The following is a 57671-nucleotide window of genomic DNA, read 5'->3' as shown; positions in this document are numbered from 1 at the left end:
GCGGCGGCCACGGTATCGAGGAAGTTGGTTTTCTCCCGACGGATGTCAATGCCACCCGGTTTGCTCTCGTCCGGGGTCAGGGTGAAGGCGACGATCTGGTTCACCACTTCCGGGAAAATCGTCACCAGGTCGCGGTCGCAGAAACTGAACACGGTGTCCAGGTGCATCGCCGCTCGGGACTTGGGCAGGCCGGCAACGACCACTTTCTCCACGGCCTTGTTCTTGAACAGGTTGATCGCCAGTTGGCCGATGGCCTGGCGTGACGAGCGTTCGCCCATGCCGATCAGGACCACGCCGTTGCCAATCGGCATCACGTCGCCACCTTCGAGGGTCGAAGCGCCGTGATCCTTGTCCGGGTCGCCGTACCAGATCTGGAAGTCGGCGCCGGTGAATTGCGGGTGGAATTTGTAGATGGCAGTGGTCAGCAGGGTTTCCTGCCGCCGTGCTGGCCAGTACATGGGGTTGAGGGTCACACCGCCGTAGATCCAGCAGGTGGTATCGCGGGTGAACTGCGTGTTGGGCAGGGGCGGCAACAGGAAACTGGAGCTGCCGAGGAAGTCGCGGAACATCTGGATGGCCTTGCCACCGAACGCGTCCGGCAGGTCATCACCTGAGACGCCGCCAATCAGGAACTCGGCGATCTGGCGAGGCTCGAGGCTGCGCAGCCAGGAGTCCACTTCCTTGATCAGGCCTACCCCGACGGTATCGGGCGTGATCTTGCGCGTAAGAATCCAGTCGAGTGCTTCGGGGATGGCGACGATGTCGGTCAGCAGGTTATGCATCTCCAGCACGTCGATCCCGCGTTCACGCATCTTGGTGACGAAATCGAAATGGTCGCGCTTGGCCTGGGCCACCCACAGCACATCATCGAACAGCAGTTCGTCGCAGTTGTTCGGGGTCAGCCGCTGATGGGCAAGTCCTGGGGAGCAAACCATCACCTTGCGCAGTTTGCCGGCTTCGGAATGGACGCCGTACTTAACTTTTTCCGTGGTCATTTCAGTGAACCTCCAGATGGCAAAACAGTCGTGTTACAGGGTCAGGAAGCCGTCATAGAGACCGTAGGCCGCCACCAGGGCGCCGACGACCACCAGGGCGAAAATCAGCTTCTCGACGTTGGTGAAAACCGGTTTCTTCAGTTCCAGCTTGGCCTTGGCGAACAGGATCGCGCCGGGGGCATAGAGCAGGGCCGAGAGCAGCAGGTATTTGATGCCGCCGGCGTACAGCAGCCAGACCGCGTAGATCAGCGCCACGGCGCCAATCAGCAGATCCTTCTGGCGTTCGCCCGCCGCGCCTTCGTAGGTTTCGCCACGCACGGCCAGCAGCAAGGCGTACGCCGCCGACCACAGGTACGGCACCAGGATCATCGAGGTGGCGAGGTAGATCAGCGACAGGTAGGTGCTGGCCGAAAACAGCGTGATGACCAGGAATATCTGCACCATGGCATTGGTCAGCCACAGCGCGTTGACCGGTACCTGGTTGGCGTTTTCCTTGCGCAGGAACGCCGGCATGGTGTGGTCCTTGGCGGCGGCGAACATGATCTCCGCGCACAGCAGCACCCAGGACAGAAGGGCTCCGAGCAGCGAGATGATCAGGCCGACGCTGATCAGCACCGCCCCCCACTGGCCCACCACGTGTTCGAGCACGGCGGCCATCGACGGGTTCTGCAACTTGGCCAGTTCCGGTTGGGTCAGGATGCCCAGCGACAGCACGTTCACCAGCACCAGAATGAGCAGCACGGTGATGAAACCGATCACCGTGGCTTTACCCACGTCACTGCGTTTTTCCGCACGGGCCGAGAAAATGCTCGCGCCTTCGATGCCGATGAACACCCACACGGTGACCAGCATCATGTTGCGCACCTGGTTCATCACGCTGCCCAGGTCCGGGTTTTTCATGCCCCAGATGTCGGCGGTGAAGATCTCCAGCTTGAAGGCGAAAATCGCGATCAGTACGAACAGTATCAGCGGTACGATCTTGGCGACCGTGGTCACCAGGTTGATGAACGCCGCTTCCTTGATCCCACGCAACACCAGCAAGTGCACGGCCCACAGCAACACGGACGCGCCGATCACGGCGGCCACGGTATTGCCCTCGCCAAACACCGGGAAGAAGTAGCCCAAGGTGCTGAACAACAGCACGAAGTAGCCGACGTTGCCCAGCCAGGCACTGATCCAGTAGCCCCAGGCCGAAGAGAAACCCATGTAGTCGCCGAAGCCGGCCTTGGCGTAGGCGTACACCCCGCCGTCCAGGTCAGGCTTGCGGTTGGCCAGGGTCTGGAACACAAAGGCGAGGGTGAGCATACCGACAGCGGTGATCGCCCAGCCAATCAGAATGGCGCCGACGTCCGCACTGGCCGCCATGTTCTGCGGCAGGGAAAAGATGCCGCCACCAATCATCGAACCGACGACTAGGGCAACCAGCGCGCCGAGTTTCAGTTTTCCGGGAGCTTCAGACATTGCATGACTCCATTGCAGGAGAAGAGAGGCAACAGACTAAGTCCGCCAGCCATTCAGTCGACTGACTTAGATCAGTGCGGGTCTACATTCCATTGTTAATAACTGAAAGAGTTGCTCGTACAAAGCTACTGCCTGTAATGCTTGTCCCAGAGGCTTCGTTGAATTTTTGTTGAATCTTTTTCGCATTCCTTGCGACTTATGAAGCTAGTCCTTTTTTGCCAATCCGCAAATTTTGTGGATGGCTTTTAAGAACAGAATTTGCCTATCAAAAAACATATATAAAGCGAAAAAATATATCGACGCCTATTCGGTCATATCTCGCCGTTAAAGGGATGTTTGTTGGCGTTATCCAATAAACGTCATTACGCTTCATCCATTTAGTTACCACAGATTTAGTGACGTTCTCGTGGCGACTGCCGCCCTTGGAAACTGGAGACGCCGCCATGTCGCAATCGACGCAAAAGCTTCGCCTGAGCGCACTGATCGCCCTGGTGGTGGGGTCGATGATTGGCGGCGGGATCTTTTCCCTGCCGCAGAACATGGCGGCCAAGGCCGATGCAGGGGCGATCCTGATTGGCTGGTCCATCACCGCTGTCGGCATGCTGACCCTGGCCTTCGTGTTCCAGACCCTGGCCAACCGCAAGCCGGAACTGGACTCGGGGGTGTACGCCTACGCCAAGGCCGGCTTCGGCGACTACATGGGATTCTCGTCGGCCTGGGGCTACTGGATCAGCGCGTGGCTGGGCAACGTCGGTTACTTCGTGCTGCTGTTCAGCACCCTGGGATTTTTCTTTCCGGTGTTCGGCGAAGGCAACACCCCGATCGCCATCGCCTGTGCCTCGGTGCTGCTGTGGACGGTGCATTTCGTGGTGATGCGCGGGATCAAGGAGGCCGCGTTCATCAACCTGCTGACCACGGTCGCCAAGATCGTGCCGCTGATCATGTTCATCGTGATCGCCGCCGTGGCTTTTAAAGCGGACATTTTTACCCGCGACATCTGGGGGCACAGCAACCCGAGCTTCGGCAGCGTGATGGACCAGGTGCGCAACATGATGCTGGTCACGGTGTTCGTGTTCATCGGCATCGAGGGCGCCAGTGTCTATTCGGCACGGGCAGAGAAACGGTCGGATGTGGGCCGGGCCACGGTCATCGGCTTTCTCGGCGTGCTGGCCCTGCTGGTGTTGGTCAACGTGCTGTCGTTGGGGATCCTCAGCCAACCGGAACTGGCCACCTTGCAGAACCCGTCGCTGGCATCGGTGCTGGAGCACATCGTCGGCCCGTGGGGCGCGTTGCTGATCAGTATCGGCCTGGGGATTTCACTGTTGGGTGCCTTGCTGTCCTGGGCACTGCTGTGTGCCGAAATCCTGTTCGCCACGGCCAGGGACAAGACCATGCCGGCGTTCCTGACCAAGGAAAACGCCAACCATGTGCCGGTCAATGCGCTGTGGATGACCAACGTGATGATTCAGCTGTTTTTGCTGATCACGCTGTTTTCCGCCGGCACCTACACCAGCCTGATCTACCTCGCTTCATCGATGATCCTCGTGCCTTACCTGTGGTCGGCAGCTTATGCAGTGTTGTTGAGCGGACGCGGTGAAACCTATGAGCACGCCTCCGCCGAACGCACCAAGGACCTGCTGATCGGCGGCATCGCCCTGAGCTATGCGGTGTGGTTGCTGTATGCCGGTGGCGTGAAGTACCTGCTGCTCTCGGCGCTGCTCTATGCCCCAGGCGTGATCCTGTTCGCCAAGGCCAGGCATGAACAGGGCAAGCCGGTGTTCACCACCATCGAGAAGGGCATATTTACCTGCGTCATCAGCGCTGCCGGGTTGGCGGCGTACGCCCTGTACAGCGGACTGCTCAGCCTGTGAGGTTGCTGCTGGCGTTCCAGCCGCCCTACGACTGGCCCGCGATGCTGGGGTTCCTGTCGGCACGGGCGATCGCCGGAATCGAAGAAGTGGCCGATGACGTTTACTCGCGCAGCATCGGCTTGAACGGGGTTCATGGCACGCTGTCGATCACGCCGGCGACGGCGGACTCACTGGAATTGACCCTGGACTTTCCAGATATCAACGCAGTGCCAGAGATCGTCGCCAGGCTGCGGCGGATGTTTGATCTGGATGCCGACCTGATCAGCATTCATCAGCACCTGTCTGTTGATCCTCTGCTGGCACCGCTGATCGCAAAGCGCCCAGGGCTGCGCGTGCCGGGGACGTGGGACGGTCTGGAACTGGCGATCCGCGCAGTACTGGGGCAACAGATTACCGTGGGCGCGGCGATCAAACTGGCGGGGAAACTGGTGGCGCAATACGGCACGCCCTTGACCCCGGCGCGCGGAGGCTTGACCCATGTGTTTCCCGAGGCCGCGGTGTTGGCGGCGGCGGACCTTGCGACGTTGGGAATGCCAAAAAGCCGAGGCCGTACGCTGTCGGGCGTGGCCCAGGCGGTGCTCGATGATCCCCTGTTGTTTGAACCCGGTCGTCAGGGCGGCGTGGCGCGGTTGCTGGCGTTGTATGGCATTGGTGACTGGACCGCGCAATACATTGCCCTGCGGCAGATGCGTGAAATGGATGGGTTGCCGAATGGGGATGTGGGGTTGATCAACGCGTTGGCGGCATTGGAGGGTGGGCCGGTGACGGCTCGGCAGTTGTTGGAGAGGGCTGAGGGGTGGCGGCCGTATCGGGGGTATGCGGCGCAGTTGTTGTGGACCTCACTGAGTCGTGCGGATTGAGCAAGCTCTAAACCGAAAGCCATTCCCCGGCCCAAATACCAAAAAGCCCCGAAAACTTAAGGCCAATCCCAAATCCCAGCCACCCCACAAAACCCCTGTGGGAGCCAGCCTGCTGGCGATAGCGCCAGCCCGTCCAACACAAATGCTGAATCAGCCACCATGACCTGCCGCCGAGGAGATGATGGGGCGAATGATGTTTCGTTCTAAATGTCCCTTTTTTGAGTTTTTTACGAACCAAGCACGAATGGATATTTTCTCTATCTCCATTTTTGTCGCCTTTTTCTGCATGGCTTGTGGGACATTTCCTGATTTTCTCGGCCATCTTGAGTTTCCTCTCTGTCCACGTACTTTGCGTTAAGCCACTCATCCCGAGTCGGCTTATCGATCGTTAACAGTGGCGCGCTTTCCATGACTGGGGCGCCCGTAGAGAGGGAGATCAGCAATGGCACAAGGACATTTCATTCGCCTGGGTGACAAGACCACTTGCGGTGGCCAGGTTTTGGAGGCCGACACACGCGTCATGATGTTTGGCATCGCCCATGCCCGTGAAGGCGACCGGGTTTCCTGCGGCAAAAACGACGAAACCTATACCATCGTGGGAGGCGTCTCCTACATCAACAGTCATGGCAGGATCGTGGCGGGCTCGCTGGACAGCTTCAGCACTTGCCCGTGCAGAGCCAGGTTGATCCCTTCGGTGTTTACCGCCACGTATGAGTCGCGTAGCAGTGCTGCGCCCCAGACCACAAGGGCTGCGCCCCAACCGACCACGCCTCTCGCCGACAATCCGGCACCACGCTCAGCCGGTGTCGCGTCTGCGTCGAGCACTCCCAAGCCAGTGCCGTTGGGCAGTGCAGCAGCCCCAGAACCAGGCTTCTACATCGTGCCCAAAAGCACCACCCGCGAACAGCTCGAAGCTTCTTTATTCACCCTGCGTGACCCGGCGGTGATGGGTAAATTCAAGCTGCTCAATCCCAACCTGCGCGACATCAAGGCCGGCTCGATGATCGTGCTGAGCGACCCCAACAACTACCAGTGCACCCGTGAAGAAGCCCTGCTCATGGACGTAGCGGCCAGGACCAACCAGATCATTGAAACGCTTAGCCCTGAAGAAGCGGATTTCATGGTGCAACACCGTGATGTCATCCAGGCCTTCCTGACCTATGGCTCGAACGCTATTGGCGTTGGCGCGAGTATCTTCAAGAACAACCTGGATAATGTAGGCAATGCCTTGAGGGATATTGAAGCGTTGCAACAGAATACGCTGCAAAGAGATGGGCACCTGCGCTCGCCAGCCTTCTTTGCAGAGCGCCAGCGTCTGCTCGCACAACTGAACAGCCATATGACGGCACTGACCCGCAAGGGCATTGGATTCCCTGACCATATCAACTTGAAAAAAATGTTGGGTATTTCCAGCCAAAGCCTGGTCCACCACTGGACCAATGCCAGTCCTGGGGGGCAAATACCGGGTCATGCCACCCATCTTGAAGGTGTGGCGAAGGCTTCTAAATACGTTCAATACGGCGGTTGGCTGGGTACTGCCGTTGGCGGAGGAGCATCTGCCATGAAGGTGCAGGATGTGTGTATGGCGGGAAATACCGAAGCTTGCGAGCGTGTTAGATTCACCGAGGCGGGCAGCTTTGCTGGCGGAATCATGGGAGGTGCCGCCGCAGGCATAGCGTTGTCAGTTAAGACCACTGGCAGGCTTTGCATTGCATTCGGGGCAAACAATGGCGGTTTGGGGACCGCGGTATGCACCGCAGTGGCGGTAGCAACAGGGGCCGTGGTGGGGGGAGCAGTAGGCAGCGGGTTTGGCGAGTGGATCGGTGACGTTATCTACGAGGCGACGAGATGAGTAAGACGGAGATGATCTTCGGTTCTCTCGGTGGCGTAATCCTCCTACTGATTTTCGTGTGGCTCGTAGTAGCACTTCATATGGCCTACACCAAGATGGATGTACTCTTTCAGCACCTGAAAAACAGCCCGGCAATTACTGTTCTCGCATTCTGGAAACACGCAGGGCCATGGGGGCGGTTGAGGATGATCGGCAACATTGCCCATTATGTCGCGTCACCACGTGAAGGTATCGAAAACGGCACCATCAGTTCTGAAGACATAGAGAATCTTCCAGCGCCAATCAAGAGTAAGCTGGTTTTTTTGCGGCGCAGCGTAGTATTACTTTCAGTGTCATTAGTCTTGCTGTGGTGTATTGCGAAAATTTTTGGCATTAGGTAACAACACCCAGAAAGCCTGGCTTCTCAAACCGAATCCTGTATCTCTGCACTGCAGTCTTCTAGTACTACTCGCCAGTAGGAAAATACTTGGCTTGATTGGGATGTCAGCAGTTGTCAGAGACTGGTTCATCGTCGGACGTAAGCCGGCACGTCGGGCAGATGCCGGGATACGCCACTCATCTGGAGGGTGTGGCCAGGGCTTCCAAATACCTCAAGTACGGTGGCTGGGTCGGCACGGCCATTGGTGGAGGGGCGTCCGCCATGAAGGTTCAGGATGTATGTACGGCTGGAATACTGAGGCTTGCGAGCGGGTTAAATTCACTGAGGCAGGGAGTTTTGCGGGAGAAATTGGGGGCGGTGCATTGGCTGGCGGGATAACTGCTCCGTTAGTCGGAGTTCTCTGCATCGGACTCACTGTGCCTACAGCCGGCCTTGCGCCATTGGCATGCGGTATTTTGGTGGTTGGAATTGGATCATTCGCTGGGGGGGGAATTGGGCGGCACATTTGGTGAAATGGTTGGAGATAAAATTTATGAGTCTATGAAATGACTACCGCAGATATAATATTCATTAGCTTGTGCGGCGTAGTTATTACCGGTCAATTCCTGTGCATTGGGGCAGCTTTGTATCTGACTCACACCAAGAGTGACTTGATGTCGTCGCACTTCAAAAGCAGCTCTTACCTCCTGACTATCGGAATATATAGGCGCTCAAGCCTATATGGCAGGATGCAGTTAATAGGAAACATCTCTAGCATTCTTACATTTCCGAGATTTTTCCTCAAACGAGGCCTGGCCAGTGCTGAGGACATAGACAGCTTTCCGCTCCCACTTAAGCGTCAGCTTGTAATGCTGCAATGGAGTTTTATCGGACTTATCATTGCAATGATATTGCTGGTCATAATAGGGAAGTCAGAGATACTCAGCTGAAATACACAAAAAACCATGCTGAGTGACGGGGGCGGGGAAGAAAGCACCGCATGGTGGTAGCAACAAGGGCCTTGAAGGGGAGCAGTAGTGGGTGGAATTGGCGAGTGGATTGGTGACCGTATTTATGAGGCGACGAGATGAGTAAGACGGAGATGATCTTCGGTGCTCTCGGTGGCGTAATCCTCCTGCTGATCTTCGTCTGGCTCGTAATAGCACTTCATATGGCCTATACCAAGATGGATGTACTCTTTGGGCACCTGAAAAACAGCCCGGCAATTACCGTTCTCGCCTTCTGGCGACACGCAGGCCCATCGGGGCGGTTGAGGATGATCAGCAATATTGCCCATTACGTCTCGTCACCACGTAGAGGTATCGAAAACGGCACCATCAGTGCTGAGGACATTGAGAACCTTCCAATGCCAATCAAGCGCAAGCTGGTTATTTTGTGGCGGAGCCTAACATTGCTTGTGGAGGCATTATTCTTGGTGTGGTGCATTGGGAAAATTTTTGGCCTTTGGTAACAGCACCTAGAAAGTCTGGCCTCTCAAACCAAATCCTGTAGCTCTGCGCTGCTGCCTTCTAGTACTACTCGCCAGTAGGAAAATACTTGGCTTGATTGGGATGTCAGCAGTTGTCAGAGACTGGTTCATCGCCGGACGTAAGCCGGACGTAGGGCAGATGCCGGGATATGCCACTCATCTGGATGGGCTCCACGCTTGGTGAGAGGGGTGGCGAATCGCTCGGGTCTAGGTGCAGTGTGCCGGGGTGGATTGGAAAAGGGCGATACGCTCCAGGGTAACTTTCATCGCTTGAGAGGCAAGGGGGTTCTCCGGGCTGGAGAGTGCTGATCAAAATGTACTGTGTTTTTTGCACAGTTTTTTTGAGCTTGGATCACATTGATTTTTTGATCTTTGCGACTTTGTCCCGTTCAGCCTCACGGACGTTGATGACCTGAATTCGACAGGATTTTTCGGCAAGAATGCGTTTTACTTCGTCAATGATCCTTCGCAGGGGTAATGCTCATGTCCATCATCGAAAGCGACTGGAAGAAATTCAAGGAACTGCACAAGCTTGCGCTCGATCGTTTCTGCCAGGGTGTGTTGGCCGATGCCCAGACCATCACTCAACATGACGCGCTTTCGGCTCAAGCCAGGTATGGGATGCTTTATCGGCTGATGCGCGACCGGGATAAAGACATCGTCCGGACTTTCGATCCTTACAGTCGCTATAGCGCACTGATGGCTTTGAGAATGATGGTCAGGCACGACTTGCTGACCGATGCAGAACTGTCGGTCCTCAGCGAAGCGGCGCGGGAAGAGATTGCTGACGTGGTTCGCCAGCCGTATGAGATTGAATGGGCTGATGAGATCGTGCGGCAAGACTGACAACCGCTATCACCCGCCTTCTACCAGAGAACCAGGATGTTGATCTTCAATTGCACCGAAGCCGCCAGCAACTTTTTCAGTCGTGTGCACAAAGGCAAGAAAATCACCCCGGTGGGTAAACCACCATCGCCCATTATTGAGGACGACGCGCCTGATGAGTCTGCCGAACAATGGCTGGTCCACGCCATTACCGTTCAACGCAAGCACGTGCTGTTCGTCATCCATGTGCAAACCCGCTATTGCATGATTTTTGCGGAGGCGAAAAAAGCGGACATCGAAGGTTTTGTCGATCGTTTTGCCGAGCGTTGGATAAACGGCCTGATCCGCCATGCGGGCCACTACGACATCCTTCGCTGGGTCGATGACGAGCCGATGATGGAACGTTTCCAGGAGAGTTGCCGGGAGTACGTGTTTTTCAAACGCGGGCATCGCGGCGCGCAAAAACACCTCAATGAGATTTCCTGGGTATTCGAGGATTGCGCCGCCGAATGGGGTACGTTGCCCCCGGATGAATTCGCGGCTGGCCGCTTCGACAGTGAGATGAACGACACCCCAAGAAGTAGTAAAGGCCACAAGGACTATTACTACCCTGATGAGGAAATGATCGTTCACTGGTTACGTCGCTACGGTGGCCTCGATGAGTCTCGCATTCAAGCCGCCCGTGAGCGGCGCATGGAAGTGAAGAGGGAGATATGGGCGCTGGAAGACAAGCTTCGGCAAGCGATCGAGCCATTGCAATAATGCAGAAGGCGCATGAGGACGCGTAGTTAGTCTTCGGTGTAATGGGGCTGCCTGACAGACGGTGAACCCGTGAGGGCGCGCTCATCATGAGTAATGAGGTCGAGCAACTGCTGCCAATTACTCACGCTTGAGCCGCTTCACCTTCGTATAAAGTGACAAGGTGAACTCAACCTTGTCGCTCGAAAGATGGCAACGCCGATGACAGTTCGGGCAAAGCGCGACAGCGTTAGAAATGCAATCCGAACCTTTCTGCGCCAAATGTTTAACGTGATGAACCTCTAGAAACGGCAAACCATCAACTTCAAATGGCGCTTTCTGGCCGCAACCTTCACAAATCCCCTTGGCCAAATCAGCCACCCAGGCTCTGACTTTGGGGTCGCGGACATATGACGTGGTGACGGTGCTAGCTTGTTGTGGGTTCGGGTTACCGGTGGGCTCAACCTTCAGTCCCTGTTTTTGCAGCTTTGTCGCTCGAAGTAGCAATGTCTCATGGTTGGCGGTTGGAGCGTATTCCCCCACCCCTGGCACCATTTTATTGGCCAATACCTTGCGAATCCGTTCCCCGATTCCTGCGCCAATGTTCTTGGCGGGTCTGTAGCCAATAATCCGCGGTAGATCCAATTGCTCCAGCACCGCAGAGATATTTTGCATGCGGTACTCAACCGAAGAGGCGCTACGTTTGCTTAACGGGCCTTCACGCAAAAGCTGATTCTCAACTGACTTCTTAAACGTCTGGCCGCTTTGCTCCAGCCCCAACATTTTCAGATAAGCATCGACCGAAGCCTCAAGCTCCTGATCACTCCAGCCACTTTTTTCCTTTGGGGTATCCATACAATCGCCGAGGGATGAAAACCCTCGGACGATACTGAATGGCCATTACGGCTGTCTACGAATTTTCCTACAAGATATAGCGACGGATCGTGCAGGAGATCCTACAAGCGCGTCATCCAACTCATCGAATGCTTCGACAACTGAAGCATCTGCGCGACTCTCCGCCACCAAGGCTTAGCGACGGACACTCGTCGCTGTGTTTGATCGTGCAGTAGGTAAGGCATGTCTCGCAGCCGAATCCAGCCTTCATTCTGCCAATGCAGTAGGCTCAATGACATCTCCGGCCAATCCAACAAACTCAGCATCGGTAGGCCCGTATTTGCCGAAGGTTCAGCGTCGCGTAAGGCTGGTACCACTTGATGAGTCAGCCACTCACGCAATAATCGATTGCCTGGGACGTAGTGATATACCAACAACGCGTACACACCAGACTCGCTGAGCATCATCTGTTTTTCTGGTTCCCGGAAATACTCAATCCACAAAACACGGCGCTGATCCTTATCCAGCTTGCTGACCATACGATCACTCAGATGGATGCCCATTAAGCGACCGATATCTCGGGCACAGAACCAAGTTTGGTTTTCCAGGAGAAGGGCATGGAGTGGAAGGTTATGACGGGTAAAGACTGTCGGGCTGCAAGGATCAGGAGTGACTGATCGATGGCGGATTTTTGCAGGCATTTCCATTACCTCTACGTATGAAATGGGAGAGGGCCGGAACCCAACGTAGAGGATCAAAGAAATCCCAACCAGCAGCTCCTTTGACATACAAGATTGCGCATACATAGCGAGTGCCAGCATGCGTACCGTGTGAGGGAGTTGCTTCTACGTTGGGCGTTTCTTAGGCACCTGCAACAGAGCTTAAAAGCGCTTGAGACGCTCTTCAATACGGACGCAGCTGTAATTCTTGTGGGAGGTTTAGCCACTACTGAGAGGGTTAGTAAGCGTTTTCCTACTTCATAAAAAAGCCCCCGAACGGATCGGGGGCTTTTAGATTTTCGATTTGCCGATTCAAGTCGTCAAATCGTGGCTAGCTCTGGAATCAATCCCAGCTAAGCGCACCACCAGTCTGATACTCAATCACCCGAGTCTCAAAGAAGTTCTTCTCTTTCTTCAAGTCCATGATCTCGCTCATCCAAGGGAACGGGTTGGTCGTCCCTGGGTACTCTTCCTTCAGACCGATCTGCGACAGGCGACGGTTAGCGATGAACTTGAGGTAGTCCTCCATCATCGCCGCGTTCATGCCCAGCACGCCGCGAGGCATGGTGTCACGAGCGTATTCGATCTCCAGCTGAGTCCCCTGCAGAATCATCTGCGAAGCTTCTTCCTTCATTTCGGCGTCCCACAGGTGTGGGTTTTCGATTTTGATCTGGTTGATCACGTCGATGCCGAAGTTCAGGTGCATGGATTCGTCGCGCAGGATGTACTGGAACTGCTCGGCGACGCCGGTCATTTTGTTACGGCGGCCCATGGAGAGGATCTGGGTGAAGCCGCAGTAGAAGAAGATGCCTTCCAGGACGCAGTAGTAGGCGATCAGGTTGCGCAGCAGTTCTTTGTCGGTTTCGACGGTGCCGGTTTCGAACTTCGGATCGGAGATCGAGCGGGTGTATTTCAGGCCCCAGGTGGCTTTTTTCGCGACCGATGGGATCTCGTGGTACATGTTGAAGATTTCGCCTTCATCCATGGCCAGCGATTCGATGCAGTACTGGTAGGCGTGGGTGTGGATCGCCTCTTCGAACGCCTGGCGCAGGATGTACTGGCGGCATTCCGGGTTGGTGATCAGGCGGTATACGGCCAGGACCAGGTTGTTGGCAACCAGGGAGTCGGCGGTGGAGAAGAAGCCGAGGTTGCGCATCACGATGCGGCGCTCGTCGTCGGTCAGGCCTTCCGGGTTTTTCCAGAGGGCGATGTCGGCGGTCATGTTGACTTCTTGCGGCATCCAGTGGTTTGCGCAGCCGTCCAGGTACTTCTGCCAGGCCCAGTCGTACTTGAAGGGTACGAGCTGGTTGAGGTCGGCACGGCAGTTGATCATGCGCTTTTCATCAACAGCGACACGGGCAGAGGCGCCTTCGAGTTCGGCGAGGCCTTCGGCGACGTCGAGCGAATCCAGGGCAGCCTTGGCGCGGGCAACGGCGGCGGAGTCAGCGGCGGTCACGGCGCGTGCTTCGAGGGCGGCGGCACCGCCGGCGCTGTCGAGACGGTCCATGTTGGCTTCGGCGGCGTGGCCGGCGTTGGCGCTCTTGACTGCTACTTCCGTGTCTTCTTTGTCGAATTCGTCCCAGCTCAGCATGACGTGTCGTCTCCTGCGTGAGGGCCAGCGTGCCCGTGTGAAAATGGATGGGTTGGTTTTTCACACGGCGGTGCTGGCCGCGTTGGATATCGTTTTTTTGCGGTGCTACGCAGGCAAATAAACATAATTTTGTACGGGGTTCCGAGAGCCACTGATGGGCGCAATCAGCATCGAATGCTGCTGCGGGGCTTCAGACTGGCTTTTCATCCCTGTAAGGGGATATTGCAGGCCCGTTTAAGGCCGCATTATAGGGAAATTTTCAGGGTCGTGGTGGGGCGAATCCGCGCATGGAGCGGTCGAGAGGGCGGGTTTTTCGGTCGGAGCGAGGGTTTACAGGGCTTTGGCGGGTGAAGATTTTTTTTCGCAAAAATGCCGGGGTAGCGGTTTTGTTCAAAAAACAGGCAGAAAATGGCCTTTTTCACTACATCTTGTGTTTGTGGGCGTTTTTTGACCAGTCCAGACACAACTGAGCCCGACGTCAGCCGGGCTGGAATCGACCTTCAGCAGGCTGCTGAGCGGGCCGGATTCGGCGCAGTCAGATCAGCCGCTGGAGCAGCCGTTACCCATGACGCTGTAACGCAGGATATGGCGCTGGCCCTTGGAGTCGTCATATTCCATTTTCATCGGGACAACTTCACACACATTGGGGACTTCGCTCATTGAAATAACTTTGGCGATGTCCAGGTGCATCGAGTAAGTGTAATCCTCGATGGCCGGTTGTTGCTGCGCGACATCAGTCTGGGCCTCGTCTGCCATGGCGGTTGCGCACAGGCTGCTGAGGGCCAGAACCAATAAAGCTTTCATCTAGTGTTTACCTTTTTGAAGTCGAGTGGGGTCACGCAACCTTTTTGGGGTTGCGTGTGTATCTGACTACTTGGGTTTGGGTTAACTGCCTTCGTGGGGGCTGTAACTTGGTTAACTCAGTTTGCCGGGTTGGCGGAGCGAATTTTAGGCGTGGGGGTGGGATTCATATAGGCGTGGTTTTGATAAACACCTTTGACGGATTTTGTAACAATCCCGGAATACCTTTGATAATGCGTGCTGTCTGGTGCCCCGTGGTGTTCTCGGGTTTTTCGCGAGCAGGCTCGCTCCTACAGGGGAGGCCAGGTACACCCGTAACAGTCAGGTCGGCTTTAAGGCCGCCTCGCTTTAGCTGTAGATCTGGATGCCCCGTTAACCACGATGGCCGAACGCAGGCATTGCGCAGTGGGGAAACCGGCAGGACGCCGGTTTAGCCGCGCTGGGCCAGGGACGGCCCATCGCGGCGACCCACGGAGCAATGCCGGAGAGAGGGCATGCCGAGCCTAGGCGAGGCACCGAGTGGTGGGGCAAAGCCTTTTGCTTCCTTTTTGGCGTTTGAAAAAGGGAGTCGCTGTAATTGGATGGACTCGCCCGCGCCGAGGCGTCAATGCGCCACGGGGGCAGTCTAAGAAGCCACCGACAGCGAGGGCGAATCCATGAAAAAGCATACGACGGTTAAACAGTCTTTGTCTTCCAGCGATCTGTCGGCCTGCACGACAGTGGCGGTCGATTTGGCCAAGCAGGTCTTTCAGGTGGCAGGCGAAGACGCTCTTGGCCAAGTGCTTTACGAAGAACGCATCAAGTCGCGTGAAGCCTTTCATGCCTTTCTGCGCCAACTGCCGCCAAGGATAGTAGTGCTCGTGGAAACAGGTCCAGGCGCTCAAGCATGGGCGCGCCAACTACAGGCTCAGGGCAATCTGGCGCGGATTCTTCCGGCACAGCTTGTGGCCCAGCACCGCAGCGGCGCCAAAAATGATCGAAATGATGCACTGGCCATATTGCGTGCCGGGCGCGACAGCAAAATTGCCGCGGTCCCCATCAAAAGCGCCACCGCACTGGCCATGCAGGCCTTGCACCGGGCCCGCCAGGGTTATGTCCGTCGGCGCACAGCCATGAGTAACCAGATGCGCGGTTTGCTGATGGAGCATGGCGTTGTCCTGGCACAGGGTGATGCGGCGATCAACCAGACCCTGCCTCGGGTGCTGGAAGATGCCACTCAACCGTTGCCGGAGATGTTGCGTGAACTGATCGACGAGCTGCTGGGTGAGTGGCGCCAACTGGGCGAACGGGTCAACGTCCTGACCGGTCGCCTGGAGAAGGCCGCGAACGAGGACAAAACGGCCCGACGGCTGATGACCGTGCGCGGGATCGGCCCGATCATCGCCACTGCGCTTTTGGCCAAGCAGACCGACCCTGAGCGCTTCGCCAATGCACGCCAGTTCGCCGCCTACTTCGGCATGGTGCCTGAGCAGAAAAGCAGTGGGCAGAAAATTCGCCTGGGCCGGATAAGCAAACGCGGCGACAGCTATGTGCGCAGCCTGATGGTTCAAGGCGCTCACGCGGTATTGAGGCATTTGCGCGCGGATTCGGAGCTGCCCGACGATCGTCGCTTGCAACGGTGGCAGGCCCGGCTGGGGCGCAAGGAAGCGGCGATACGCTTGGCGAACCGCAACCTGCGAATCGTTTGGGTGCTGCTACAAAATGAGCAGACTTACCGCAGCCAACCGGCCCATGGCCGGCCAGCTGCGCCAAGTCACTGAACATAAGCGTTCTGCCACCGGGGCGCCACGGCGCTTCAGCCCCTGCTAGAAAACATTGACCCCAGGTCAGACCGTCGCGGATCGATGCCTGCGCTCTTACCGGCCTTCGAGGCCTGCATGTAATCGGCATACCGCGAGCTCAACCAATGTCGGCCAGAAGCCGCAGACAGGGCTTCCTCGAACAGGCCTTATACATAGATGCAACCGGGTAGCAGTGTTTGAAAAACAGGTGGCCAGTGGGGGCGAGTCCATACATAAGAGCGAAACCATAGGCGGCCGTTACCGCAACAATGGATATGCACTCCGACAATAAATCTCACATACAGCTTCCTGTGACGCTTCGCATAACCGCTGCGCACGGCTCAATTAACGCGTCGTCAGTGGAACGCAGAGCGTCCCTGGCGACATTCCCACGCAGAGCGTGGGAACGATCATCAGTAACAGGGGGAGGGTGATAGTTGGGACATTTGTTCCAGACGTGGTTTGTGGTTATCAGGACGTTTTGTATGGGCTTGTTACTACCATCGTCGAATGGTTCTATAGGCCCCGCCCGGCTAAAACAGGGTCATACAAAAACAACTATTCCACCGAGGTAAGAAAGATGAGTGCGGCTTCCCTGTATCCCGTTCGTCCCGAGGTTCTGGCCAACACCCTGACCGACGAGGCGACCTACAAGGCCATGTACCAGCAGTCAGTCGTCAACCCGGACGGCTTCTGGCGCGAGCAAGCCAAGCGCCTCGACTGGATCAAGCCTTTCACCACGGTGAAGCAGACCTCCTTCGACGATCACCATGTCGACATCAAGTGGTTCGCCGACGGTACCCTGAACGTTTCCTACAACTGCCTGGACCGGCATCTGGCCGAGCGTGGCGATCAAACCGCGATCATCTGGGAAGGCGATGACCCTTCCGAAAGCCGTCACATCACCTACCGCGAACTGCACGAACAAGTCTGCAAGTTCGCCAACGCCCTGCGTGGCCAGGACGTGCACCGCGGCGACGTGGTGACCATCTACATGCCGATGATTCCCGAAGCCGTGGTCGCCATGCTGGCCTGTACCCGCATCGGCGCGATTCATTCGGTGGTGTTCGGCGGCTTCTCGCCGGAAGCCCTGGCCGGTCGCATCATCGACTGCAAATCCAAGGTGGTGATCACCGCCGACGAAGGCATCCGTGCCGGCAAGAAGATCCCGCTCAAGGCCAACGTCGACGACGCCCTGACCAACCCGGAAACCAGCAGCATCCAGAAAGTCATCGTGTGCCAGCGCACCGGCGGCGACATCAAGTGGAACCAGCATCGCGACATCTGGTTTGAGGACCTGATGAAAGTGGCGGGCACCGTGTGCGCGCCGAAAGAGATGGGCGCTGAGGAAGCGCTGTTCATCCTCTACACCTCCGGTTCCACCGGCAAGCCCAAGGGCGTGCAGCACACCACCGGCGGTTATCTGTTGTACGCGGCCATGACCCACGAGCGCGTGTTCGACTACCGCCCGGGTGAAATCTACTGGTGCACCGCCGACGTCGGCTGGGTCACCGGCCACAGCTACATTGTCTACGGCCCGCTGGCCAACGGCGCGACCACGCTGCTGTTCGAAGGCGTGCCGAACTATCCGGACATCACCCGGGTGGCGAAGATCGTCGACAAGCACAAGGTCAACATCCTCTACACCGCGCCAACCGCGATCCGCGCGATGATGGCGGCGGGCACGGCCGCCGTGGAAGGTGCCGATGGCAGCAGCCTGCGCCTGCTGGGTTCGGTGGGTGAGCCGATCAACCCGGAAGCCTGGGACTGGTACTACAAGAACGTCGGTCAATCCCGTTGCCCGATCGTCGACACCTGGTGGCAGACCGAAACCGGCGGCAACATGATGAGCCCGTTGCCGGGTGCGCACGGCCTCAAGCCGGGTTCGGCGGCACGTCCGTTCTTCGGCGTGGTGCCGGCCCTGGTGGACAACCTGGGCAACATCATCGAAGGCGAGGCCGAGGGCAACCTGGTGATTCTCGATTCGTGGCCGGGCCAGGCGCGCACGCTGTATGGCGACCATGACCGCTTCGTCGACACCTACTTCAAGACCTTCCGCGGCATGTATTTCACCGGTGACGGCGCCCGCCGCGATGCCGATGGTTACTACTGGATCACCGGTCGGGTGGATGACGTGCTCAACGTCTCCGGGCACCGCATGGGCACCGCCGAGATCGAAAGCGCGATGGTCGCGCACCCGAAAGTCGCCGAGGCGGCGGTGGTCGGTGTGCCTCATGACATCAAGGGCCAGGGCATTTATGTCTATGTCACCCTGAACGCTGGTGAAGAGACCAGCGAGCAATTGCGCCTGGAGCTGAAGAACTGGGTGCGTAAGGAGATTGGTCCGATTGCTTCGCCGGATGTGATCCAGTGGGCGCCGGGGCTGCCGAAGACGCGTTCGGGCAAGATCATGCGGCGGATTCTGCGCAAGATTGCGACCGCTGAGTACGATGGGTTGGGGGATATTTCGACCCTGGCTGATCCGGGTGTGGTGCAGCATTTGATTGATACGCACAAGACGATGAATGTGGCGTAAGTAGCGTTTTTGAGTCGCAGAAGCCCTGCCGGGTGTGAGTCTGGTGGGGCTTTTTGTTGCCTGGGGTTAGCGGCGGCAGTTCGGGCCTCATCGCGAGCAGGCTCACTCCCACAGGGTTTTGTGTCTACCAAAGATCCCTGTAGGAGTGAGCCTGCTCGCGATGGCAATCTGTCAGGCTCTACATAAACAACAACCAATAATTATCGGCTTCCCCTGTAGGCCCTTTCCCACTGTTACCTGTCACTTTTCAAGTAACTGAATGTGTAACCGCTCGGCGCCGATACGGGGCATTGGGAAACGCAAAATGCCGGCAATGGTGCATTTGCGCTGCTCAAAAAAATAACAGCCCACGCCAAGCTTGCCGGATTAGAAGGGTTTGCCAATAATAGGCCCGCAACTTGCAATATTGATCGGTTCACTGTCTTTTGCTCTTGCATGATTTTGCAAGGCTGTCAACGTGCCCGGGCGGCTTTCTCGGTGCTTCTGTAATTAGTTGTCGCATTGAAGAAATATCGGCTTCGGGCCTGTCGTTAGAATGCCGATCACTCGCTCGTCGTTGCCTGTGTTGAATTTCAACACCCGCATCCCCGGACGCAGCAACGCTTTCCGGTTCCACTCATTCGCATATTGGGCTGTCGCTCACTCTGCCGTTTTAGCCCTTTACCGATGGAGTCCCAAGATGAAGAAACTCGTGCTGCTTGGCGCCCTGGCAATGTCCGCCGTGCTGTCCCTGCCATCCTTCGCCGATGAAAAACCTCTGAAGATCGGTATCGAAGCGGCTTACCCTCCGTTCGCTTCCAAAGCACCGGACGGCAGCATCGTTGGTTTCGACTACGACATCGGTAACGCCCTGTGCGAAGAGATGAAGGTCAAGTGCGTGTGGGTCGAGCAAGAGTTCGACGGCCTGATCCCGGCACTGAAAGTGCGCAAGATCGACGCGATCCTGTCGTCCATGTCGATCACTGAAGATCGCAAGAAGTCCGTGGACTTCACCAACAAGTACTACAACACCCCGGCTCGCCTGGTGATGAAGCAAGGCACTCAGGTCAGCGAAGGCCTGACCGAGCTCAAGGGCAAGAACATCGGCGTGCAACGTGGTTCGATCCACGAGCGTTTCGCCCGCGAAGTGCTGGCCCCGCTGGGTGCCGAGATCAAGCCTTACGGTTCGCAGAACGAAATTTATCTCGACGTGGCCGCCGGCCGCCTCGACGGCACCGTGGCAGACGCTACCCTGTTGAATGACGGCTTCCTGAAAACCGACGCCGGTAAAGGTTTCGCCTTCGTGGGGCCGGCCTTCACTGACGTCAAATACTTCGGCGACGGCGTGGGTATCGCGGTTCGCAAGGGCGACGCGCTCAAAGACAAGATCAACACCGCGATCGCTGCCATCCGCGAGAACGGCAAGTACAAGCAAATCCAGGACAAGTACTTCGATTTCGACATTTACGGCAAGTAAGTACGTCGCAACGACCAGTCCGAAATGGCGCAAGCAACAGGATCTCTGAGGTTTGCGCCATTTTTTCATCTCAACTTTCGAGGACCTGAATCATGTTGAAAGGCTACGGGGCTGTCATCCTCGATGGCGTTTGGCTGACGCTTCAGCTCGCCTTGTCGTCCATGGCCCTGGCCATTGTCCTGGGCCTGATCGGCGTGGCACTGCGTCTGTCGCCGGTGCGCTGGCTGGCCTGGCTGGGCGATCTGTATTCCACGGTGATCCGCGGCATTCCCGACCTGGTGCTGATCCTGCTGATTTTCTACGGCGGCCAGGACCTGCTCAACCGCGTCGCGCCGATGCTGGGCTATGACGAATACATCGACCTGAACCCGTTGGCCGCCGGTATCGGCACCCTGGGCTTCATCTTCGGTGCGTACCTGTCGGAAACCTTCCGTGGCGCGTTCATGGCGATCCCCAAGGGGCAGGCCGAAGCGGGCATGGCCTACGGCATGAGCAGTTTCCAGGTGTTCTTCCGGGTGTTGGTGCCGCAGATGATTCGCCTGGCGATTCCGGGTTTCACCAACAACTGGCTGGTACTGACCAAGGCTACCGCGCTGATTTCGGTGGTGGGCCTGCAAGACATGATGTTCAAGGCCAAGCAGGCGGCAGACGCTACCCGCGAGCCTTTCACCTTCTTCCTCGCAGTGGCGGCGATGTACCTGGTGATCACCAGCGTCTCGTTGCTGGCATTGCGTCACCTCGAGAAGCGCTACTCGGTAGGCGTAAGGGCGGCTGAGCTATGATCTTCGACTACAACGTCATTTGGGAGGCCTTGCCGCTGTACCTCGGCGGCCTGGTGACCACCCTCAAGTTGCTCGCACTGTCGCTGTTCTTCGGCCTGCTCTGTGCGTTGCCGCTGGGCTTGATGCGCGTCTCGAAAAACGCCGTGGTCAACATGACGGCGTGGCTCTACACCTACGTGATCCGCGGCACGCCGATGCTGGTGCAGCTGTTCTTGATCTACTACGGTCTGGCGCAGTTCGAAGCCGTACGTGAAAGCTTCCTGTGGCCATGGCTGTCCAGCGCCACGTTCTGTGCCTGCCTGGCGTTCGCCATCAACACCAGCGCCTACACCGCCGAAATCATCGCCGGCAGCCTGCGGGCCACACCGAACGGCGAGATCGAAGCGGCCAAGGCCATGGGCATGTCGCGGGTCAAGATGTACAAGCGCATCCTGCTGCCGTCGGCCCTGCGCCGTGCGTTGCCGCAGTACAGCAACGAAGTGATCATGATGTTGCAGACCACCAGCCTTGCATCCATCGTGACCCTGATCGACATCACCGGTGCTGCGCGCACGGTCAACGCCCAGTTCTACCTGCCGTTCGAGGCGTACATCACCGCCGGCGTGTTCTACCTGTGCCTGACCTTCATCCTGGTGAAGCTGTTCAAGATGGCCGAGCGCCGCTGGCTGGGCTACCTGGCCCCGCGGAAGCACTGATATGGAACGCATCGATCATGCATTGCCGTGGAGCCACCTGGGCAGCGAACGCCGAATTTCGGTGTTCCGCTTCGGTAGTGGCGAGCGCAAGGCCTACATCCAGGCCAGCCTGCACGCCGATGAACTGCCGGGCATGCGCACGGCCTGGGCCCTGAAAAAGCGCCTGGCCGAACTCGAAGCCCAAGGTCTGTTGAACGGTGTGATCGAGCTGGTGCCGGTGGCCAATCCACTGGGCCTCGGTCAGTTGCTGCAGGGCAATCATCAAGGGCGTTTCGAGGCCGGTAGCGGCAAGAATTTCAACCGCGATTTCGTTGAGTTGAGCGCGCCAGTGGCTGCGCAACTTGATGGCCACCTGGGTGATGATCCGCACGCCAATATTCGTTTGATTCGCCAGGCCATGAGCGATCACCTGGCGGCATTGCCAGAGGCGAGCAGTCAGTTGCAAGGCATGCAGCGCGTTCTGCTCAGCCACGCCTGCACCGCCGATGTGGTGCTGGACCTGCATTGCGATGCCGAAGCGGCGTTGCATATGTACGCCTTGCCACAGCACTGGCCGCAGTGGCGTTCGCTGGCCGCGCACCTGGATGTGAAGGTTGGCCTGCTGGCGGAAGATTCCGGCGGCAGCTCCTTCGATGAAGCCTGCTCGCTGCCGTGGTTGCGTCTGTCGCGCCTGTTCCCGGACGCGCAGATTCCGCTGGCGTGCCTGGCGACTACCATAGAATTGGGTGGTCAGGCCGACACCGGCCGCGCGGAATCCGAGGCTCACGCCGAAGGCATCCTGGCGTTCCTCGCCGAGCAAGGCCTGATCAGTGGTGAGTGGCCGAACGCGGCGCACGAACCTTGCGAAGGCCTGCCGTTCGAAGGTACTGAACTGCTGTTCGCGCCGCATCCTGGTGTGGTGAGTTTCCTGCGCAAGCCCGGTGAATGGGTTGAGGCGGGCGATGAAATTTTCGAAGTGATCGATCCGCTGGCGGATCGGGTCAGCACGGTGTGTGCTGGTACGTCCGGGGTGCTGTTTGCCATTGAACGGCTGCGTTACGCCCAACCCGGTTTCTGGCTGGCCAAGGTGGCGGGGCGCGAAGCGCTGCGTCACGGGCGCTTGCTCAACGACTGACTGACTGTTTTTGTGAGAACCGACCGCATGTACAAGCTTGAAGTCCAAGACCTGCATAAACGCTATGGCAGTCACGAAGTGCTCAAGGGCGTGTCCCTGAAAGCGGCGGCCGGCGATGTGATCAGCATCATCGGCTCCAGTGGCTCCGGCAAGAGTACTTTCCTGCGCTGCATCAACCTGCTGGAGCAGCCGCACGCGGGCAAGATCCTGCTCAACAACGAAGAGTTGAAGCTGGTGGCGAACAAGGACGGCGCGCTGAAGGCTGCCGACCCGAAACAGCTGCAGCGCATGCGTTCGCGCCTGTCGATGGTGTTCCAGCATTTCAACCTGTGGTCGCACATGACCGCGCTGGAAAACATCATGGAAGCGCCGGTGCACGTACTCGGTGTGTCCAAGGCAGAAGCTCGCGAAAAAGCCGAGCACTACCTGAACAAAGTGGGCGTCGCTCACCGTAAAGATGCTTACCCGGGCCACATGTCCGGCGGCGAGCAGCAGCGCGTGGCGATTGCCCGTGCGCTGGCGATGGAACCCGAGGTAATGCTGTTCGACGAACCGACCTCGGCCCTCGACCCGGAACTGGTCGGCGACGTGCTGAAGGTCATGCAGGCTCTGGCCCAGGAAGGTCGGACCATGGTCGTGGTGACCCACGAAATGGGCTTCGCCCGTGAAGTGTCGAACCAGTTGGTGTTCCTGCACAAAGGTGTCGTTGAAGAAAGCGGCAACCCGCGTGAGGTGCTGGTCAATCCACAGTCCGAACGTCTGCAACAATTCCTTTCGGGCAGCTTGAAGTAATCGCTCCCGTTACGCACCAAATTAGGTCATGCTGCGCAGCGCGCGCCAGATGGTCTAATTTGGTTGCAGCCGCTTTGGCTTCTAACACTGTTTTCGTTTCGGATTGCCCGCCATGACTGCCCATCGAATAGGTTTCCTGATTTGGCCCAGCACAAAAGCACTGACGCTTGCGCTGGCTGAGGAGGCCTTGCGGGTTGCCCAGCGTGTGCATCCGGACGTGGTCTACGAGCTGTCATTTTTGCAGGCCGAACCGCAGGGCGAAGGCCAATGGCAATTGCCCGGTGAACCCTGGACCGGCAAACTCGAGAACTTCCAGAAACTGTTCCTGCTCGCCGACGAGCCACCGACCAGTCTCGCCCCGGCACTGAGCAGTGCGCTCAAGCAACTGGTGCGTGCCGGTTGCGTGATCGGCGGGCTGTCGGCCGGTGTTTATCCGTTGGCGCAACTGGGTTTGCTCGACGGCTACCGCGCTGCGGTGCACTGGCGCTGGCAGGACGATTTCGCTGAACGCTTCCCGAAAGTCATCGCCACCAGTCATCTGTTCGATTGGGATCGCGATCGCCTGACTGCGTGTGGCGGCATGTCGGTACTCGACTTGCTGCTGGCGGTACTGGCTCGCGATCACGGCGCCGAACTGGCCGGTGCGGTGTCTGAAGAGTTGGTGGTCGAGCGTATCCGTGAGGGCGGTGAGCGCCAACGCATTCCGCTGCAGAACCGCCTGGGTTCCAGTCATCCAAAGCTCACCCAGGCGGTGTTGCTGATGGAAGCCAATATCGAGGAGCCGCTGACCACCGACGAAATCGCCCAGCACGTGTGCGTGTCCCGTCGGCAACTCGAGCGGATCTTCAAGCAATACCTCAACCGTGTGCCGAGCCAGTACTATCTGGAGCTGCGCCTGAACAAGGCCCGGCAGATGCTGATGCAAACCAGCAAGTCGATCATCCAGATCGGCCTGTCCTGTGGCTTTTCCTCGGGGCCACATTTCTCCAGCGCCTACCGTAATTTCTTCGGCGCCACACCGCGCGAAGATCGCAACCAGCGGCGCAGCAGCAGCCCGTTCGAATTGTCGTCAGTTCCGTCGGAACGCGGCTAATCCCAACACTCAAGGCCATGGCATTGCTTCCATGGCCTTTTGCATTCAAGTCCTTATCTCCATGTCCGCATTTGCGCTATCAACCCGCAGTAGAGAGTCGGGGTGTTGGCGGGTGCCGCAAATCAAATCCCCACAACCCTGCCGCTAACCCTGTTGGCCAGTTAAACTGCGCCTTTGCGACCCTATTTGTCGCATTGCCATAAACCCGGGAAAAACCGGGTTTGGCGCTATAAGAAGTTGTCGCTTGGCGGCAAGGCCGGGCTGAAAACTGTCCTTACAATCCCCCCATCGCTCGCCAGTTTCAGGCGGGTGTTCCTCTTCAGGAGACTCCGATGTCCGTTGAGCACGCTGCGGTAGAACGCGCCGATTTCGACCAGGTAATGGTTCCCAACTATGCACCAGCCGCCTTCATTCCCGTGCGTGGCGCCGGTTCCCGCGTTTGGGACCAGTCCGGTCGCGAGCTGATCGACTTCGCCGGCGGGATCGCCGTCAACGTATTGGGCCACGCACATCCGGCGCTGGTCGGTGCCTTGACCGAGCAGGCCAACAAGCTGTGGCACGTGTCCAACGTGTTCACCAATGAGCCGGCCCTGCGCCTGGCCCATAAGCTGGTCGATGCCACCTTTGCCGAACGTGCCTTCTTCTGCAACTCCGGCGCCGAAGCCAACGAAGCTGCTTTCAAGCTGGCCCGTCGTGTCGGTTTCGACCGTTTCGGCAGCGAGAAGTATGAAATCATCGCCGCGCTCAACAGCTTCCACGGCCGTACCCTGTTCACCGTCAACGTCGGTGGCCAATCGAAGTACTCCGATGGCTTCGGTCCGAAAATTACCGGTATCACCCATGTGCCGTACAACGACCTGGCCGCGCTGAAAGCCGCCATTTCCGACAAGACCTGCGCCGTGGTACTGGAGCCGATCCAGGGCGAGAGCGGCGTGATCCCGGCCGAACTCGAATACCTGCAAGGTGCCCGCGAACTCTGCACCGCGCACAACGCACTGCTGATCTTCGACGAAGTGCAAACCGGCATGGGCCGTACCGGCCATCTGTTCGCCTACCAGCATTACGGCGTGATTCCGGACATCCTGACCAGCGCCAAGAGCCTGGGCGGCGGTTTCCCGATCGCGGCCATGCTGACCACCGAAGACCTGGCCAAGCACCTGGTCGTCGGCACCCACGGCACCACCTACGGCGGCAACCCGTTGGCGTGCGCTGTCGCTGAAGCTGTAATCGATGTGATCAACACCCCTGAGGTGCTGGCCGGCGTCAACGCCAAGCACGACAAGTTCAAGGCGCGCCTGGAGCAGATCGGCGAGAAGTACGGCCTGTTCACCCAGGTGCGTGGCATGGGCCTGTTGATCGGTTGCGTACTGAGCGATGCCTGGAAAGGCAAGGCCAAGGACATCTTCAACGCCGCTGAAAAAGAAGGCCTGATGGTGCTGCAAGCCGGCCCGGACGTGGTGCGTTTCGCGCCAAGCCTGGTGGTCGAAGACGCGGACATCGACGAAGGCCTGGACCGTTTCGAACGTGCCGCGGCAAAACTGACGCAAGCCTGATAGACCCTTCGACGCCTGATCGTTCAGGCGTCGAACCCAATTTTTATGCCGGTCCCGCTTTTCTGTAGGAGCGAGCCTGCTCGCGATGGTGTGTCAGTCGACACCGTGGTGCCTGACACACCATCGCGAGCAGGCTCGCTCCTACAAGGGGGCCGGCTTATTTTCCTCAAGAGTATGAGAAAGGAGTGACACCATGCTGGTGATGCGCCCCGCGCAAATGGCTGATCTGGGCGAGGTACAGCGTCTGGCTGCGGACAGCCCGATTGGTGTCACTTCCTTGCCGGATGACGTTGAACGCCTGAGCGACAAGATCGCCGCGAGCGAAGCCTCGTTCGCCGCCGAAGTCAGCTTCAATGGTGAAGAGAGCTATTTCTTCGTGCTCGAAGACACGGCCACCGGCAAGTTGGTGGGCTGTTCGGCGATCGTCGCCTCGGCGGGTTATTCCGAGCCGTTCTACAGTTTCCGTAATGAAACCTTCGTGCACGCCTCCCGCGAGCTGAAGATTCATAACAAGATCCACGTGCTCTCGCAGTGCCACGACTTGACGGGCAACAGCCTGCTCACCAGTTTCTATGTGCAGCGCGAGCTGGTGGGTTCGCCTTGGGCCGAGCTCAATTCCCGTGGCCGCCTGCTGTTCGTCGCCAGCCACCCGGAGCGTTTCGCCGATTCGGTAGTGACCGAGATCGTTGGCTACAGCGATGAAAATGGTGACTCGCCGTTCTGGGATGCCATCGGTCGCAACTTCTTCGACCTCAACTACGCCGAAGCCGAGCGTCTGTGTGGCCTGAAGAGCCGGACCTTCCTCGCCGAACTGATGCCGCACTACCCGATCTACGTGCCGCTGCTGCCGGACTCCGCTCAGGAAGCCATGGGCCAGGTGCACCCTCGGGCGCAGATCACCTTCGACATCCTGATGCGCGAAGGCTTCGAAACCGATCACTACATCGACATCTTCGACGGCGGCCCGACCCTGCATGCCCGTGTCTCGGGGATCCGTTCGATCGCCCAGAGCCGCGTGGTGCCGGTGAAGATCGGTGAGCCGGTCAAAGGTGCTGGTCGCCAGTACCTGGTGGCCAATGCCCAGTTGCAGGATTACCGCGCAATCATGCTCGAGCTCGATTACGCGCCGGGTAAACCCGTGACCCTGGACCTGGAAGCGGCCGAAGCCCTGGGCGTCGGTGAAGGTGCCAGCGTGCGCCTGGTAGCGGTTTGACGCTTGACTGAAAAGAGTCTTGGAAAGCAGCGAAGTTTCGCGGGTGGCGTTGGCGGCCCGTTTGAGGAGATAGCATGATCGTTCGTCCCGTACGCAGCAGCGATTTACCCGCTCTGATCGACCTGGCCCGCAGCACCGGCACCGGCCTGACCACCTTGCCGGCCAACGAAGAGCGCCTGGCCCACCGGGTCGGCTGGGCCGAGAAGACCTTCCGTGGCGAAGCCGGGCGGGGCGATGCGGACTACCTGTTCGTGCTCGAAGATGACAACGGCCGCGTGGTGGGCATTTCCGCCATCGCCGGCGCCGTGGGCCTGCGTGAGCCCTGGTACAACTTCCGGGTCGGCCTGACGGTCAGCGCTTCGCAAGAGCTGAATATCTACCGCGAGATCCCGACGCTGTTCCTGGCCAACGATCTGACCGGCAACTCCGAGCTGTGCTCGCTGTTTTTGCATGCCGATTACCGCAGTGGCCTCAACGGCCGCATGCTGTCCAAGGCGCGGATGCTGTTCATCGCCGAGTTCCCGCAACTGTTCGGCAACAAGATCATTGCCGAGATGCGCGGCGTTTCCGACGCAGCCGGGCGTTCGCCCTTCTGGGAAAGCCTGGGCCGGCACTTCTTCAAGATGGAATTCAGTCAGGCGGACTACCTGACCGGCGTGGGCAACAAAGCTTTCATTGCCGAGCTGATGCCGAAGTTTCCGCTGTACACCTGCTTCCTGTCGCCCGATGCGCGCAACGTGATTGGCCAGGTGCACCCGGACACCGAGCCTGCCTTGTCGATGCTCAAGAGCGAAGGCTTCAGCTACCAGGGCTACGTCGACATCTTCGACGCGGGCCCTGCCATCGAGTGCGAAACCGGCAAGATCCGCGCGGTGCGCGACAGCCAGGCGCTGGTGCTGGCCATCGGCACGCCGGGCGACGACGCCACGCCGTTCATCATTCACAACCGCAAGCGCGAAGACTGCCGCATCACTGCCGCTCCGGCACGTCTGGCCGCCGGCACCCTGGTGGTCGACCCGCTGACCGCCAAACGTCTTCAACTCAACGCTGGCGATCAAGTGCGCGCCGTGGCGTTGTCCGCTGCTCGGGAGTCGAAATAATGAAGTCGCTATACATCGCAGGTGAATGGTTGGCAGGTGGGGGCGAAGCCTTCGAGTCGCTGAACCCTGTGACCCAGCAAGTGCTGTGGTCTGGCACCGGTGCCACCGCTGATCAGGTCGAGTCCGCCGTGCAGGCTGCGCGCCAGGCGTTCCCGGACTGGGCCCGTCGCACTCTGCAAGAACGTATTTCGGTGCTGGAAGCTTTCGCCGCGGCATTGAAGAACAACGCAGACGAACTGGCTCGCACGATCGGTGAGGAAACCGGCAAGCCCCTGTGGGAATCGGCCACCGAAGTCACCAGCATGGTCAACAAGATTGCGATCTCGGTGCAGAGCTACCGTGAGCGCACCGGCGAGAAGAGCGGCCCGCTGGGCGACGCCACCGCGGTGCTGCGTCACAAGCCGCACGGCGTGGTGGCAGTGTTCGGCCCTTACAACTTCCCCGGCCACTTGCCCAACGGGCATATCGTGCCGGCGCTGCTGGCCGGTAACACCGTACTGTTCAAGCCGAGTGAGCTGACGCCGAAAGTCGCCGAGCTGACGGTCAAGTGCTGGATCGAGGCCGGTTTGCCGGCGGGCGTGCTTAACCTGCTGCAGGGTGCCCGCGAAACCGGTATCGCCCTGGCGGCGAACCCGGGCATCGACGGCCTGTTCTTTACCGGTTCCAGTCGCACGGGCAATCACCTGCACAATCAATTCGCCGGCCGTCCAGACAAGATCCTGGCGCTGGAGATGGGGGGCAACAACCCGCTGGTGGTGGATCAGGTCGCCGATCTCGATGCCGCGGTCTACACCATCATCCAGTCGGCATTCATCTCTGCCGGCCAGCGCTGCACCTGTGCCCGCCGCTTGCTGGTGCCGCAAGGCGCCTGGGGCGATACATTGCTGGCGCGTCTGGTGGCGGTCAGTTCGTCGATTGAAGTCGGCGCGTTCGACCAGCAACCGGCACCCTTCATGGGCTCGGTGATTTCCCTCGGCGCGGCGAAAGCGTTGATGGATGCCCAGGAGCACTTACTGGCCAACGGCGCTGTGGCGCTGCTGGAAATGACGCAGCCCCAGGCCCGCGCCGCCCTGCTGACCCCAGGGATTCTGGACGTCACGGCAGTAGCTGATCGCCCGGACGAAGAGCTGTTCGGTCCGTTGTTGCAGGTGATCCGCTACGCTGATTTTGAAGCGGCGATCGCTGAAGCCAACGACACCGAATATGGCCTGGCGGCCGGCCTGCTGTCGGATTCCGAAGCGCGCTACCAGCAGTTCTGGCTGGAAAGCCGTGCCGGTATCGTCAACTGGAACAAGCAATTGACCGGCGCAGCGAGCAGCGCGCCATTCGGTGGCGTCGGCGCCTCGGGCAACCATCGCGCCAGCGCCTATTACGCCGCGGATTACTGCGCGTACCCGGTGGCCTCGCTGGAAACCCCGAGCCTGGTGTTGCCCGCGGCGCTTACGCCTGGCGTGAAGATGGCGTAACGGCCATTCGCGAGCAAGCCCGCTCCCACAAGGTCCGAGTCGAACACAAAATGTGTGAACGCTGCTGAACCTGTAGGAGCGAGGCTTGCCCGCGAAGGCCGCGACGCGGTCTTGCTGAATTGTTACTTGAAGCCATAACAACAGATTCTCGTGGAGCCTCGCTGATGAAATCCTATGAAGTCAATTTTGACGGTCTAGTGGGGCCGACCCATAACTACGGCGGCCTGTCCTACGGTAACGTCGCGTCCCAGAGCAACAGCCAGCAGTCTTCCAATCCCAAGGAAGCGGCGCTGCAAGGCCTGGCGAAGATGAAAGCGCTGATGGACATGGGCTTTCAACAAGGCGTGCTGGCGCCACAAGAGCGCCCGGACGTGGCGGCACTGCGTCGCCTGGGTTTCAGTGGCACCGACGCTCAAGTCATCGAGCGCGCCGCCAAGGAAGCCATGCCATTGCTGGTCGCCAGTTGCTCGGCATCGAGCATGTGGGTAGCCAACGCCGCCACCGTCAGCCCGAGCGCCGACACCGCGGATGGCCGCGTGCATTTCACCGCCGCCAACCTCAACTGCAAGTACCACCGCAGCATCGAGCATCCGACCACCAGCCGCGTGCTGGGCGCCATGTTCGCCGACCAGAAGCACTTCGCCCACCACGCCGCCTTGCCGGCCGTGGCGCAGTTCGGTGACGAAGGCGCGGCCAACCACACGCGTTTCTGCCGCGAATATGGCAAAGCCGGTGTCGAATTCTTCGTGTTCGGTCGCAGTGCCTTCGACACCCGCTACCCGGCACCGCAAAAGTACCCGGCGCGCCAGACCCTCGAAGCGTCCCAGGCGGTCGCTCGCCTGCACGGCCTGAGCGATGACGGCGTGGTCTACGCCCAGCAGAACCCGTCGGTGATCGACCAGGGCGTGTTCCACAATGACGTGATCGCAGTCGGTAACGGTGAAGTGCTGTTCTATCACGAGGACGCGTTCCTCGAGACCGACAAGATGCTCGCCGAATTGCAGGGCAAACTCGCCAAGGTCGGTGGGAAATTTCAATCGGTGTGCGTACCGCGTTCGGCGGTCAGCGTCGAAGACGCGGTTCGCTCCTACCTGTTCAATAGCCAGCTGCTGACGCGTCCTGACGGCTCCATGCTGTTGATCGTGCCGGAAGAATGCCATGGCAACGAGCGCGTATGGCAATACCTGCAGGGTTTGACCAGCTCCGGCGGCCTGATCCGCGAAGTGAAAGTCTTCGATCTCAAGCAGAGCATGCAGAACGGCGGTGGCCCTGCTTGCCTGAGGTTGCGTGTCGCGCTCAACGAAACCGAGCTGGCGGCCGTCAACCCAGGGGTTATCATGACGGCACCGTTGTACGGCACTCTGACCGAATGGGTCGAGAAGCACTACCGCGACCGCATGACCGAAAACGATCTGGCGGACCCGCAATTGCTGCTTGAGTGCCGGACGGCACTGGATGAACTGACACAAATCCTTAAACTGGGCGCGGTTTATCCATTCCAGATCAATTGATCGACGGCGCGCTTTCGGGCCCGACAGCGCGCCGCTTCATCTCAAACGAGAGCGTATTTACATGAGCGACAAACTGCAGCTGATCCTTGAAGACACCGACGGCACGCAACTGGAAACGTCCTGCACCCGCGTCGCGGTCATGTGGCAAGGCAAAGAGCTGTGGATCCAGCACGATGGCCGTGGCCAATTGCTGATCGGCGTGGACGTCGAAGAAGGCGACGCCGAATACGCCAACCTGCTGCTGCGCCCATTGGCGACTAATCTGGTAAGTCTGCAACTGGAGATGGAACCGGCTGACCTCGGCGACGACGAGGAACACGTCCACGGCCCGGATTGCAATCACGACCATTAAGGAAACCGCTCTATGCTCGCCCTCGGCAAACTGCTTGAACTGACCCTCGCCGGCCGCGAACCGGCGGAGAAGACTCAACTGACTGTCGAAGGCGTGCGCATGCGCTGGTTGAGCGAAGGTGCGCTGGAAGTGCGGCCTCCGCTGGCTCGCGACAATGGCCTGGACCTGCTGTTATCGGCCGGTATCCATGGCAACGAAACAGCGCCGATCGAACTGCTCGATCGCCTGTTGCATGACATCGCCCGCGGCGACCTGAAACCGCGTGCCCGCATTCTGTTCCTGTTCGGTAACCCTGAAGCCATTCGCAAGGGCGAGCGTTTCGTCGAGCAGGACGTCAATCGGCTGTTCAACGGCCGTCACGAACAAAGCAGTGGCTCCGAAGCGCTGCGCGCCTGTGAGCTGGAGCGCCTGGCGGCGAGTTTCTTCAGCCTGCCGGATCGCCAGCGCCTGCACTACGATTTGCACACGGCGATTCGCGGCTCGAAAATCGAGCAGTTCGCCTTGTACCCCTGGAAGGAAGATCGCCAGCATTCACGCCAGGAACTGGCCCGGCTGCGCGCCGCGGGCATGGAGGCAGTGCTGTTGCAGAACAAGCCGTCCATCGTCTTCAGTTCCTATACCTACGACAAGCTCGGTGCCGAGTCCTTCACCCTTGAGCTGGGCAAGGCGCGGCCGTTCGGGCAGAACGACGGGGTGAACGTCTCCTTGCTGGAAAACCGTCTCAAACAGATCATCGAAGGCACCGAGCCCGAGTTGGCTGAAGAGGCGCTGGACGGTTTGCAGCTGTTCAGCGTGGCACGGGAAATCATCAAGCACAGCGACAGTTTCCGCCTGAACCTGCCAGTGGACATCGAGAATTTTTCGGAGCTGGAAGTGGGTTACCTGCTGGCGGAAGACATCGCCAATACCCGCTGGATCATCGAGGAGGAGGGCGCCCGGATCATCTTCCCGAACCCTAAGGTGAAGAATGGCTTGCGTGCGGGCATCCTGATCGTGCCGACCACCGACGAAAACCTCGCCTGAAGTCCACGTAGGACCAAAATGTGGGAGTGAGCCTGCTCGCGATAGCGGAGTATCAGTCGCCATAAATTTCGACTGTCAGTCCGTCATCGCGAGCAGGCTCGCTCCCACAGGTTTTGTGTTTAGACGGCTACGGCACGCGGCTCGGTGCGACGCAGCGAGCGGATCTTCAGCAACGTATCCGCACACGTCTTCGCTGCTTCCTGACCCTTATGCACGAAATGCTCGAAGAAGAACTTATGATGCAGTTCTTCACCCGCATGGAAGTGGTGCGGGGTCAGCGATACCGAGAACACCGGCACTTCGGTTTCCAGTTGCACCTGCATCAGGCCGCTGACCACCGACTGGGCAACGAATTCGTGGCGGTAGATGCCGCCGTCCACCACCAGGGCGGCCGCGACGATGCCGGCATAACGGCCGGTCTTGGCCAGCAACTTGGCGTGCAGGGGCATTTCAAAGGCGCCGCCGACTTCGAAGAAATCGATGTCGGACTCTTGATAACCCTGGGCAATCATTTCGGCGACGAAGCCTTTACGGCTCTGGTCGACAATATCTTTGTGCCAGCAGGCCTGGATGAACGCAACGCGTTCGCCGTGATGGTGTTTGCTTTTGCTGTCGATTGCGGTGGGTTGCATGTTCTGATTCCTGTTTGTGTGAAAAACAGGGCTTATGAATCGAATGGGATTTAAGGGTATGCACGCTCGCACGAGTGCCTGCGGACAGCCCTTTGGCGCCAATCCCGTTCTCTCTTCATCCGGACTATGACCGTCGGCCCCGGGATCACACCGGGTCTGCTGACCTTGTCGCCATGCACGGCCAAGGCCGTGTCTGTCACCAAGCGCTCGCGGGCTATGCGTGTTGCACGCAATTACCGCCGGTGGGGAGTTGCACCCCGCCCTGAGAACGTTTTGCCGCCAGATAGTTAGGCGGCGAAGCTTTTTTATCACATATTTCTTTTCTGTGCATGGCTGCTATTTGATGATTGCTATCGACTTTTTCGTCGAGCCAGCAAGTCGTTTGCTTTCCAAGGGTTGAATATTGGTGGGCATGACCGCAGTACTTCCCGTCTGAAAGGGATTTTCCCCTGCTAACCGAGGCCAGATTCATGAGCGTTATCGATCTTCGCAGCGACACCGTCACCCAACCCACCCCTGGCATGCTTGACGCGATGGCCACCGCCGTCACTGGTGACGACGTGTATGGCGAAGATCCGACGGTCAATCGACTGGAGGCCGAGCTGGCCAATCGCCTGGGTTTTGCCGCGGCACTGTTCGTCCCCACGGGCACCATGAGCAACCTGCTGGGCTTGATGGCCCACTGCGAGCGCGGTGACGAATACATCGTCGGCCAGCAGGCCCACACCTATAAGTACGAAGGGGGCGGTGCGGCGGTGCTCGGTTCGATCCAGCCACAGCCGCTGGAAGTGCAGGCCGATGGCTCGCTGGACCTTTCGCAGGTGGCCGCGGCGATCAAGCCGGACGACTTCCACTTTGCCCGCACCCGTTTGCTGGCGCTGGAAAACACCATGCAGGGCAAGGTCCTGCCCCTCGAATACCTGGCCCGGGCGCGCAGCTTTACCCGCGAACACGGGTTGCAACTGCATCTGGACGGTGCGCGGCTGTACAACGCAGCGGTCAAGCTGGGCGTCGATGCCCGGGAGATCACTTGGCATTTCGATTCCGTCTCGGTGTGCCTGTCCAAAGGCCTGGGCGCGCCGGTGGGCTCGGTGCTGTGCGGTTCGGTCGAGTTGATCGGCAGGGCGCGGCGCCTGCGCAAGATGGTTGGCGGCGGCATGCGCCAGGCCGGGATCCTGGCAGCGGCGGCCCTGTACGCGCTGGAGCATAACGTCCAGCGCCTGGCCGACGACCACGCCAATGCCCAATTGCTGGCACAAGGCCTGCGTGCTGCAGGTTTTGAGGTCGAGCCGGTGCAGACCAACATGGTTTACGTTGCCATGGGCGACAGGGCCGAGGCACTCAAGTCATTCGCCGCCGAACGCGGGATCAAACTCAGTGCTGCCGCTCGTCTGCGCATGGTCACGCACATGGACATCAACGCTGCGCAAATCGAGCAGGTCGTCGCGACATTCGTCGACTTTTCCAGTAAGTGATAGCGTTAGCGCTCCAATTGACCGTTTCTATCGTATAAACACGCTGTACCCCGCGCGCAGGGCCGATATAATGCGGCCCTTTGCCGTCGTTTCGTCTGTTGACGTTTCGAACAGGCCTTTGGCCGCAGCCTCCGTGGAAGAACCTAATGAAAAGCGCAGAAATCCGTGAAGCCTTCCTTCGCTTCTTCGAAGAGCAAGGCCACACCCGTGTAGCCTCCAGCTCTTTGATTCCGGGCAACGACCCAACCCTGCTGTTCACCAACGCGGGGATGAACCAGTTCAAGGACTGCTTCCTGGGCCAGGAAAAGCGCGCGTACACCCGCGCCGTCAGCAGCCAGAAGTGCGTACGCGCCGGCGGCAAGCACAACGACCTGGAAAACGTCGGTTATACCGCTCGTCACCACACCTTCTTCGAAATGCTGGGTAACTTCAGCTTCGGTGACTACTTCAAGCGTGATGCCATCACCTACGCCTGGAACTTCCTGACCTCCGACAAGTGGCTGAACCTGCCGAAGGAAAAGCTCTGGGTCACCGTCTACGCCAGCGATGACGAGGCGTATGACATCTGGACCAAGGAAATCGGGGTGCCGGCAGAGCGCATGGTGCGCATCGGTGACAACAAGGGCGCGCCTTACGCGTCCGATAACTTCTGGACCATGGGCGATACCGGCCCGTGCGGCCCTTGCACCGAGATTTTCTATGATCACGGCGCTGACATCTGGGGCGGCCCACCGGGTTCGCCAGAAGAAGACGGCGACCGCTACATCGAAATCTGGAACAACGTGTTCATGCAGTTCAACCGCACCGCCGACGGCGTGTTGCACCCGCTGCCAGCACCGTCGGTGGACACCGGCATGGGCCTGGAACGGATCAGTGCCGTGCTGCAGCACGTTCACTCGAACTATGAAATCGACCTGTTCCAGAGCCTGCTGAGCGCTTCGGCCAAGGCCATCGGTTGCACCAACGACGCCCAGGCTTCGCTGAAAGTCGTGGCTGACCACATTCGTTCCTGCGGCTTCCTGATCGCCGACGGCGTGCTGCCGTCCAACGAAGGTCGCGGTTATGTGTTGCGCCGCATCATTCGTCGCGCCTGCCGTCATGGCAACAAGCTGGGCGCCAAGGGCAGCTTCTTCTACCAAATCGTCGCGGCCCTGGTCGCCGAGATGGGCGAAGCCTTCCCGGAACTGAAATCCCAGCAGTCGCACATCGAGCGCGTGCTGAAAGCCGAAGAAGAGCAATTCGCCAAGACCCTGGAGCAGGGCCTGAAAATCCTCGAGCAGGATCTGGCCGAACTGAAAGGCGACGTGGTACCGGGCGACGTAGTGTTCAAACTCTACGACACCTACGGTTTCCCGATGGACCTGACTGGCGACATCGCTCGCGAGCGCAGCCTGACCATCGACGAAGCAGGTTTCGAGCGCGAGATGGAAGCCCAGCGCGTCCGTGCCCGTTCGGCCAGCTCCTTCGGCATGGACTACAACAGCCTGGTCAAGGTTGATGTGGACACCGAGTTCACCGGCTACACCGCTCACAGCGGCTCGGCAAAAATCGTTGCTCTCTATAAAGACGGGCAATCGGTCGACGTCTTGAATGAAGGCGACGAGGGTGTGGTCATCCTGAACCAGACGCCGTTCTATGCCGAATCCGGTGGTCAGATCGGTGATTGCGGCTTCCTCCAGGCTGGCACTGCACGTTTCGACGTACGCGACACCACCAAGACCGGCGGCGCGTTCCTGCACCACGGTATTCTGGATTCGGGCAGCCTGATCGTCGGTGCTCCGGTCGAGACTCATGTCGATGCCGAAGTGCGTCACGCGACGTCGCTGAACCACTCGGCGACTCACTTGTTGCATGCTGCATTGCGCCAGGTGTTGGGCGATCACGTCCAGCAGAAGGGCTCGTTGGTCGACAGTCAGCGCCTGCGCTTCGACTTCAGCCACTTCGAAGCCATCAAGCCTGAACAGCTCAAAGCGCTGGAAGACATCGTCAACGCCGAGATTCGCAAGAACTCCGAAGTTGAAACCGAAGAAACCGATATCGAAACCGCCAAGCAGAAAGGCGCCATGGCGCTGTTCGGCGAGAAATACGGCGACAACGTGCGCGTGCTGAGCATGGGCGATTTCTCCGTCGAGCTGTGCGGTGGTATCCACGCCAACCGTACCGGCGACATCGGCCTGCTGAAAATCATCAGCGAAGGCGGTGTGGCTTCTGGCGTGCGTCGTATCGAAGCGGTGACAGGCGCTGCGGCACTGGCTTACCTGAACGCCGCGGAAGAGCAACTCAAGGAAGCGGCCAGCCTGGTCAAGGGCAGCCGCGACAACCTGATCGACAAACTGTCGGCTGTGCTGGAGCGCAACCGTCTGCTGGAGAAGCAACTCGAGCAGTTGCAAGCCAAGGCCGCCAGTGCGGCGGGTGACGACCTGTCGGCGCAAGCCCTGGACGTCAAGGGCGTGAAAGTGCTGGCCGTGCGTCTGGACGGGCAGGATGGCAAGGCGCTGTTGGCGCTGGTCGATCAACTGAAAAACAAACTCGGCCGCGCAGTGATCCTGCTCGGCAGTGTCCATGAGGAAAAGGTCGTTCTGGTTGCAGGCGTAACCAAAGACCTGACTGGCCAACTCAAAGCCGGTGATTTGATGAAACAGGCCGCTGCGGCAGTGGGCGGGAAGGGCGGTGGTCGTCCAGACATGGCGCAAGGCGGCGGTACCGACGCTGGCGCCCTGGATGCGGCACTGGCGCTGACCGTTCCGTTTGTAGAGCAGGGTTTATAAGGCAGTGTCCGCGGCCCGCAGTCTAGTGGCGGGCCGCAACGCTGTTTGAGTGATTATTTGGGCGCCCTTCATGGGCAGAGGCGGCTTTGAAATGGCTTTGATCGTACAGAAATTTGGAGGCACCTCGGTCGGCACCGTCGAGAGAATCGAGCAGGTTGCCGACAAGGTTAAGAAATTCCGCGATGCCGGCGATGACCTGGTGGTTGTGCTGTCTGCAATGAGCGGCGAAACCAACCGTCTGATCGATCTGGCCAAGCAAATCAGTGGCGGCGATCAACCGGTTCCTCGCGAGCTGGACGTGATCGTCTCCACCGGTGAGCAGGTGACGATTGCCCTGTTGGCCATGGCGCTGATGAAGCGTGGTGTACCAGCGGTGTCCTACACCGGCAATCAGGTACGGATCCTGACGGATAGCGCACACAATAAAGCGCGTATCCTGCAGATTGACGACCAGAAGATTCGCGGTGACCTGAAGGCCGGTCGCGTGGTGGTTGTCGCCGGTTTCCAGGGCGTCGACGAGCACGGCAACATCACCACCCTCGGTCGTGGCGGTTCCGACACCACCGGTGTGGCCCTGGCAGCGGCCCTGAAGGCTGACGAATGCCAGATCTACACCGACGTCGATGGCGTCTACACCACCGACCCGCGTGTCGTGTCCGTGGCCCAGCGCCTGGACAAGATCACCTTCGAAGAGATGCTGGAAATGGCCAGCCTCGGTTCCAAGGTGCTGCAGATCCGTGCGGTGGAGTTCGCCGGCAAGTACAACGTCCCGCTGCGCGTATTGCACAGCTTCAAGGAGGGTCCGGGCACCCTCATTACTATTGATGAAGAGGAAACCATGGAACAGCCGATCATTTCCGGTATCGCTTTCAACCGCGATGAAGCCAAGCTGACCATCCGTGGCGTGCCAGACATCCCGGGCGTTGCCTTCAAGATTCTCGGCCCGATCAGCGCCGCGAACATCGAAGTGGACATGATCGTGCAGAACGTCGCGCACGATAACACCACCGACTTCACCTTCACCGTGCACCGCAACGACTACCAGGCGGCGCAAACCGTGCTGGAGAAGACTGCTGGCGAGCTGGGTGCCCGTGAAGTCATCGGCGACACCAAGATCGCCAAGGTGTCGATCGTCGGCGTTGGCATGCGTTCCCACGCAGGCGTCGCCAGCCGCATGTTCGAAGCGCTGGCCAAGGAAACCATCAACATCCAGATGATCTCGACCTCGGAAATCAAAGTCTCCGTGGTGATCGAGGAGAAGTACCTGGAACTGGCTGTGCGCGCCTTGCACACGGCTTTCGAACTGGACGCGCCGGTCCGCCAGGGCGAGTGATGCGTTTGCCAAAGGGCGCGGTCTGACCGCGCCCTTTGTTTTTTTGCAAGGCGCGACCCCAAGGCTGTTCTTTTGCTCGCGCTGGTCAATACTCAGGCATGTAGGCCTTCGACCATTTTGGTTGTAGGTCGAGTGCCTTTTTTTTGCAGACTGTTGTCCCTGAAAATGTAATGCGTGAGGAGAAAGGTATGCTGATTCTGACTCGTCGGTGCGCAGAAAGCCTGATTATTGGTGATGGCGAAATCACCGTGACCGTGCTCGGCGTCAAAGGAAATCAAGTGCGCATCGGTGTCAACGCCCCGAAAGAGGTTGCGGTCCACCGTGAGGAAATTTACCTGCGTATAAAGAAAGAGAAGGACGAAGAACCAAGCCATTAATTTTTATCGTTTTTTATGTTTGCAAACGGGGAAAAGGTTGGTTAAGATACGCCCCGTGTTGCGGAGAGCTGGCCGAGTGGCCGAAGGCGCTCCCCTGCTAAGGGAGTACACCTCAAAAGGGTGTCGGGGGTTCGAATCCCCCGTTCTCCGCCATTATTTGCGTAGTACGTCGTAATCTGGCTTTTTCGGTAAGTTGTTGAAATTACTAGAAAAAGTGTTTGACATAGAGATTAGACGGCCTATAGTGCGCGGCAACAAATGCACTCGTAGCTCAGCTGGATAGAGTACTCGGCTACGAACCGAGCGGTCACAGGTTCGAATCCTGTCGAGTGCACCATTTAAGAGTTGTTTACAGCAATGTGAATGACTTGGCTTCAACCAGTCGTGACCTGGTCTAAAAACACAAATGCACTCGTAGCTCAGCTGGATAGAGTACTCGGCTACGAACCGAGCGGTCACAGGTTCGAATCCTGTCGAGTGCACCATTTAAGAGTTGTTTGCAGTGATGTGAATAACTTGGCTTCAACCAGTTGTGATCTGGTATCAAAACACAAATGCACTCGTAGCTCAGCTGGATAGAGTACTCGGCTACGAACCGAGCGGTCACAGGTTCGAATCCTGTCGAGTGCACCATACAAACAAAAAGCCCGCCTTTAAAGCGGGCTTTTTGCCGTCTGGGATTTGGCTTTTCCTTTCGTGCATCCTCTCTCGTCGAACTCGATGCTGGCGCTTCGACCTCGTTTGGTCTGGTAGTGGTAGCGGGTGCTTGAATTTCGAATACTGATCTTGTCTGGCTTGCCCAGAGTGCTCTCGACCTCCTGTTGGCTCATGCCGGCGATCACGCGCTGATTGATGATTGCTATGCGGCGCTCGCTGGCGCTGATCAGGTTTCCACATTTGTCTGCTGCCTGGCCGACGACTACCGGATCGCGGTGATCGACTTTCAGGCTTGATGTTTCGCGGTGCTGTTGTGGTACGAGCGTGATTGTGGTGCCAGGTCGGTAAGGGTTCACCTTCTGGTGCGTAAGGCTTTCGTCGATCGCGCAGCTCATCGTGGTAAAGGTGATGCGCCCGTCGGGGGCTTCGCAGCGGTGAATCGTTGCGCCGGATGCATCGAGCGCCAGGTAGAGCAGGGTGGCGAGTCCCAGGAGGGAGATTCTCGATGGCATTGCGCGTCCTCCATGACGGCTACTGATGAAGGCTAGCGCCTGCATTTTCCATCGCCAGTGTGTTTTCTTTTCGAGATGAGTCGTCCACTTTCAAGTGTCAGGCGCGCGCTCAAGATTGTTTCGCAAGCGCTTGTTTCAGCCGCGATTTTTTAACGTTTTCAGCCGTCAGTCGGTGTATGATTGCGCCCGTCAGCCCCGCCGGGGCTTTTGGATTACCTCCATGGACTTACCCAGTAGTTACTCAATACCCCGATTTTCCAATCATGAATTGACTGATTGATCCTTCCGGCGCACCCCGCTGCTGGGAGTGGAGTTCGCCTATGTCTGAAGTAGAAGTAAAGAAAACGCAGGAAAGCTTGCAGGACCGCCTGGCTCAAGTTGTTGAGCTGTTGCAGCGTCAGCGAGTGGTTGAAGACCTGACTCATCGCCAGGAAGGTCCGCATCACGATCGAGTCGAAAACCTGGTTCACCGGCAAAATCTCGTTGAGTTGCAACGCAAGCTCGATGACCTGCACTCCGCCGACGTCGCCTATATTCTTGAAGCCCTGCCGCTGGATGACCGCCTGACACTCTGGCAGTTGGTCAAGGCTGATCGCGACGGCGACATCCTGCTCGAAGTATCCGATTCTGTTCGTGAAACCCTGATCGCCGACATGGACGATCACGAGCTCCTGGCTGCGGCCAAGGACATGGATGCTGACGAGCTGGCCGACCTGGCTTCCGAGCTGCCGCGAGATGTCGTCCATGAGCTGATGGAGACCCTCGATGCCCAGCAGCGCGAGCGTGTGCGCTCGGCGTTGTCCTATGACGAGGAGCAGGTCGGCGCGCTGATGGACTTCGAGATGGTCACCATCCGTGAGGATGTCAGTCTCGAAGTGGTTCTGCGCTACCTGCGACGCCTCAAGGAGCTGCCAGGCCATACCGACAAATTGTTCGTGGTTGATTACGACGGCGTGCTCAAGGGCGTGCTACCGATCAAGCGCTTGCTGGTCAATGATCCGGATAAGCAGGTTTCCGAGGTCATGGCCAGCGATCCGGTGAGTTTCCATCCGGATGAAGAAGCCTACGATGCTGCCCAGGCGTTTGAGCGTTACGACTTGATCTCGGCGCCCGTCGTCGACAAGAACGGCAAGCTGATCGGCCGTCTGACCATCGATGAAATGGTCGACCTGATTCGTGAGGAGAGCGAAAACGAAGTTCTCAACATGGCGGGTCTGCGTGAAGAAGAGGATATTTTCGCGTCGGTCTGGAAGTCCCTGCGTAACCGCTGGGCCTGGCTGGCAGTGAACCTGATCACCGCATTTGTGGCGTCCCGGGTGATCGGTCTGTTCGAGGGCTCCATTGAGAAGCTGGTGGCGCTGGCTGCGTTGATGCCGATCGTAGCGGGTATCGGAGGTAACTCCGGTAACCAGACCATCACCATGATCGTTCGCGCCATGGCGCTGGACCAGGTGAGTACGGGCAACACTTCGCGACTGATGCGCAAGGAGCTGGCAGTTGCCTTGATCAACGGCGTGATCTGGGGTGGTGTGATCGGCGCGGTTGCCTACCTGTTGTATGGCAGTTGGTCGCTCGGAGTGGTGATGACCGCTGCCATGACCCTCAACCTTTTACTTGCGGCATTGATGGGGGTCTTGATTCCGATGACGCTGGCGCGACTCGGGCGAGATCCTGCCATGGGGGCCAGTGTGATGATTACCGCCATGACCGACAGTGGTGGCTTCTTTATCTTCCTGGGGCTGGCGACGATTTTCCTGCTCTGAGGCACTTGTTTAACAGCCCGCCCTACGGCGGGCTTTTTTATGGCTGAATTTCAGGCAAAAAAAAGCCAGCGATCAGGCTGGCTTGAGCTTGCGGGGACGAATCAGGAGGCGTCTGCAGTCATCTCTGCGTCATGGGCGATCAGTGAAACAAGCGCATTTTGCTGGCGGTGAGAGAGTTGGCGGAAACGCTGCAGCAGTTCGCGCTCGTGCAGTGACAGCTCCGGGCTGTCCAGGCGCATGCTCAGCTCTTCGCCCAGTGCGCCTTCCTGAATGAGACTCTGCTCCAGGCGCGCAATGATTTCGGAGTTCATGCTGCGGTGATGATTGCGAGCCACCTCGGCAATGCGTTCACGCATTCCGTCTGGCAGACGTACGACGAACTTGTCAGCCGTACGGCTGGAATAAATTGCCTGTTTCAATGGGCGCATATATTTAACCGGTTAGTTCAGGGGAGCGGTTCTCGGGATTGGCCGCAGGATGTCTGATAGGACAAGCGCTCTGGCCAAATGTTCAACCTGAATTGATAGAGGCTCGTATCATGCCTCAAGTTCGCCAGTTCATTGGCGTCAATTCTGTGACAAATATTGAGCTGGATAAAGGCGTTCTGCCAGCACCAATTGTCAGAAATGCGGACTGGTCTTGAAAATTTCCCGGTCCGTGTCTCTCGTCGCGTCCTTTGCCCTGCAGGACTTCTGAAAAACCCGAGGGCATCCCATGCGAATTCGATCACTCTTCCTTATCTGTACAGGATAGTGGCAAATGGCCGATTTACTAGTGGCATGCGTGTAACGAGAGTCATTTAGGATGGGTGGCAGGTTGATTTTCATGGGGCTGGCTTCCTTGGCGGGGAAGGCGCCGGTTCTCTTCCTCGCTTGTGCGTGAAAACTTCAAGCTCTCGCCTGACATCTGCCTACACTTAAAAAGCCCACGGATGACATGACAAAGGCAGGCTCGCCCGTTAACATGCACGCCGTCTATCGCTACGCGTATCTTCGCGGGCATCTTGTGTCTCAGTAGCTCAATTGGATAGAGCATCCCCCTCCTAAGGGGAAGGTTGGCAGTTCGAACCTGCCCTGGGACACCATATAATTCCAGCCTCCAGCCGTTCATGATTCGCTCGCCAGACTTTTACAGGGTCAGGATGCGGGGCAAGCGGATTGCTTCGGGCGAAAATCCTCAATGCCGTCTCTGTCGCGCCGTAGCTCGAGCTGTCCGGCAGGCTTGCACGTTCCCCTTTTCGTTTTTGCCTCTTCTATATAGAGGGAAGGGCGGCTTTTCCTGCCGTTGGTAGCTTCTCGATAGAAAAACCAAATCAATGCTTGACGGCAGATTCTGGAGGCCTATAATTCGCCCCACTTCCGGCGCAGTCGAAACGGAAAACTCTTTGGTAAACAATGAGTTACGCAGTTTTCGGCAGCAGGTTGCTTCAGTTCATCGAAGCGCCAAGGAAGTTGAAAAAGAGGTGTTGACAGCAGCGTGTAACGCTGTAGAATTCGCCTCCCGCTGATGAGAGATCTGAAGCGCAAGTGGTTGAAGTTGTTAAGGATTCCTTGAAAACTTCTGAAAAATACCACTTGACAGCAAATGAGGCTGCTGTAGAATGCGCGCCTCGGTTGAGATGAAAGATCTTAACCAACCGCTCTTTAACAACTGAATCAAGCAATTCGTGTGGGTGCTTGTGGAGTCAGACTGCTAGTCAACAGATTATCAGCATCACAAGTTACTCCGCGAGAAATCAAAGATGTAACCAACGATTGCTGAGCCAAGTTTAGGGTTTTCTCAAAACCCAAAGATGTTTGAACTGAAGAGTTTGATCATGGCTCAGATTGAACGCTGGCGGCAGGCCTAACACATGCAAGTCGAGCGGATGAAGAGAGCTTGCTCTCTGATTCAGCGGCGGACGGGTGAGTAATGCCTAGGAATCTGCCTGGTAGTGGGGGACAACGTTTCGAAAGGAACGCTAATACCGCATACGTCCTACGGGAGAAAGCAGGGGACCTTCGGGCCTTGCGCTATCAGATGAGCCTAGGTCGGATTAGCTAGTTGGTGAGGTAATGGCTCACCAAGGCGACGATCCGTAACTGGTCTGAGAGGATGATCAGTCACACTGGAACTGAGACACGGTCCAGACTCCTACGGGAGGCAGCAGTGGGGAATATTGGACAATGGGCGAAAGCCTGATCCAGCCATGCCGCGTGTGTGAAGAAGGTCTTCGGATTGTAAAGCACTTTAAGTTGGGAGGAAGGGTTGTAGATTAATACTCTGCAATTTTGACGTTACCGACAGAATAAGCACCGGCTAACTCTGTGCCAGCAGCCGCGGTAATACAGAGGGTGCAAGCGTTAATCGGAATTACTGGGCGTAAAGCGCGCGTAGGTGGTTTGTTAAGTTGGATGTGAAAGCCCCGGGCTCAACCTGGGAACTGCATTCAAAACTGACAAGCTAGAGTATGGTAGAGGGTGGTGGAATTTCCTGTGTAGCGGTGAAATGCGTAGATATAGGAAGGAACACCAGTGGCGAAGGCGACCACCTGGACTGATACTGACACTGAGGTGCGAAAGCGTGGGGAGCAAACAGGATTAGATACCCTGGTAGTCCACGCCGTAAACGATGTCAACTAGCCGTTGGGAGCCTTGAGCTCTTAGTGGCGCAGCTAACGCATTAAGTTGACCGCCTGGGGAGTACGGCCGCAAGGTTAAAACTCAAATGAATTGACGGGGGCCCGCACAAGCGGTGGAGCATGTGGTTTAATTCGAAGCAACGCGAAGAACCTTACCAGGCCTTGACATCCAATGAACTTTCCAGAGATGGATTGGTGCCTTCGGGAACATTGAGACAGGTGCTGCATGGCTGTCGTCAGCTCGTGTCGTGAGATGTTGGGTTAAGTCCCGTAACGAGCGCAACCCTTGTCCTTAGTTACCAGCACGTAATGGTGGGCACTCTAAGGAGACTGCCGGTGACAAACCGGAGGAAGGTGGGGATGACGTCAAGTCATCATGGCCCTTACGGCCTGGGCTACACACGTGCTACAATGGTCGGTACAGAGGGTTGCCAAGCCGCGAGGTGGAGCTAATCCCATAAAACCGATCGTAGTCCGGATCGCAGTCTGCAACTCGACTGCGTGAAGTCGGAATCGCTAGTAATCGCGAATCAGAATGTCGCGGTGAATACGTTCCCGGGCCTTGTACACACCGCCCGTCACACCATGGGAGTGGGTTGCACCAGAAGTAGCTAGTCTAACCTTCGGGGGGACGGTTACCACGGTGTGATTCATGACTGGGGTGAAGTCGTAACAAGGTAGCCGTAGGGGAACCTGCGGCTGGATCACCTCCTTAATCGACGACTCAGCTGCTCCATAAGTTCCCACACGAATTGCTTGATTCATTGAAGAAGACGAAAAGAAGCAGCCCGAAATTGGGTCTGTAGCTCAGTTGGTTAGAGCGCACCCCTGATAAGGGTGAGGTCGGCAGTTCGAATCTGCCCAGACCCACCAATTTTGTTGTGTGGGAACCTGTAGAGATATGGGGCCATAGCTCAGCTGGGAGAGCGCCTGCCTTGCACGCAGGAGGTCAACGGTTCGATCCCGTTTGGCTCCACCACTACTGCTTCTGATTGTATAAAGCTTAGAAATGAGCATTCCATCGGTTCGATGGTGAATGTTGATTTCTAGTCTTTGACTAGTTCGTTCTTTAAAAATTTGGGTATGTGATAGAAAGATAGACTGAACGTTACTTTCACTGGTAACGGATCAGGCTAAGGTAAAATTTGTGAGTTCTCTTAGTTGAGAAATTCGAATTTTCGGCGAATGTCGTCTTCATAGTATAACCAGATTGCTTGGGGTTATATGGTCAAGTGAAGAAGCGCATACGGTGGATGCCTTGGCAGTCAGAGGCGATGAAAGACGTGGTAGCCTGCGAAAAGCTTCGGGGAGTCGGCAAACAGACTTTGATCCGGAGATGTCTGAATGGGGGAACCCAGCCATCATAAGATGGTTATCTTGTACTGAATACATAGGTGCAAGAGGCGAACCAGGGGAACTGAAACATCTAAGTACCCTGAGGAAAAGAAATCAACCGAGATTCCCTTAGTAGTGGCGAGCGAACGGGGACTAGCCCTTAAGTGGCTTTGAGATTAGCGGAACGCTCTGGAAAGTGCGGCCATAGTGGGTGATAGCCCTGTACGCGAAAATCTCTTAGTCATGAAATCGAGTAGGACGGAGCACGAGAAACTTTGTCTGAATATGGGGGGACCATCCTCCAAGGCTAAATACTACTGACTGACCGATAGTGAACTAGTACCGTGAGGGAAAGGCGAAAAGAACCCCGGAGAGGGGAGTGAAATAGATCCTGAAACCGTATGCGTACAAGCAGTGGGAGCCTACTTTGTTAGGTGACTGCGTACCTTTTGTATAATGGGTCAGCGACTTATTTTCAGTGGCGAGCTTAACCGAATAGGGGAGGCGTAGCGAAAGCGAGTCTTAATAGGGCGTCTAGTCGCTGGGAATAGACCCGAAACCGGGCGATCTATCCATGGGCAGGTTGAAGGTTAGGTAACACTGACTGGAGGACCGAACCGACTACCGTTGAAAAGTTAGCGGATGACCTGTGGATCGGAGTGAAAGGCTAATCAAGCTCGGAGATAGCTGGTTCTCCTCGAAAGCTATTTAGGTAGCGCCTCATGTATCACTGTAGGGGGTAGAGCACTGTTTCGGCTAGGGGGTCATCCCGACTTACCAAACCGATGCAAACTCCGAATACCTACAAGTGCCGAGCATGGGAGACACACGGCGGGTGCTAACGTCCGTCGTGAAAAGGGAAACAACCCAGACCGTCAGCTAAGGTCCCAAAGTTATGGTTAAGTGGGAAACGATGTGGGAAGGCTTAGACAGCTAGGAGGTTGGCTTAGAAGCAGCCACCCTTTAAAGAAAGCGTAATAGCTCACTAGTCGAGTCGGCCTGCGCGGAAGATGTAACGGGGCTCAAACCATACACCGAAGCTACGGGTATCACTTAGGTGATGCGGTAGAGGAGCGTTCTGTAAGCCTGTGAAGGTGAGTTGAGAAGCTTGCTGGAGGTATCAGAAGTGCGAATGCTGACATGAGTAACGACAATGGGTGTGAAAAACACCCACGCCGAAAGACCAAGGTTTCCTGCGCAACGTTAATCGACGCAGGGTTAGTCGGTCCCTAAGGCGAGGCTGAAAAGCGTAGTCGATGGAAAACAGGTTAATATTCCTGTACTTCTGGTTATTGCGATGGAGGGACGGAGAAGGCTAGGCCAGCTTGGCGTTGGTTGTCCAAGTTTAAGGTGGTAGGCTGGAATCTTAGGTAAATCCGGGATTCTAAGGCCGAGAGCTGATGACGAGTGTTCTTTTAGAACACGAAGTGGTTGATGCCATGCTTCCAAGAAAAGCTTCTAAGCTTCAGATAACCAGGAACCGTACCCCAAACCGACACAGGTGGTTGGGTAGAGAATACCAAGGCGCTTGAGAGAACTCGGGTGAAGGAACTAGGCAAAATGGCACCGTAACTTCGGGAGAAGGTGCGCCGGTGAGGGTGAAGGACTTGCTCCGTAAGCCCACGCCGGTCGAAGATACCAGGCCGCTGCGACTGTTTATTAAAAACACAGCACTCTGCAAACACGAAAGTGGACGTATAGGGTGTGACGCCTGCCCGGTGCCGGAAGGTTAATTGATGGGGTTAGCTAACGCGAAGCTCTTGATCGAAGCCCCGGTAAACGGCGGCCGTAACTATAACGGTCCTAAGGTAGCGAAATTCCTTGTCGGGTAAGTTCCGACCTGCACGAATGGCGTAACGATGGCGGCGCTGTCTCCACCCGAGACTCAGTGAAATTGAAATCGCTGTGAAGATGCAGTGTATCCGCGGCTAGACGGAAAGACCCCGTGAACCTTTACTATAGCTTTGCACTGGACTTTGAATTTGCTTGTGTAGGATAGGTGGGAGGCTTTGAAGCGTGGACGCCAGTTCGCGTGGAGCCATCCTTGAAATACCACCCTGGCAACTTTGAGGTTCTAACTCAGGTCCGTTATCCGGATCGAGGACAGTGTATGGTGGGTAGTTTGACTGGGGCGGTCTCCTCCTAAAGAGTAACGGAGGAGTACGAAGGTGCGCTCAGACCGGTCGGAAATCGGTCGTAGAGTATAAAGGCAAAAGCGCGCTTGACTGCGAGACAGACACGTCGAGCAGGTACGAAAGTAGGTCTTAGTGATCCGGTGGTTCTGTATGGAAGGGCCATCGCTCAACGGATAAAAGGTACTCCGGGGATAACAGGCTGATACCGCCCAAGAGTTCATATCGACGGCGGTGTTTGGCACCTCGATGTCGGCTCATCACATCCTGGGGCTGAAGCCGGTCCCAAGGGTATGGCTGTTCGCCATTTAAAGTGGTACGCGAGCTGGGTTTAGAACGTCGTGAGACAGTTCGGTCCCTATCTGCCGTGGACGTTTGAGATTTGAGAGGGGCTGCTCCTAGTACGAGAGGACCGGAGTGGACGAACCTCTGGTGTTCCGGTTGTCACGCCAGTGGCATTGCCGGGTAGCTATGTTCGGAATAGATAACCGCTGAAAGCATCTAAGCGGGAAACTAGCCTCAAGATGAGATCTCACTGGGACCTTGAGTCCCCTGAAGGGCCGTCGAAGACTACGACGTTGATAGGTTGGGTGTGTAAGCGCTGTGAGGCGTTGAGCTAACCAATACTAATTGCCCGTGAGGCTTGACCATATAACACCCAAGCAATTTGACTACTCGAAAGAGCATCAGATTGCGGTGTGTGAAGACGAAACGAACCGAAAGTTCGAATCTCACAAAACACCGAGCTATCACATACCCAATTTGCTGAAGCGAGGCCCTCTGGCCACGACTCAGTACCCGAATTTCTTGACGACCATAGAGCGTTGGAACCACCTGATCCCATCCCGAACTCAGAAGTGAAACGATGCATCGCCGATGGTAGTGTGGGGTTTCCCCATGTGAGAGTAGGTCATCGTCAAGATTAAATTCCAAAACCCCTATCTGCGCATGCAGGTAGGGGTTTTGTTTTTGTCCGCAGGAAAATCTGCCTGTTCGGGTTTCTTCCTGTGTAGGAGCATGCTCGCTCCTACAATGATGCCAATAATTCCACTCCCCTCGCTTCAAGAGAACGCTACTGCCGGCCGATAACCCATTGGGTCGCAGCGATCTTTACTTCTCGCAGCCCTCAAAGGTCATTACGGTTTCCAGAGAAATCCCTTGATGACTGATGGCCAACCGATATCATCTGCGCGCCGTAAAGGGCAGTGAAGCTGATCTTGTTCGTGCATTCGCCTTTCGGTTCTTCTTCTTAAATTGCCTGGAAATCTTCGATGCTGTCGTATCACCAAAAGAGTTTTCTGATCGTCGATGATTTCTCGGATTTCCGCAGTTCGGTCAGGTCGATGCTGCGGGAGTTGGGTGTCAAGGATGTGGACACGGCCGACACTGGCGAACAGGCGCTGAAGATGTGCTCGCAGAAATCCTACGATTTCATACTGCAGGATTTCCATCTGGGGGATGGCAAGAAGAACGGTCAGCAGGTGCTCGAAGACCTGATGATCGACAAGCTGATCAGTCATGAAAGTGTATTCGTGATGGTCACCGCTGAAACCAGCCAGGCAATGGTACTTAGCGCCCTGGAGCACGAGCCTGATGCTTACCTGACCAAACCCTTCAACCGTTCCGGTCTGGCCCAACGCCTGGAGCGACTGGTACAGCGCAAGACGTTGCTCAAGCCGATACTGCAGGCCCTTGATCGGGGCAAGCCGGTAGAAGTGCTCAATGCCTGCATAGCCTTGTGCAAACAGGACATCCGCTATTCGCCGTTGTGCTTGCGCTACCGCGCCGATGCTCTGCGTGATCTCAATCAGAATGAGGTCCTGGAGCGTCTGTACGACGGCATCATTGCCGACCGACCTTTGCCATGGGCCTTTGCCGGACTGGGCAAGTTGCTGTTCAAGCGTGGTCAGGTCACCCAGGCTAAAGGCGTCTACGAAAAAGCGCTGAAAGTGTTTCCGATGATGCCAGCGCTCTACGATGGCATGGCGGAAGTGCTGGTGGCCGAAGGGGATACCAAGGCTGCCCAACGCGTCCTGGAAGAGGCAATTCGCTTGTCGCCACTGGCGGTGCGCAGGCAAGCGCAACTGGGCAAGCTGGCAATGACCAATGAAGATTTTGACACCGCTTCCAAAGCCTACCGCCAGGCTGTTACCCAAGGAGCCCAGTCACGTTTCAAGGATGCCGAAAGCAACCTCGGACTGGCTCACGCCTTGATCAGCAAGGGCAGTGAAAAAGGCCTGGATACCCGCACTCGTCTGGAAATCAACACGACCCTGAGTGTGGTGGCCAAGGAGAACCCAACCGATCCCGGCCTGCAAATCAGGGCGCGATTGATGAAGGCGACCAGCCTACTGCTCAACGACGCCGAAACGGCGGAAAAACTGACTGAGCAAGCCATGATGCGGCTCGATGGCATGGAGCAGTTCATGAGCGCCGAAGCGGCGCTGTTGGTGGCCAAGCAATTGCAGATGCTGGGTCAGGCCAATGCGGGCGCTTCGATGTTGAAGAACTGCGCAGAGATTTACGGCGACGACCCCACAGTGATGAAGGGGATAGCGAAGTTGACCGATGATCCGAACATCCTCAACTCCGGCAACGTTGCAGCCGATCTCAATCGGCAGGGCGTGCGCGTGTACAAGACCGGTGACCTGGTGCAGGCCAGGAGCATTTTCCGTAAAGCCCTGGCGCTGCAACCCAAGAACATCAGCATCGCGCTGAACCTCGCACAGTCGTTGCTGCATGGCATTGATACCAATGTCCCCTCGCAGGAACTGGTGGAATGTCGGGCCTGCCTGAAAATGGTTGGCTTGATGCCAGACACCGACTCGCGTTTTGCGCGTTATCAAAAGCTCAAGAACAAGGCATTTGGCGAATGAACCAGCACCAACAGGCACTTGATTTCTCGACGGTGATTGCGTCCACGGTACACGACATGAAGAACTCGCTGGCCATGCTGATGCAGGCCCACAGCCAAAGCCTGGCGGGTTTGCCGGCGTCTGCGCGCCACACCCCGGAACAGGGTGTGATCGAGTTCGAGTTCGCGCACCTCAATGGCATGCTGGTGCAGTTGCTGGGCCTGTACAAGCTGGGTGTCAACCAGATGCCCCTGCAACCGGCCTACCACGAACTGGATGACTTCATCGAAGCGCAACTGGCGTGTCATCAAGACGTCTTCGCCAGCCGCGGCATTGCCGCCACGTTTGAAGTCGATCCCTTGAGCCCCCTGGGTTTCTTCGACCGCGAGCTGATCGCTTCGGTACTGGCCAACAGCATCACCAATGCGATCCGTTATGCCCGTCACGCTGTGTTGATCAGCGCCAGCGACGAATCCGGGCAGCTGGTCTTGACCATCAACGATGATGGTGACGGTTATCCACCGCAGATGATCGAGCGCCAGGCCGAGTACATGCAGGGTATCAACCACAGCACTGGCAGCACTGGCCTGGGGCTGTACTTCGCCGGTCGGATTGCGGAACTGCATCAACGTAACGGCGTAGGCGGGCGAACGGAAATCAGCAATGGCGGGCCGTTGGGCGGGGGGCTCTTCAAGCTTTATCTTCCTTGAAACAATGGAACTCACATATTTGTGCATCGTGCTTGATATTCTGAACACGCGGAGCCTATTTTGTACGAGTTGCCGCTCGCGGCTCGTATAAAAACAAGGATTGCGTCATGACAACCGATGGCCTGGGTTCACTCGCGCAGCGATTGACGGGCATTGATGAGATCGAATGTGTCACGCCGGATTTGAATGGCGTGCCCCGGGGCAAAGTGATGACTGCCGAGGGCTTCCTCGAAGGGCGCCGTTTGCAAATGGCGCGGGGAGTGATGCTGCAATGCATCATGGGCGGATATCCGCCGGCTCGCTTTTACGGTTGCGATGACGGCGATCTCGCGCTGGTCCCTGATTCGGCGCAAATCCACCGCTTGCCCTGGAGTCAGCAACCTCGGGCATTGGCCATCTGTGATGCGGATGAATTGACAGGCGAAAGCTCCAGCCTCTCGACCCGCAGCCAGCTCAAGGCGGTCATCGCGCGTTACACGGCCATTGGCCTGGCGCCGGTGGTGGCCACCGAGCTGGAGTTTTTCGTCTTCGCTCCCAATACCGATTCGACCCAGCCCTTCCAGCCACCGAAGGGCTTGGACGGTCGTCGCGAGGAAGGACATTCGGCGTTCAGTGTCAGCTCCAACAACGGCCTGCGGCCGTTCTTCCGGGAGGTCTATGAATGCATGGCTGCGCTGGGCCTGCCGCGCGATACCTTCATGCACGAGATGGGCGTCAGCCAGTTTGAGATCAACCTGCTGCATGGCGATCCTCTGCTGCTGGCCGATCAGACTTTTTTGTTCAAGCATTTGCTCAAGGAAGTCGCGCTCAAGCACGGCCTGATCGTGGTTTGCATGGCCAAGCCATTGGCGCACACGCCAGGCAGTTCGATGCACATTCACCAGAGCATCGTGGAGATCGGCACGGGGCGGAACGTCTTCAGCGACGAAACCGGTCAACCGAGCGCGACCTTCCGCCATTTCATCGGCGGCCAGCAAGCCGGCATGGCGGATTTCACCGCGCTATTTGCGCCGAACGTGAATTCGTATCAACGCTTGTGCCATCCCTTTGCATCACCGAATAATGCCTGCTGGTCCCATGACAACCGGGCAGCCGGTTTACGCATCCCCGCCAGTTTGCCGGTCGCTCGTCGGGTCGAGAACCGATTGCCGGGGGCTGACGCTAACCCCTACCTGGCGATTGCAGCGAGCCTGGCCTGCGGGTTGTACGGCATTGAGCACCAACTGGAACCCGACGAACCAGTGCAGGGTGAGTTCCAGGTGCCGGATAAACTTTCATTGCCCTGTACCTTGCATGCGGCACTGGAACGTCTGAAACGTAGCCAGTTGGCAATGGAACTGTTCGGCAAGGAGTTCATCGAAGGCTACATCGCTTCGAAGACCTTGGAATTGACCAGTTTCCTTGATGAAATTACTCCCTGGGAACGGCGTGTCCTGGCCGCCCAGGCCTGACGAAATGTCGACACCGGGCTATCGTTTGAATAGCCCGTCACCCACTGCAAGGAGCCGCTCGTTGCGCCAAATCTGGAAATCCTTTCGAGCGCTTTATTTCGCTTCGCTGATGATGTTGATCGGCTCGGGCCTGTTGAGTACTTACCTGGCGTTGCGCCTGGCTGCCGATCATGTCGACAGCCTGTGGGTCGGTGCGTTGATGGCTGCCAACTATTTCGGCCTGGTTTTGGGTGGCAAGATTGGCCATCGGTTGATTGCGCGGGTCGGGCATATTCGAGCCTACTCGGCCTGTGCCGGGATCGTCGGCGCGGCGGTTCTGGGCCATGGCTTGGTGAACTGGTTGCCTGCCTGGTTGTTCCTGCGGGTGATCGTCGGTCTTGGCATGATGTGCCAGTACATGGTCATTGAGAGCTGGCTGAATGAGCAGGCCGATGCCAAGCAGCGCGGACTGGTGTTCAGTGGATACATGATCGCCTCCTACTTGGGGTTGGTGCTGGGTCAGTTGATTCTGGTCATGCACCCGGGCCTGGGGCTGGAGCTGCTGATGCTGGTAGCCCTCTGTTTTACCCTCTGCCTGGTGCCGGTGGCCCTGACCCGACGGATTCACCCGGCGCCGTTGCATCCCGCACCGATGGAGCCCCGGTTCTTTATCAAGCGCGTGCCGCAGTCATTGAGTACCGTCCTGGGGGCAGGCCTGATTGTCGGTTCGTTCTACGGTCTGGCGCCGCTGTACGCCTCCCAGCAAGGGTTGTCCACGGAGCAGGTCGGCCTGTTCATGGGTAGCTGCATTTTTGCCGGCTTACTGGTTCAGTGGCCGTTGGGGTGGTTGTCCGATCGCTATGACCGGGCGCTGTTGATTCGCTGTTTCGCGTTCAGCCTGGCGTTGGCGGCCTTGCCGCTGGCGATCATGGAGCGGGTGCCGCTGGAAGTCCTGTTCATTGCCGGGTTCCTCTGTTCGTTGGTCCAGTTCTGCCTGTATCCGTTGGCAGTGGCCTTCTCCAATGACCATGTCGAGGGCGATCGACGGGTATCGCTGACGGCAATGTTGCTGGTGACCTACGGCGTGGGTGCCAGCATCGGGCCGCTGGTGGCGGGTGTGCTGATGAAGTTGTTCGGCAGCCAGATGCTCTACGCGTTCTTCAGTTTCTTTGCGTTGGTGCTGGTGTGGCGAATTCGTCCGAAAGCGGTGACCAATCTGCACCAGGTGGACGATGCGCCGCTGCATCACGTCGCCATGCCGGACAGTATGTCGAGTTCGCCACTGGTGGCGGCCCTTGATCCTCGGGTGGACGAGCAGGTGGTGCAGGACCAGATGCAAAATCCGCTTCCTTCCGAGCCGAGCCCGGAGCCGGAACCGGAAATCGATCAGCCTCCGCAAGAACCGGATTCGGGCAGAGAGCAGAGTTTTACCGAAGCCAGGCCCTGACATTCAGGCAAAAAAAAACGGGCAGTCACCGCCAGGGGCTGCCCGTTTTTTGCTTGAAGCGTTGTCTCAGAAGTCGTCTTTGTCGAAGCGCCGCGCTTCTCGTTGCAGCTGGTAGACGAAGCGCTCGACCTGACGTTGCACCAGCCCGCTCATGTTGTGGAAGCGAACGCCGGCAAAGGTGGTGGAGATCTTTTCTTCAAAGTGCAGGTAACGCAGTTCAACCGGTGCCGTCATTTTGCCGAAGGGCAGGTCGGCGTTGAAGCGGTCATAAACCTGACCCAGTTGCAGGCTGCCGGTGATGTCGCCATCGAAGCGCAACTTGCAGCCAGTGGCGGAGATGTCCAGCAGCTTGCCGCTGATCGATGCCTTGAGTTTTTCACCGTCCAGATTGACGTTGACCAGTTGGGCCAGTTTCAAGGCGGCACGGAATGCATTGCGGCGCTGGTGGTAGACGACTTCATCGGGCAGGGTGCCACGGTAGCAACGGCTGCCGTTGGACTCGTCGATGGTCAACGGGCCATTGCTTTCCCACGCAATGCGCACGCCTTCATGAAAACCTTCGACCTTGAAGGCTTCGCCGGCCAGCAGGAAACGCTCGCCATCGCGGGGAATCATTTCGTCCAGGGCAATCATGTTGCGTTCACGATCAAGATCCACCAGATAGCTCTGGAAGCGCTGGCTGCGCTCGTGGAACGTGATGATCAAAGGGTCATGGCTGTCTAGCAGCTGGCGCAAATTGCCGGAGATTTCCAGGGGCGTGCTGAGCACCTTGGGTGGCTGCGGAGCATCTTCCGCATTTAAGGCATTGGACACGGTTAATCAATCTCCAGACAAATTTTGACTACGGCAGGCGGCATTTTGCCAGCATGTTTCGCGTCTTGATAGAGCGTGCTTATCGACAGGCTTAAGCCTGACTGAGCGGGCGTGGTTTCACAAGCCTGGAGAATGATCCGCTGGCGTCATAAAGCGCGGGTTGTTCACCGCCATTAAGGATTCTCAGCTGGGTGGCCGTGGCGGCCTGCTGTACCTGGATCGACTGTCCATTGTCGGCGTTGGCGGCGTGGCATTGAGCCAGAAGGTCGGTCAGTACATCGCTTTGTGCCAGCAACGCTTGGCCAACGCTCGATTGACTGGCCAGTTGCTCCAGACCGCTGCGGTTGGCTGGCAGGTTGAGGCTGGCAAGAATTTCACTGCGTTTGCGGCCATGCTGTTCGAGCTGGATGATCATCGCCTGCTTGCGCGCCAGAACATCTTCCAGCAACGGCATGTCGCGGCCATGCAAGGCGAGGGATTCGGTGTGCAGTAACTCCAGCAAGTGTTGCGCTGGAGCAAGGTCGTCGGTGATCAGTTGCAGTAGATTAGTGTCGTGCATGGCTGGCCTTGGTGTTTAAGCGTCCAAAAGCCTGGCGCGGGCCGAGGCCTAGCGCTGGGCTTCGAAGTTGAGCAGTTTGCTGGCAACGCGGTTGCTGTCGACTTTATAGCTGCCATCGGCGATGGCTGCTTTCAACTCAGCCACGCGGGATTTGTCGACGACAGGCTGATCGCGCAGCGTATCGGTGATCTTTTGCAACTGTTGCGCCTCATTGCTCAGGTGTACCGATTCCCCGCTTTTGACGGTACCGGCCTGTTCGGCGGAGGGGGTAAGCTCGGCAGGCTTACCGGTTTCGGCAGTTTCCCTGGCGGCGTTGGTACGTGTACTGCCCGTGAGTGACGGGGAGCTGTTCAATCGGCTGAAATCGATGACCATGGTAAAAAAACCTCTGGGGATTTGGACGCTTGCCATGTTTTCGGCCATTCCCTGAAAAACTTTAGGCTCAATTATCAAATGAGCTTGCGCGCGCCAGCGCTTGCCGTGCCTGGCACACAGTTTAGGGGACCGCCGAGGCCGGCGCCACATCTTCACCCGCAGTAGGCCACTACATGGACACTTCCACCTGGCCCGGCGCGATCACCTGTGCCTTGATGACCCGTTTGGAATTGAGGTTCTTGACCCGAATCTGTTCGCTCAGGCCGCCACCGGCCAGTGCCTCGCCGGGCATTCGTACGCTGAGCGTACCACTGCGGGCGGTAATCACCACCTGGTCGCCCTTGCGTATCACTTCCGCCTGTTCGATGTGCACTAGGCTGATGACCTGATCGTTGACCATTGGTCGCGTAAGTCGTTGCCCGATGGCCTGGTCCACGGCAGTCAGATAACCCTGGTTGAGCAAGCTGATATCGCGCTCACGAAGCATGACGTCCTGTGGCTCGACAATGCCTGCGCGGCGTAGTGGCCGTGTGGTCGTGACAACCTCGCGAAACAGGCGTACTTGAGCGGGCACGAAGACTGTCCAGGGCGATACTCCCTCGCAGCGAACCTTGACCGTTACGCGGCCCAAAGGCTTGGCCGGGCTCTCCAACGTGGCTGTCAATTCCTTGTCGCACATCGGCATGCGCAGGCGTGGATCGAGCGGGTTCACCTCGATTTCATAGCGTCCTTGGGTTTGACTCGTCGCCAGATAGTCCTCTACGGTGAATTCAAGAAAGCCCTGGGTGACGCCGATAAGCATGTCAGGCAAGGTAACCGCGTCAGCAAGGGCAGGGCTGCCAGCGTTGAACAGGCAAACAGCCGACAACACTCCCAGCCATTGGCGGCAGCGGGTGGTCAAGCGTCGGATTAATGTCGGTTGTGTGTTCATGACAGATAAAAAGCAAGCGCCGTGCCGTTTAGTGATGAAGGCGCGTCGCAACAACACTTAGCGTTGGCGTAGGAGTCAGGCATGGC

The 57671-nt window shown here is 57.7% G+C and carries 46 protein-coding genes, 7 tRNA genes, 3 rRNA genes and 1 riboswitch (2 of these 57 only partly in view); of the genes, 42 read left to right on the top strand and 14 right to left on the bottom strand.

Going from position 1 to position 57671, the window contains the following annotated elements; genetic code table 11:
• Together arcA and arcD (OH720_RS25545) are read right to left on the bottom strand one after the other, a co-directional pair.
• Positions 1-995: the 5' portion of an arginine deiminase gene (gene arcA / locus OH720_RS25550; RefSeq protein WP_008057962.1), read on the bottom strand. Its footprint begins 262 nt before the window's first position; only the first 995 of its 1257 coding nucleotides appear in the window; its start codon is at positions 993-995; its stop codon lies beyond the left edge, outside the window.
• A 33-nt stretch (positions 996-1028) separates the two neighbouring features.
• Positions 1029-2456 (bottom strand): arginine-ornithine antiporter, encoded by a 1428-nt coding sequence (gene arcD / locus OH720_RS25545; protein ID WP_272603352.1) that lies wholly within the window; start codon positions 2454-2456, stop codon positions 1029-1031.
• A 443-nt stretch (positions 2457-2899) separates the two neighbouring features.
• Between arcD (OH720_RS25545) and arcD (OH720_RS25540) the strand changes: the two genes are divergently transcribed.
• A complete protein-coding gene (gene arcD / locus OH720_RS25540; RefSeq protein WP_272603351.1) occupies positions 2900-4327 on the top strand; it encodes an arginine-ornithine antiporter in 1428 nt (475 codons plus the stop codon).
• On the top strand, positions 4324-5187 hold the full coding sequence (locus tag OH720_RS25535; protein ID WP_272603350.1) for a DNA-3-methyladenine glycosylase family protein: 864 nt from the start codon (positions 4324-4326) through the stop codon (positions 5185-5187). The genes arcD (OH720_RS25540) and OH720_RS25535 overlap by 4 nt, the downstream gene beginning before the upstream one ends.
• Before the next feature lie 7 nt (positions 5188-5194).
• Here the strand turns inward: OH720_RS25535 and OH720_RS25530 are convergent, their stop codons facing one another.
• Entirely contained in the window at positions 5195-5509 is a 315-nt protein-coding gene (locus OH720_RS25530) for a hypothetical protein (RefSeq protein ID WP_272603349.1), read from the bottom strand.
• A gap of 120 nt (positions 5510-5629) precedes the next feature.
• On the opposite strand from OH720_RS25530, the gene OH720_RS25525 reads away from it, so the two are divergent.
• The 5 genes from OH720_RS25525 to OH720_RS25500 all read left to right on the top strand — a co-directional run bounded on the left by OH720_RS25525 (position 5630) and on the right by OH720_RS25500 (position 10473).
• Positions 5630-7039: a PAAR domain-containing protein gene (locus OH720_RS25525; protein ID WP_272603348.1), complete on the top strand. Its 1410-nt coding sequence runs from the start codon at positions 5630-5632 to the stop codon at positions 7037-7039.
• Complete coding sequence (locus OH720_RS25520; RefSeq protein ID WP_272603347.1) at positions 7036-7419, top strand: hypothetical protein; 384 nt, start codon at positions 7036-7038, stop codon at positions 7417-7419. Before OH720_RS25525 ends, OH720_RS25520 begins: the two co-directional genes overlap by 4 nt.
• Before the next feature lie 1065 nt (positions 7420-8484).
• Positions 8485-8868, top strand: coding sequence for a hypothetical protein (locus OH720_RS25515; RefSeq protein WP_272603346.1), 384 nt, complete (start codon positions 8485-8487; stop codon positions 8866-8868).
• A 501-nt stretch (positions 8869-9369) separates the two neighbouring features.
• Entirely contained in the window at positions 9370-9732 is a 363-nt protein-coding gene (locus OH720_RS25505) for a hypothetical protein (RefSeq protein ID WP_272603345.1), read from the top strand.
• A 36-nt stretch (positions 9733-9768) separates the two neighbouring features.
• Positions 9769-10473: a DUF6933 domain-containing protein gene (locus OH720_RS25500; protein WP_272603344.1), complete on the top strand. Its 705-nt coding sequence runs from the start codon at positions 9769-9771 to the stop codon at positions 10471-10473.
• Positions 10474-10590: 117 nt separating this feature from the next.
• On the opposite strand, the gene OH720_RS25495 is transcribed toward OH720_RS25500, so the two are convergent.
• The 4 genes from OH720_RS25495 to OH720_RS25480 form a co-directional block, all read right to left on the bottom strand.
• Entirely contained in the window at positions 10591-11304 is a 714-nt protein-coding gene (locus tag OH720_RS25495) for an HNH endonuclease (protein ID WP_272603343.1), read from the bottom strand.
• Positions 11305-11405: 101 nt separating this feature from the next.
• The gene (locus OH720_RS25490) at positions 11406-11984 is read right to left on the bottom strand and encodes a BRO-N domain-containing protein (RefSeq protein ID WP_272603342.1); all 579 of its coding nucleotides are present in this window, start codon (positions 11982-11984) and stop codon (positions 11406-11408) included.
• Positions 11985-12345: 361 nt separating this feature from the next.
• Positions 12346-13593: a ribonucleotide-diphosphate reductase subunit beta gene (locus OH720_RS25485; protein WP_008022799.1), complete on the bottom strand. Its 1248-nt coding sequence runs from the start codon at positions 13591-13593 to the stop codon at positions 12346-12348.
• A 540-nt stretch (positions 13594-14133) separates the two neighbouring features.
• Positions 14134-14397 (bottom strand): DUF2790 domain-containing protein, encoded by a 264-nt coding sequence (locus OH720_RS25480; protein WP_008058016.1) that lies wholly within the window; start codon positions 14395-14397, stop codon positions 14134-14136.
• 698 nt (positions 14398-15095) lie between these two features.
• On the opposite strand from OH720_RS25480, the gene OH720_RS25475 reads away from it, so the two are divergent.
• The 15 genes from OH720_RS25475 (at position 15096) to astE (ending at position 32861) form a co-directional block, all read left to right on the top strand.
• Positions 15096-16154, top strand: coding sequence for an IS110 family transposase (locus OH720_RS25475; RefSeq protein ID WP_272606438.1), 1059 nt, complete (start codon positions 15096-15098; stop codon positions 16152-16154).
• Positions 16155-16755: 601 nt separating this feature from the next.
• A complete protein-coding gene (gene acs / locus OH720_RS25470) occupies positions 16756-18711 on the top strand; it encodes an acetate--CoA ligase (protein WP_008058014.1) in 1956 nt (651 codons plus the stop codon).
• Between the two features lie 679 nt (positions 18712-19390).
• Positions 19391-20167, top strand: a complete 777-nt coding sequence (locus OH720_RS25465; RefSeq protein ID WP_180204311.1) for an ABC transporter substrate-binding protein — start codon at positions 19391-19393, stop codon at positions 20165-20167.
• Between the two features lie 92 nt (positions 20168-20259).
• Positions 20260-20949 (top strand): ABC transporter permease, encoded by a 690-nt coding sequence (locus tag OH720_RS25460; RefSeq protein WP_008058010.1) that lies wholly within the window; start codon positions 20260-20262, stop codon positions 20947-20949.
• Positions 20946-21644 carry an ABC transporter permease gene (locus OH720_RS25455; protein WP_272603341.1) on the top strand — a complete coding sequence of 233 codons (699 nt, stop codon included), beginning with the start codon at positions 20946-20948 and terminating at the stop codon, positions 21642-21644. The genes OH720_RS25460 and OH720_RS25455 overlap by 4 nt, the downstream gene beginning before the upstream one ends.
• A gap of 1 nt (position 21645) precedes the next feature.
• Complete coding sequence (locus OH720_RS25450) at positions 21646-22758, top strand: M14 family metallopeptidase (RefSeq protein ID WP_272603340.1); 1113 nt, start codon at positions 21646-21648, stop codon at positions 22756-22758.
• A gap of 27 nt (positions 22759-22785) precedes the next feature.
• A complete protein-coding gene (locus OH720_RS25445; RefSeq protein ID WP_007971015.1) occupies positions 22786-23550 on the top strand; it encodes an ABC transporter ATP-binding protein in 765 nt (254 codons plus the stop codon).
• 112 nt (positions 23551-23662) lie between these two features.
• Positions 23663-24643 (top strand): transcriptional regulator ArgR, encoded by a 981-nt coding sequence (argR, locus tag OH720_RS25440; protein WP_180204309.1) that lies wholly within the window; start codon positions 23663-23665, stop codon positions 24641-24643.
• A 332-nt stretch (positions 24644-24975) separates the two neighbouring features.
• Positions 24976-26196: an aspartate aminotransferase family protein gene (locus OH720_RS25435; protein ID WP_008058002.1), complete on the top strand. Its 1221-nt coding sequence runs from the start codon at positions 24976-24978 to the stop codon at positions 26194-26196.
• 193 nt (positions 26197-26389) lie between these two features.
• Positions 26390-27409 carry an arginine/ornithine succinyltransferase subunit alpha gene (gene aruF, locus OH720_RS25430; protein ID WP_008058001.1) on the top strand — a complete coding sequence of 340 codons (1020 nt, stop codon included), beginning with the start codon at positions 26390-26392 and terminating at the stop codon, positions 27407-27409.
• Positions 27410-27483: 74 nt separating this feature from the next.
• On the top strand, positions 27484-28509 hold the full coding sequence (astA, locus tag OH720_RS25425) for an arginine N-succinyltransferase (protein WP_180204307.1): 1026 nt from the start codon (positions 27484-27486) through the stop codon (positions 28507-28509).
• Complete coding sequence (astD, locus tag OH720_RS25420; RefSeq protein ID WP_272606520.1) at positions 28506-29975, top strand: succinylglutamate-semialdehyde dehydrogenase; 1470 nt, start codon at positions 28506-28508, stop codon at positions 29973-29975. The genes astA and astD overlap by 4 nt, the downstream gene beginning before the upstream one ends.
• Before the next feature lie 164 nt (positions 29976-30139).
• A complete protein-coding gene (gene astB, locus OH720_RS25415; RefSeq protein ID WP_008057985.1) occupies positions 30140-31486 on the top strand; it encodes an N-succinylarginine dihydrolase in 1347 nt (448 codons plus the stop codon).
• 61 nt (positions 31487-31547) lie between these two features.
• Positions 31548-31838 carry a hypothetical protein gene (locus tag OH720_RS25410; protein ID WP_008057983.1) on the top strand — a complete coding sequence of 97 codons (291 nt, stop codon included), beginning with the start codon at positions 31548-31550 and terminating at the stop codon, positions 31836-31838.
• 12 nt (positions 31839-31850) lie between these two features.
• The gene (gene astE / locus OH720_RS25405; protein ID WP_008057982.1) at positions 31851-32861 is read left to right on the top strand and encodes a succinylglutamate desuccinylase; all 1011 of its coding nucleotides are present in this window, start codon (positions 31851-31853) and stop codon (positions 32859-32861) included.
• A gap of 119 nt (positions 32862-32980) precedes the next feature.
• On the opposite strand, the gene OH720_RS25400 is transcribed toward astE, so the two are convergent.
• On the bottom strand, positions 32981-33493 hold the full coding sequence (locus OH720_RS25400) for a 6,7-dimethyl-8-ribityllumazine synthase (RefSeq protein ID WP_008057981.1): 513 nt from the start codon (positions 33491-33493) through the stop codon (positions 32981-32983).
• Positions 33494-33595: 102 nt separating this feature from the next.
• Positions 33596-33767, bottom strand: a riboswitch (FMN riboswitch).
• A 196-nt stretch (positions 33768-33963) separates the two neighbouring features.
• On the opposite strand from OH720_RS25400, the gene ltaE reads away from it, so the two are divergent.
• The 8 genes from ltaE (at position 33964) to OH720_RS25360 (ending at position 40079) form a co-directional block, all read left to right on the top strand.
• On the top strand, positions 33964-34968 hold the full coding sequence (ltaE, locus tag OH720_RS25395) for a low-specificity L-threonine aldolase (RefSeq protein ID WP_272603339.1): 1005 nt from the start codon (positions 33964-33966) through the stop codon (positions 34966-34968).
• Positions 34969-35114: 146 nt separating this feature from the next.
• Positions 35115-37736 carry an alanine--tRNA ligase gene (gene alaS / locus OH720_RS25390; protein ID WP_008057979.1) on the top strand — a complete coding sequence of 874 codons (2622 nt, stop codon included), beginning with the start codon at positions 35115-35117 and terminating at the stop codon, positions 37734-37736.
• Positions 37737-37827: 91 nt separating this feature from the next.
• Complete coding sequence (locus tag OH720_RS25385; protein ID WP_008057978.1) at positions 37828-39069, top strand: aspartate kinase; 1242 nt, start codon at positions 37828-37830, stop codon at positions 39067-39069.
• Between the two features lie 188 nt (positions 39070-39257).
• Positions 39258-39446: a carbon storage regulator CsrA gene (csrA, locus tag OH720_RS25380; protein WP_002554426.1), complete on the top strand. Its 189-nt coding sequence runs from the start codon at positions 39258-39260 to the stop codon at positions 39444-39446.
• Positions 39447-39508: 62 nt separating this feature from the next.
• A tRNA-Ser gene (locus tag OH720_RS25375) sits at positions 39509-39599 on the top strand.
• A gap of 107 nt (positions 39600-39706) precedes the next feature.
• Positions 39707-39783, top strand: a tRNA-Arg gene (locus tag OH720_RS25370).
• Positions 39784-39854: 71 nt separating this feature from the next.
• Positions 39855-39931, top strand: a tRNA-Arg gene (locus OH720_RS25365).
• A gap of 71 nt (positions 39932-40002) precedes the next feature.
• Positions 40003-40079 (top strand) — tRNA-Arg (locus tag OH720_RS25360).
• A gap of 20 nt (positions 40080-40099) precedes the next feature.
• Here OH720_RS25360 and OH720_RS25355 read toward each other — a convergent pair.
• Positions 40100-40615 (bottom strand): cell envelope protein SmpA, encoded by a 516-nt coding sequence (locus tag OH720_RS25355; protein WP_272603338.1) that lies wholly within the window; start codon positions 40613-40615, stop codon positions 40100-40102.
• 320 nt (positions 40616-40935) lie between these two features.
• Between OH720_RS25355 and mgtE the strand changes: the two genes are divergently transcribed.
• The gene (gene mgtE / locus OH720_RS25350) at positions 40936-42378 is read left to right on the top strand and encodes a magnesium transporter (protein WP_272603337.1); all 1443 of its coding nucleotides are present in this window, start codon (positions 40936-40938) and stop codon (positions 42376-42378) included.
• A 101-nt stretch (positions 42379-42479) separates the two neighbouring features.
• Here mgtE and OH720_RS25345 read toward each other — a convergent pair whose 3' ends face one another.
• Positions 42480-42806 carry an Arc family DNA-binding protein gene (locus OH720_RS25345; RefSeq protein ID WP_008066583.1) on the bottom strand — a complete coding sequence of 109 codons (327 nt, stop codon included), beginning with the start codon at positions 42804-42806 and terminating at the stop codon, positions 42480-42482.
• Between the two features lie 579 nt (positions 42807-43385).
• Between OH720_RS25345 and OH720_RS25340 the strand changes: the two genes are divergently transcribed.
• From OH720_RS25340 to OH720_RS25295, 10 genes are all read left to right on the top strand, one after another.
• Positions 43386-43462, top strand: a tRNA-Arg gene (locus OH720_RS25340).
• Between the two features lie 714 nt (positions 43463-44176).
• Positions 44177-45713, top strand: a 16S ribosomal RNA gene (locus OH720_RS25335).
• Between the two features lie 81 nt (positions 45714-45794).
• Positions 45795-45871, top strand: a tRNA-Ile gene (locus OH720_RS25330).
• Positions 45872-45901: 30 nt separating this feature from the next.
• Positions 45902-45977, top strand: a tRNA-Ala gene (locus OH720_RS25325).
• 247 nt (positions 45978-46224) lie between these two features.
• Positions 46225-49116: ribosomal RNA gene (locus tag OH720_RS25320) — 23S ribosomal RNA — on the top strand.
• A gap of 155 nt (positions 49117-49271) precedes the next feature.
• Positions 49272-49387: ribosomal RNA gene (gene rrf, locus OH720_RS25315) — 5S ribosomal RNA — on the top strand.
• Together the 16S, 23S and 5S rRNA genes with 2 tRNA genes alongside form the textbook arrangement of a ribosomal RNA operon.
• Before the next feature lie 349 nt (positions 49388-49736).
• Entirely contained in the window at positions 49737-51341 is a 1605-nt protein-coding gene (locus OH720_RS25310; RefSeq protein ID WP_272603336.1) for a tetratricopeptide repeat-containing response regulator, read from the top strand.
• Entirely contained in the window at positions 51338-52030 is a 693-nt protein-coding gene (locus OH720_RS25305) for a sensor histidine kinase (RefSeq protein WP_272603335.1), read from the top strand. Before OH720_RS25310 ends, OH720_RS25305 begins: the two co-directional genes overlap by 4 nt.
• Before the next feature lie 209 nt (positions 52031-52239).
• Positions 52240-53481 (top strand): glutamine synthetase family protein, encoded by a 1242-nt coding sequence (locus OH720_RS25300; RefSeq protein WP_272606519.1) that lies wholly within the window; start codon positions 52240-52242, stop codon positions 53479-53481.
• A 61-nt stretch (positions 53482-53542) separates the two neighbouring features.
• On the top strand, positions 53543-54907 hold the full coding sequence (locus OH720_RS25295; protein ID WP_272603334.1) for an MFS transporter: 1365 nt from the start codon (positions 53543-53545) through the stop codon (positions 54905-54907).
• 66 nt (positions 54908-54973) lie between these two features.
• On the opposite strand, the gene OH720_RS25290 is transcribed toward OH720_RS25295, so the two are convergent.
• The 4 genes from OH720_RS25290 to flgA all read right to left on the bottom strand — a co-directional run bounded on the left by OH720_RS25290 (position 54974) and on the right by flgA (position 57585).
• The gene (locus OH720_RS25290; protein WP_272603333.1) at positions 54974-55720 is read right to left on the bottom strand and encodes a flagellar brake protein; all 747 of its coding nucleotides are present in this window, start codon (positions 55718-55720) and stop codon (positions 54974-54976) included.
• A gap of 91 nt (positions 55721-55811) precedes the next feature.
• Positions 55812-56279, bottom strand: a complete 468-nt coding sequence (locus tag OH720_RS25285) for a flagella synthesis protein FlgN (protein WP_272603332.1) — start codon at positions 56277-56279, stop codon at positions 55812-55814.
• A 48-nt stretch (positions 56280-56327) separates the two neighbouring features.
• The gene (gene flgM, locus OH720_RS25280; protein ID WP_272603331.1) at positions 56328-56654 is read right to left on the bottom strand and encodes a flagellar biosynthesis anti-sigma factor FlgM; all 327 of its coding nucleotides are present in this window, start codon (positions 56652-56654) and stop codon (positions 56328-56330) included.
• A 169-nt stretch (positions 56655-56823) separates the two neighbouring features.
• The gene (gene flgA, locus OH720_RS25275) at positions 56824-57585 is read right to left on the bottom strand and encodes a flagellar basal body P-ring formation chaperone FlgA (protein WP_272603330.1); all 762 of its coding nucleotides are present in this window, start codon (positions 57583-57585) and stop codon (positions 56824-56826) included.
• An 81-nt stretch (positions 57586-57666) separates the two neighbouring features.
• Between flgA and OH720_RS25270 the strand changes: the two genes are divergently transcribed.
• A protein-coding gene (locus tag OH720_RS25270; protein ID WP_008054776.1) for a chemotaxis protein CheV crosses the window boundary here: on the top strand, positions 57667-57671 show its beginning. It continues 928 nt past the right edge of the window; 5 of the gene's 933 nt are visible here — the first part of the coding sequence; it begins with the start codon at positions 57667-57669; the stop codon falls past the right edge of the window.

The organism is Pseudomonas sp. WJP1 (assembly GCF_028471945.1).
Taxonomy (GTDB): domain Bacteria; phylum Pseudomonadota; class Gammaproteobacteria; order Pseudomonadales; family Pseudomonadaceae; genus Aquipseudomonas.
Note: the sequence above shows the minus strand (reverse complement) of the source record. Positions and strands in the feature narration are given on the sequence as shown.

What these genes read in the sequence shown, in the direction of transcription:
- OH720_RS25300 (WP_272606519.1), top strand. Translation starts at nt 52,240, where the DNA reads ATGACTGCCGAGGGCTTCCTCGAAGGGCGCCGTTTGCAAATGGCGCGG.
- OH720_RS25435 (WP_008058002.1), top strand. Translation starts at nt 24,976, where the DNA reads ATGTCCGTTGAGCACGCTGCGGTAGAACGCGCCGATTTCGACCAGGTA.
- arcD (WP_272603352.1), bottom strand. Translation starts at nt 2,456, where the DNA reads ATGTCTGAAGCTCCCGGAAAACTGAAACTCGGCGCGCTGGTTGCCCTA.
- OH720_RS25515 (WP_272603346.1), top strand. Translation starts at nt 8,485, where the DNA reads ATGAGTAAGACGGAGATGATCTTCGGTGCTCTCGGTGGCGTAATCCTC.
- OH720_RS25400 (WP_008057981.1), bottom strand. Translation starts at nt 33,493, where the DNA reads ATGCAACCCACCGCAATCGACAGCAAAAGCAAACACCATCACGGCGAA.
- OH720_RS25445 (WP_007971015.1), top strand. Translation starts at nt 22,786, where the DNA reads ATGTACAAGCTTGAAGTCCAAGACCTGCATAAACGCTATGGCAGTCAC.
- OH720_RS25490 (WP_272603342.1), bottom strand. Translation starts at nt 11,984, where the DNA reads ATGCCTGCAAAAATCCGCCATCGATCAGTCACTCCTGATCCTTGCAGC.
- astB (WP_008057985.1), top strand. Translation starts at nt 30,140, where the DNA reads ATGAAATCCTATGAAGTCAATTTTGACGGTCTAGTGGGGCCGACCCAT.
- OH720_RS25500 (WP_272603344.1), top strand. Translation starts at nt 9,769, where the DNA reads ATGTTGATCTTCAATTGCACCGAAGCCGCCAGCAACTTTTTCAGTCGT.
- astE (WP_008057982.1), top strand. Translation starts at nt 31,851, where the DNA reads ATGCTCGCCCTCGGCAAACTGCTTGAACTGACCCTCGCCGGCCGCGAA.
- OH720_RS25495 (WP_272603343.1), bottom strand. Translation starts at nt 11,304, where the DNA reads ATGGATACCCCAAAGGAAAAAAGTGGCTGGAGTGATCAGGAGCTTGAG.
- flgM (WP_272603331.1), bottom strand. Translation starts at nt 56,654, where the DNA reads ATGGTCATCGATTTCAGCCGATTGAACAGCTCCCCGTCACTCACGGGC.
- OH720_RS25385 (WP_008057978.1), top strand. Translation starts at nt 37,828, where the DNA reads ATGGCTTTGATCGTACAGAAATTTGGAGGCACCTCGGTCGGCACCGTC.
- OH720_RS25460 (WP_008058010.1), top strand. Translation starts at nt 20,260, where the DNA reads ATGTTGAAAGGCTACGGGGCTGTCATCCTCGATGGCGTTTGGCTGACG.
- arcD (WP_272603351.1), top strand. Translation starts at nt 2,900, where the DNA reads ATGTCGCAATCGACGCAAAAGCTTCGCCTGAGCGCACTGATCGCCCTG.
- OH720_RS25450 (WP_272603340.1), top strand. Translation starts at nt 21,646, where the DNA reads ATGGAACGCATCGATCATGCATTGCCGTGGAGCCACCTGGGCAGCGAA.
- OH720_RS25505 (WP_272603345.1), top strand. Translation starts at nt 9,370, where the DNA reads ATGTCCATCATCGAAAGCGACTGGAAGAAATTCAAGGAACTGCACAAG.
- OH720_RS25310 (WP_272603336.1), top strand. Translation starts at nt 49,737, where the DNA reads ATGCTGTCGTATCACCAAAAGAGTTTTCTGATCGTCGATGATTTCTCG.
- OH720_RS25285 (WP_272603332.1), bottom strand. Translation starts at nt 56,279, where the DNA reads ATGCACGACACTAATCTACTGCAACTGATCACCGACGACCTTGCTCCA.
- OH720_RS25305 (WP_272603335.1), top strand. Translation starts at nt 51,338, where the DNA reads ATGAACCAGCACCAACAGGCACTTGATTTCTCGACGGTGATTGCGTCC.
- alaS (WP_008057979.1), top strand. Translation starts at nt 35,115, where the DNA reads ATGAAAAGCGCAGAAATCCGTGAAGCCTTCCTTCGCTTCTTCGAAGAG.
- flgA (WP_272603330.1), bottom strand. Translation starts at nt 57,585, where the DNA reads ATGAACACACAACCGACATTAATCCGACGCTTGACCACCCGCTGCCGC.
- OH720_RS25345 (WP_008066583.1), bottom strand. Translation starts at nt 42,806, where the DNA reads ATGCGCCCATTGAAACAGGCAATTTATTCCAGCCGTACGGCTGACAAG.
- OH720_RS25355 (WP_272603338.1), bottom strand. Translation starts at nt 40,615, where the DNA reads ATGCCATCGAGAATCTCCCTCCTGGGACTCGCCACCCTGCTCTACCTG.
- OH720_RS25455 (WP_272603341.1), top strand. Translation starts at nt 20,946, where the DNA reads ATGATCTTCGACTACAACGTCATTTGGGAGGCCTTGCCGCTGTACCTC.
- OH720_RS25520 (WP_272603347.1), top strand. Translation starts at nt 7,036, where the DNA reads ATGAGTAAGACGGAGATGATCTTCGGTTCTCTCGGTGGCGTAATCCTC.
- aruF (WP_008058001.1), top strand. Translation starts at nt 26,390, where the DNA reads ATGCTGGTGATGCGCCCCGCGCAAATGGCTGATCTGGGCGAGGTACAG.
- csrA (WP_002554426.1), top strand. Translation starts at nt 39,258, where the DNA reads ATGCTGATTCTGACTCGTCGGTGCGCAGAAAGCCTGATTATTGGTGAT.
- OH720_RS25465 (WP_180204311.1), top strand. Translation starts at nt 19,391, where the DNA reads ATGAAGAAACTCGTGCTGCTTGGCGCCCTGGCAATGTCCGCCGTGCTG.
- OH720_RS25525 (WP_272603348.1), top strand. Translation starts at nt 5,630, where the DNA reads ATGGCACAAGGACATTTCATTCGCCTGGGTGACAAGACCACTTGCGGT.
- mgtE (WP_272603337.1), top strand. Translation starts at nt 40,936, where the DNA reads ATGTCTGAAGTAGAAGTAAAGAAAACGCAGGAAAGCTTGCAGGACCGC.
- argR (WP_180204309.1), top strand. Translation starts at nt 23,663, where the DNA reads ATGACTGCCCATCGAATAGGTTTCCTGATTTGGCCCAGCACAAAAGCA.
- OH720_RS25485 (WP_008022799.1), bottom strand. Translation starts at nt 13,593, where the DNA reads ATGCTGAGCTGGGACGAATTCGACAAAGAAGACACGGAAGTAGCAGTC.
- OH720_RS25410 (WP_008057983.1), top strand. Translation starts at nt 31,548, where the DNA reads ATGAGCGACAAACTGCAGCTGATCCTTGAAGACACCGACGGCACGCAA.
- OH720_RS25480 (WP_008058016.1), bottom strand. Translation starts at nt 14,397, where the DNA reads ATGAAAGCTTTATTGGTTCTGGCCCTCAGCAGCCTGTGCGCAACCGCC.
- ltaE (WP_272603339.1), top strand. Translation starts at nt 33,964, where the DNA reads ATGAGCGTTATCGATCTTCGCAGCGACACCGTCACCCAACCCACCCCT.
- OH720_RS25530 (WP_272603349.1), bottom strand. Translation starts at nt 5,509, where the DNA reads ATGGCCGAGAAAATCAGGAAATGTCCCACAAGCCATGCAGAAAAAGGC.
- acs (WP_008058014.1), top strand. Translation starts at nt 16,756, where the DNA reads ATGAGTGCGGCTTCCCTGTATCCCGTTCGTCCCGAGGTTCTGGCCAAC.
- astA (WP_180204307.1), top strand. Translation starts at nt 27,484, where the DNA reads ATGATCGTTCGTCCCGTACGCAGCAGCGATTTACCCGCTCTGATCGAC.